Raw genomic sequence first — 57671 nt, 5'->3', positions numbered from 1 at the left:
GCAGTCCGCAACGAGCCACCAGGAGGCCCGCCATGACCGCCCTGCCCGACCGGACGCGCACCGCGCTGCTCATCATCGACGTGCAGAACGGGGTGGTGGACGGCGCGCCGCGCCGCGACGAGGTCATCCGCCACATCAACACCCTCCTCGGCAGAGCCCGCGCCGAGGGCGTCCCGGTGATCTGGGTGCAGCACTCCGACGACGACCTCAAGGAGGGCACGGAAGCCTGGAGTTACGTGCCCGAGCTGGTACGCGGCGCCGACGAGCCGCTGGTGCACAAGAAGTACGGCGACTCGTTCGAGGCCACCGGCCTGGAGGCGCTGCTCGCCGAGCGCCGGGTCGGCCGCCTCGTCGTCACGGGCGCCCAGAGCGACGTGTGCATCCGCTCGACGATCCACGGCGGCTTCGTGCGCGGCTACGACGTGACGCTCGTCGGCGACGCGCACACCACCGAGGACCTCAGCGCGTACGGGGCGCCCGCCCCGGAGCTGGTCATCGCGCACACCAACCTGTACTGGAAGTTCCAGAGCGCGCCGGGGCGCAGCGCGGAGACGGTGGACACGGCCGAGGTGACGTTCTGAGCCGGCGCTGGCCTTGACGTCGGCGTCAAGGTCTACCGTCGGGGCATGCGCATCGGAGAGCTCGCGGACCGCGCCGGTACCACCACGCGGACGCTCAGGTACTACGAGTCGCGCGGGCTGCTGCCCGCGCGGCGCGGCGGCAACGGATACCGGACCTACGACGAGGCGGACCTGCGCGCTCTGCGCCAGATCCGTACGCTCCAGGACTTCGGGTTCGACCTGGAGGAGACCCGCCCGTTCGTGGAGTGCCTGCGTGCGGGCCACCCCGAGGGCGACTCGTGCCCGGCGTCCTTGGCCGTGTACCGCAACAAGCTCTCCGAACTGGACGCGCTGATCGACGAGTTGACCGCCGTACGGGAGAAGGTCGGCGCGCAGCTCAGCCGCGCCGAACAGGCGGTCACGGCGCTGGGCGCGGAGGAACCCGCGCCCCGGTGCGAACTCGGCGATCTCACGGAAGCCAGGAACAGCAGCGGTGAAGGAGAGTGACCATGCGGGATGTGACCGACGCGGACTTCGACGAGCAGGTGCTGAAGTCCGGGCGCCCGGTGCTCGTGGAGTTCACGGCCGAGTGGTGCGGGCCGTGCAGACAGCTGGCCCCGGTGCTGAAGTCCATCGCGGAGGAGGAGCGGGAGCGCCTCGACGTCGTCGCCATCGACGTGGACGCCAACCCGGAGACGGCCGTGAAGTACGGGGTGCTGTCGATGCCGACGCTGATGGTCTTCAAGGACGGTGAGCCGGTGTGGTCGCGGGTGGGTGCGAGGCCCAAGCGCCGGCTGCTGGAGGAATTGGCGGAAACGCTCTGAGCTCCACCGGGTCGCACTGAGAGGAAGCGACCGCGCGGTTGGAATCACCCCCTGCCCGGGGTATATTCGGTGTTTCTGTGTGCCCACAGAAAAGGCCCCTCACAGGGGGCCAACTAAACATACCGTACCGGGCAGGGAGCAGTTTTGTCAAGCCGGGAATCCGCCGCACCGCAGAAAGAACTGCAAAAGGAACAGGAATTCATCGACCGGCTCTACGCGCGGGTCGACGCGCTGCGCGGCGTTGCCGCGGAGTCGGTCACGGACGCCCTGACGCCCGTCGGTACCGGCCAGCAGGCCCGCCTGGAGCGGGATCTGCTGGTCGTGGAGCGCTCGGGTCTGCTCGCCGCGCTGAACGCGGTGGACGGTTCGCTCTGCTTCGGCCGTATCGATCTCACGGACGGCGTGACGCATCACATCGGGCGTATCGGAATTCGTGACGAGGACACCGAGCACACGCCGATTCTGATCGACTGGCGCGCACCGGTGGCGCGCCCGTTCTATCTCGCGACGGGCCATCTGCCGATGGGGCTTCGCCGGCGCAGGCACCTCACCACAGAAGGCCGTACGGTCACCGAACTGCACGACGAGATCCTCGATCTCGGCGACGACGAGCGCACCGGTTTCGAGGACCCGAGCGGCGACGCGGTGCTGCTCGCCGCGCTGAACTCGGCGCGTACGGGCCGTATGACCGACATCGTGCAGACGATCCAGGCGGAGCAGGACCGGATCATCCGCCACGACCACCGCGGCGTCCTCGTCGTGGAGGGCGGCCCGGGCACCGGGAAGACGGCGGTGGCGCTGCACCGGGCCGCGTTCCTGCTCTACGAGCACCGGGAGCTGCTGGCGAAGCGGGCGGTGCTGATCGTCGGCCCGAACCCGGCGTTCCTCTCCTACATCTCCGAGGTGCTGCCCGCGCTCGGCGAGACGGGAGTGCTGCTCGCGACGGTGGGCGAGCTGTACCCCGGCGTGCACGCCACCGGTGTCGACACCCCGCGGGCCGCCGCGGTGAAGGGCGCGGCCGCGATGGCCGAGGCGCTCGCCCTCGCCGTCCGCGACCGGCAGCAGCTCCCGGAGCCCGGAGCGCCGCTGGTCATCCCGCACGACGACGGTGACCTGATCATCGACTGGGAGATCGCCTACGAGGCGCGGCAGGCGGCGCGGGACACCCTGCTGCCGCACAACCTGGCCCGGCCGCACTTCGCGTTCCGGATCCTCGACGCGCTGACCCAGCAGCTCGCCGAGCGGATCGGCGCCGACCCCTACGGCGGGCCGAACTTCCTCGGCCCCGACGACCTGGCCCAGCTCGGCAAGGGGGTCGCGGCGAGCGCGGACGTCCACGCGGCCATCGAGGAGCTGTGGCCGACGCTCACCGCCGAGGAGTTCGTCGCGGACTTCCTCGCCGAGCCCGTGCACCTGGCGGACGAGGAGGCCGGGGCCGTCCGCAGGACGGTGACGGGGCCGGCCGACTGGACGCCCGCGGACGTGCCGCTGCTCGACGAGGCCGCCGAGCTGATCGGGTACGACGACGCCGCGGAGCGGGCAGCCGCCGAGGCCGCGCGGCAGGAGCGGATCGCGTACGCGCAGGGAGTGCTCGATCTGTCCCGGGGCTCGGAGACGTACGAGTTCGAGGACGAGGACGAGTCGGAGGTGCTGGCCGCGCACGACATCGTGGACGCGGACCGGGTCGCCGACTGGTACGACGAGGAGGACCACCGCAGCGCCGCGGAGCGGGCCGCGGCGGACCGGACGTGGGCGTTCGGACACATCATCGTCGACGAGGCGCAGGAGCTGTCGCCGATGGCGTGGCGCCTGCTGATGCGGCGGTCGCCGACCCGGTCGATGACGCTCGTCGGTGACCCGGCGCAGACGGCCGATGAGGCCGGGGTCGGCGCCTGGGACAAGATCCTCGCGCCGTACGTCGAGGACCGCTTCGAGCACACGCGGCTCGGGGTCAACTACCGTACGCCGTCGGAGATCATGGATGTCGCGGCGGCCGTGCTGCGTGCCGCGCACCCGGACTTCGAGCCGCCGTCGTCGGTCCGCTCGACGGGCGTACGGCCCTGGCGGCGTGCCGTGTCGGGGGATGTCGCGCAGGCCGTGGCGCAGCTCGCGGCGGCCGAGACGCCGGACGAGGGGCGCCTCGCGGTGATTGCGCCGCGCAGGCTGCACGCGGCGCTGGCCGAGCTGCTGCCCGACGTGGTGGCCGGGGCCGAGCCGGACCTCACCCGGCATCTGGTCCTGCTGGACCCGCGCCAGGCGAAGGGGCTCGAGTTCGACCGGGTGATCGTGGTGGAGCCGGGCGAGTTCGGGATGAGCGACCTGTATGTGGCGCTCACCCGGGCCACGCAGACGCTCGGGGTCGTGCATGCAGGGGAGCTGCCTTCGGCGCTCCAGCGGCTCGCCGTGGCCGACTGAGGCAGTGGGGCGGGGGCCGCGCCGTCGTGGCTGGTCGCGCAGTTCCCCGCGCCCCTAGGGGCTGGGAACTGCGCCACCTGTGACGGTTCGGACAGATTGTTCCGTGGCCCTGGGGGTTATGGCCTCAGCCACACTGTCGCCAATGGCGGCAGGGTCAGCCTGAGGCTCGCCGGGCGGCCGTGGGCGCCCACGTCGTCCGGCTTCAGCGGCTCGGGGTTGCCTTCGCCGCTGCCCCCGTAGCGGGCGGCGTCGGTGTTGAGGACCTCGTGCCAGGCCGGTATGTCGGCGGGGACGCCGAGGCGGTACTCGTGGCGCGCCACCGGTGAGAAGTTCGAGACGCAGAGCAGGGGCGCGCCGTCGGCGGCGTGGCGCAGGAACGCGAAGACGTTGTCCTCCGCCGCGTCGCCGGCCACCCACGAGAACCCCGCGGGATGGGTGTCGCGCTCCCACAGCGCGGGCGCCTCGCGGTAGGCGGTGTTCAGATCGCGGGTGAGGTCGCGGACACCGCGGTGGTCGGACTCGGCGCCGTACGCCGGGTCGAGCAGCCACCAGTCGGGCCCGCGCGCCTCCGACCACTCGGCGCCCTGGGCGAACTCCTGGCCCATGAAGATGAGTTGCTTGCCGGGGTGGGCCCACATGAAGCCCAGGTAGGCGCGGAGGGTGGCGCGTTGCTGCCACCAGTCGCCGGGCATCTTCGAGACCAGGGACTTCTTGCCGTGCACGACCTCGTCGTGGGAGATCGGCAGGACGTAGTTCTCGCTGTACGCGTACACCATCGAGAAGGTCATCTCGTGGTGGTGGTACTTGCGGTGCACGGACTCGTGCGCGAGGTAGTCGAGCGAGTCGTGCATCCAGCCCATGTTCCACTTCAGGCCGAACCCGAGCCCGCCGAAGCCGCCCGGCCCGACCTGGTGGGTGGCCCGGGTCACGCCGTCCCAGGCGGTGGACTCCTCGGCGATGGTGACGACGCCCGGCACGCGCCGGTACAGCGTGGCGTTCATCTCCTGGAGGAAGGCGACCGCGTCGAGGTTCTCGCGGCCGCCGAACTGGTTCGGCGTCCACTGCCCCTCCTCGCGCGAGTAGTCGAGGTAGAGCATGGAGGCGACGGCGTCGACGCGCAGGCCGTCGATGTGGAACTCCTCGCACCAGTAAAGGGCGTTCGCCACAAGGAAGTTGCGGACCTCCTTGCGCCCGTAGTCGAACTCCAGGGTGCCCCAGTCCGGGTGCGCCGCGCGCAGCGGGTCCTCGTGCTCGTACAGCGGGCGCCCGTCGAACTCGGCCAGCGCCCAGTCGTCGCGCGGGAAGTGGGCCGGGACCCAGTCCATGAGCACGCCGACACCGGCCTGGTGCAGGGCGTCGACGAGGTACTTGAAGTCGTCGGGGGTGCCGAGGCGGGCGGTGGGCGCGTAGAAACCGGTGACCTGGTAGCCCCAGGAGCCGCCGAAGGGGTGCTCGGCGACCGGCATGAGCTCCACGTGTGTGAAGCCCAGGTCGGTCACGTACGCGGGCAGTTCCTCGGCGAGCCGGCGGTAGGTGAGGCCGGGGCGCCAGGACGGCAGGTGGACCTCATAGACGGAGAAGGGCGCCTCGTGGGCGGGGCGTTCGGTGCGCGAGCGCAGCCAGGTCTCGTCCTGCCAGGTGTGGCGGGAGACGTGGACGACCGACGAGTTCGCCGGGGGCGTCTCGGTGCGTGTGGCCATCGGGTCGGCGCGCATGGTCTTGCTGCCGTCCTGGCGGGTGATCTCGTACTTGTACAGCTCGCCCTCGCCGATGTCCGGGACGAACAGCTCCCAGATGCCGGAGGAGCCGAGCGAGCGCATGCTGTGGGCGGCGCCGTCCCAGTAGTTGAAGCCGCCGACGACGCGGACGCCCCGGGCGTTGGGCGCCCAGACGGTGAAGCGGGTGCCCCGGATGCCCTGGTGCTCCATCGGGCGGGCGCCGAGCGCCGTCCACAGCTGCTCGTGGCGGCCCTCGCCGATGAGGTGCAGATCGAGGTCGCCCAGGGACGGCAGCAGGGAGTACGCGTCCGCCACGTGCTGGGTGGTGTCGCCGTAACGGATCTCCAGCTCGTACCGGGACGGGTCGGCGCCGGGCCGCAGCAGCGCGGAGAAGAAGCCGTCGCCGTCGTCGTGGAGATCGGCGCGCAGCCCCTCCGGGGTGGTGACCGTGACCCTGTCGGCGTAGGGGCGCCAGACGCGGAAGGCGGTGCCGCCGTCGGCCGGGTGGGCGCCCAGCACTCCATGGGGGTCGTGGTGGGTCGCGGTGAGCAGTCGGTCTCGGTCGTCCGGGGGGACGGGCGCCGGAGTGGTGGTGGGACGGCGGGTCACGGGGTGGGCCTCCTCGGGTGGCCTTCGCGTCTGCCGGGTCTGGGTCGCGTCGGTGGTGCGCGGTGCGGGCTCGTCTGTGCCGGTCTGTGCCGGTCGGTGCCGGTCGGTGCGGTCGGGGGCGGGGCGCGCGGTTCCGCGTCTCGGGCGGGGCGCGTCCTCGCGGCCCTATCCCGGCTCGGCCAGCCGCTCCAGCGCCGCCATCGGCACCGGCAGCCAGTCCGGGCGGTGGCGGGCCTCGTACAGGGCCTCGTAGATCGCCTTGTCGGTCTCGTACGCGCGCAGCAGGACCGGGTCGGTGCGCGGGTCCCAGCCGGCGCCGGCCGCGTAGCCCACGCAGTACGCGGACCGGCAGGAGTCGGACCACGCCGGGTTCCACGGGCGGTGGGTGCGGGCCGCGTAGTCGAAGGAGCGGAGCATGCCCGCGATGTCGCGGTGCGGCGGGTGCGGCATGCGGCGCTCGGCGAGGGGGCGGGACGGCTCGCCCTCGAAGTCGATCAGGCGCCAGAAACCCGACGGGTCGCGCAGGCACTGGCCCAGGTGCAGGTCGCCGTGGACGCGCTGGGCCCGCCAGGTGCCGCCCTCGGCCGCCAGGTCGGCGAGCGCGTCGAACGCGGTGCGCAGACCGGGGACGTAGGGGAGGAGCGCGGGCACCTGCTGGGCCGTGCTCTCCAGGCGCCGGGTCATCGTCTCGGCCAGCCGCTCGGTCTGCGCCCGGGTGTACGTGACCGTGGGCAGGGCCCGCGCGAGGGCGGTGTGCACCTCGGCTGTCGCGCGGCCCAGTTCGCGGGCCTCGGCGGTGAAGTCCTCCTGTTTGACGAGGTGGCCGAGGGCCAGGTCCCAGCCGTCGGCGGCGCCCGTGAGGTAGGGCTGGAGCACGCCGAGGGTGGTCTCGCCGTCGGCCGTCTCGTACCAGGCCACGGGGGCGGGCACCCGGTCGCAGCCCTCGCGGGCCAGGGCGAGCGGGAGTTCGAGGTCCGGGTTGGTGCCGGGCAGGACCCGGCGGAACACCTTGACGATGAGGGAATCGCCGTACACGACCGAGGAGTTGGACTGCTCGGCGAGGAGCGGGTGGGGCGCCAGGTCGCTCGGTATTCGGCCGTCGGGGGCGCGCTCGAAGCGGAGGCCGTCGAGGGTACCGGGCAGGCGCAGCCGCTCCAGCAGGACGCTGGTCTGGTGGGGGTCCTGGAGCGCCTCGTACGCGGTCCGGCCGGCCAGGGGGCCCCGGGTGATGTGGCCGATCACGGCGGGTGCGAGCTGTGGTGGCAGGGCGTCGGTCGTGCCGATGAACAGCTGGTAGCAGTCGCCGGGTCCGTCGTCCGCCGGGGGCTGGTGGGCCCGGAGCAGCAGATGCAGCAGGGCGTTGTCGGGGCGGAGCCGGCTGACGGAGTCGAGGGTGAGCGCGGTGACCGGGCGGCCTTTCCCCGCGAACCACCGCTGTCGCGGCAGCCACTCCCGCAGCAAGGGTTCCAGGGACATGAGCAGCTCGGAGTGGCCCTCCGTCGAGATGGCGGGCCGGGCTGCGATTTCCGACATGGCGTCGCGTCCTTCCCCCGGCGCGCGTCGGGCGGGGCGAGCGGGTCCCGGGTGCCGAGATGGTGTCCAGAAATGGGACGTGCCGGGTATGCGGGGAGAGTTCCCAGGGCGCGGGGAGGGAAACCGGTGGAACCGGCTCTCCCGCCCCCGCGCCGCCGGCCGTACGGGATCAGTCCTTGCGCAAGCGGTACCAGTAGAAGCCGTGGCCCGCGAGGGTGAGCAGATAGGGCAGTTCACCGATGGCCGGGAACCGGACCCCGCCGATCAGCTCCACCGGGTGCCGGCCGTCGAAGGCCTGGAGGTCCAGCTCGGTGGGCTGGGCGAAGCGGGAGAAGTTGTGGACGCACAGCACCAGGTCGTCCTTGTACTCGCGCAGGAAGGCGAGCACGGCCGGGTTGGACGAGGGCAGTTCGGTGTACGAGCCGAGGCCGAACGCCGGGTTCTGCTTGCGGATCTCGATCATCCGGCGCGTCCAGTGCAGCAGCGAGGACGGCGAGGACATGGACGCCTCGACGTTGGTGACCTGGTAGCCGTAGACCGGATCCATGATCGTGGGCAGGGAGAGGCGGCCCGGATCGCAGGAGGAGAAGCCGGCGTTGCGGTCCGGGGTCCACTGCATCGGGGTGCGCACCGCGTCCCGGTCGCCCAGCCAGATGTTGTCGCCCATGCCGATCTCGTCGCCGTAGTAGAGGATCGGCGAGCCGGGCAGGGAGAGCAGCAGGGCGGTGAAGAGTTCGATCTGGTTGCGGTCGTTGTCCAGGAGCGGCGCCAGACGCCGGCGGATGCCGATGTTGGCGCGCATGCGCGGGTCCTTGGCGTACTCCGCGTACATGTAGTCGCGCTCTTCGTCGGTGACCATCTCCAGGGTCAGCTCGTCGTGGTTGCGCAGGAAGATGCCCCACTGGCAACCCGAGGGGATCGCCGGGGTCTTGGCCAGGATCTCCGAGACCGGGTACCGCGATTCGCGGCGTACCGCCATGAAGATGCGCGGCATCACCGGGAAGTGGAACGCCATGTGGCACTCGTCGCCGCCCGAGGGAAAGTCCCCGAAGTAGTCGACGACGTCCTCCGGCCACTGGTTGGCCTCGGCGAGGATCACCACGTCGGGGTACTGGGCGTCGATCTCCTTGCGGACGCGCTTGAGGAACTGGTGCGTGGCCGGGAGGTTCTCGCAGTTGGTGCCTTCCTCCGCGTAGAGGTAGGGCACGGCGTCGAGGCGGAAACCGTCGATGCCGAGATCGAGCCAGAACCGCAGGGCCGCGAGTATCTCCTCCTGGACGGCCGGGTTCTCGTAGTTGAGGTCCGGCTGGTGGGAGAAGAAGCGGTGCCAGTAGTACTGCTTGCGTACCGGGTCGAAGGTCCAGTTGGAGGCCTCGGTGTCGACGAAGATGATCCGGGCGTCCTGGTACTGCTTGTCGTCGTCGGCCCAGACGTAGTAGTCGCCGTAGGGTCCTTCCGGGTCCGAGCGGGACTGCTGGAACCACTCGTGCTGGTCGCTGGTGTGGTTCATGACGAAGTCGATGATGACGCGCATGCCCCGCTGGTGCGCCGCGTCCACGAACTCCACGAAGTCGGCCAGGTCGCCGAACTCGGGCAGCACCGATGTGTAGTCGGAGACGTCGTAACCGCCGTCCCGCAGCGGTGACTTGAAGAACGGGGGCAGCCAGAGGCAGTCGACCCCGAGCCATTGCAGGTAGTCCAGCTTCGCCGTGATGCCCTTGAGGTCACCGACACCGTCGCCGTTGCTGTCCTGGAACGAGCGGACGAGCACCTCGTAGAAGACGGCACGCTTGAACCAGTCTGGGTCCAGATCCTTGGCAGGGGTGTCCTCGAAGGTGTCCGGAACAGGCTCATTCATGATCATGGTGTGGGTGTCCCTCCGAATCCCATTTCCAGAGCACTCATCGCGGCGTGGACGGTCGCAGGACGGTGAGGATGTGCGCGGGCGCCCGGCCCGGTTCGAGGCGCACATAGTTCGACCTGCCCCAGTCGTGGGTGGCGCCGGTGAGCTCGTCGCGCACGGGGACCGACTCGTGCCAGCCGAGCCCCAGTTGCGGCATGTCCAAAGAGACGGTCGCCTCCTGGGTGTGATGAGGGTCGAGGTTCACGACCACCAGAACCGTGTTCGAGCCGGTCTGTTTCGAGTACACGATCACCTCGTCCTTGTCGGCGTGATGGAAGTGCACGTTGCGCAGTGAGCGCAGGGCCGGACTACGGCGCCGGATGTCGTTCAGCGCGGTGATCAGCGGGGCGATCGTGCGCCCTTCACGCTGGGCCGACTCCCAGTCCCGCGGCCGCAGTTCGTACTTCTCGGAATGCAGATACTCCTCGCTACCAGAGCGTAGCGGTGCGTTTTCACAGAGTTCGTATCCGCTGTAGACGCCCCAGGACGGCGAGAGGGTCGCGGCGAGGACCGCACGCAGTTCGAACGCGGGCCGGCCGCCGTGCTGCAGGAACTCATGGAGGATGTCAGGGGTGTTGACGAAGAAGTTGGGGCGCATGACGGCCGCCGACTCGCCCGCCAACTCCTGCACGTACTCGGTCAGTTCCTCTTTCGAATTGCGCCAGGTGAAGTACGTGTACGACTGCTGGAAACCGACCTCGGCCAGCGTCCGCATCATCGCGGGACGGGTGAACGCCTCGGCCAGGAAGATGACATCGGGGTCGGTGCGGCCGATCTCCCCGATCACCCGCTCCCAGAACACGACCGGTTTCGTGTGCGGGTTGTCCACGCGGAAGATACGCACCCCGTGCGCCATCCAGTGGCGCAGCACCCGGGTCGTCTCCGCGACGAGACCCGGCAGATCCTGGTCGAAGGCGATCGGGTAGATGTCCTGGTACTTCTTCGGCGGGTTCTCCGCGTACGCGATCGTGCCGTCCGCGCGGTGGTGGAACCACTCGGGGTGCTTCTCCACCCAGGGATGGTCCGGCGAGCACTGCAACGCGAAGTCGAGCGCGATCTCCAGCCCCTCGGCGCGGGCGGCGGCGACGAACCGGTCGAAGTCGTCGAGGGTGCCGAGGTCGGGGTGGATCGCATCGTGGCCGCCCTCCGGGGAGCCGATCGCCCAGGGCACCCCGACATCGTGCGGGCCGGGCGAGAGGCTGTTGTCCGGGCCCTTGCGGAAGGTCGTGCCGATCGGGTGGATCGGCGGCAGGTAGACGACGTCGAAGCCCATCGCGGCGATCGCCGGAAGACGCCGCGCCGCGGTGGCGAACGTACCGCTCACCGGTGGGGCACCTGCCTCCACGACCGCGCCCTCCGAGCGCGGGAAGAACTCGTACCACGCCCCGTACAGCGCCCGCTCCCGCTCCACCAGCAGCGACAACTCCTCGGAGGACGTGACCAGTTCGCGCAGCGGGTGGCGGGAGAGGATCGCGTCGACGTCGGGTGTGAGCGCGGCGGCGAGGCGGGTGGCGGCCGGATGGCGGGTGTCGCGCAGCGCGGCGGCGGCCTGCAGAACCGTTTCTCGGAGCGGGTCGGGGAGGTCGGGCGCGGCGCGTTCGTACAGGGCCGCGCCCTCCTCCAGGACGAGCTCGGTGTCGATCCCCGCGGGAATCTTGATCCGGGCCGCGTGCCGCCACGTGGCCACCGGGTCGCCCCACGCCTCCACGGCGAAGGTCCACGCGCCGACCGCGTCCGGGGTCACCTCGGCGCCCCAGCGGTCGGTGCCCGGGGCGAGTTCGCGCATCGGGGTCCAGGGGCCCACGGTGCCGTCGGGGCCGCGCAGGACCACGTTCGCGGCGACGGCGTCATGGCCCTCGCGGAAGACGGTGGCCGTGACCTGGAACGTCTCGCCGACGACGGCCTTGGCCGGGCGGCGGCCGCGGTCGACGGCCGGAGCCACGTCGCGGACGGGTATGCGGCCGATGGTGGTCCGTACCGGCGGGGGCGCCGCCGCGGTCCCGCGCGGGGCCGGTGTCTTCGGCGCCGCGGGCTTCTTCGCCGCGGGCTTCTTGGTCGCCGGTTTCCTGGCCGTCGGCTTCTTCGCCGCGGCGGAGGTGGCCCCCTTCGCACGAGTGCGCTGCGTCTGAGGCGCCTTCGCGGGGGCTGTCGGTTCGCCGGGTGGCGTCCCGCCTGGTGGCGTCGTGCCCGGCGGCGTCGTGCCTGGGGGCGTCGGAGAAGGGCGCTGTGCGGGCATGACCGCTCCTGTCCGCGGGGATTCGGGGGTTGCCGAGACGACGTTCGGGGAGGGGGCGTGCGATCGTGCATAAATGCGTACGGGGGGAGCCTTCCACGCTCTCCGGGCGGGCAATCCGGTGCCTTGTTAACTACTCGCGCGTAAGGGCGCGCACGGGACCCGCCCCGATCGAAGGGTCGGGACCGGCCCATGAACTCCCCTTCCGTCTACGGGTTGTCGACCTGCGACAGCTTCTCCGGCGAGCCGGGTCCGCCACCGGTGACCCGGCCGGGAAAGCGGCCCGGCCGGTGTCGTGGGCGTACGACGCGGACGTGCTGTCCACCCCGGGAGCGAACAGGTCGAGTCGGGTACCCCGGTTGGCGAGGCTTGCACGTATGTCCTGGCACAAGTGGCGCCGGAGGCAATGGAGTTGCGTGTGACCGTGCCGGGTCGGGCGCCGGCGCGCCGAACGGACGCGGTGGCACGCCGACGGACAGCCTCTCGTGCGCTGTGCGGTGTCACAAGGACGCACGAGGGGGCGGAACCGGCCATATCGCCCGGGGCGGATGCATCCGGGTTCCGGCGCGGGACGCGCCGGAGCGTGCGAGCCTGGGCGCATGTCGATCATTCACCACACCACCCTGAAGCCCACCAAGCTCGAACTGCTCACCGACTGGCTCCCGCGGCAACCCTGGTACCGGGGTCCGGGGACCCCCGAGCTGACCAAGGCGGGCGGATTCCGGCTCGACGACCCGGCCGGTGAGGTCGGCATGGAGTTCATGGCCGTGACGGACATCTCCGGCGAACGGCCGGTGACGTACCACGTGCCCGTGACCTATCGCGGCGCCCCGCTGCCGGACGCCCCCGACGACGCGCTCATCGGCACCCTCGCGCACGGCGTGCTCGGCGAGCGCTGGGTCTACGACGGGGCCCAGGACCCGCTGCTCGTCGCCCAGTTGACGGCGCTGATGAAGGGCGAGGTGCCCGCGCACGCGCAGAGCATCGACGGCGCGCTCGACCCGGCGGTGCACGCCCGGCTCGACACCGGCGCCGCCGGGGCGCCCGGGATCGTCCGGGTGCTGGAGCCCGGCGCGGCGGATCCCGGCGCGGCGGGGGAGGTCAGCGCCGAGTGGCTGGACGCGGCCGGGAGCACGGTGCGCGGGGTCTTCGTGACGGCCGGGGCGAGCGTGCGTGCCAGGCGTCGCGGGGCAGGCGGGACTTTCGAAACACGCCCTAGTAGCTGCCCCGGAACACCCTGACGCGGCTCCGCGGCGACCGCCCCGGCCGGCCCCACGGAGCGCGGCCCGGGTCCGTGCGCCGTGGCCCACGGGGCCGCCGACCACTACCGTCATGGATGAACGCGGGACGTACGACGAGGTGCGTCCCGCAGCGGTGCACCCGGCCGCGCCCCGACCGACCTCCGACCGACCGCCGACGCCCCCGCTGCACGCGCGAAAGGGGAACCGTGAAGGCCATCCGTCGTTTCACCGTCCGCCCGGTCCTGCCCGAACCACTCGCACCGCTCCACGAACTCGCCCGCAACCTGCGCTGGTCGTGGCATACCCCGACCCGTGACCTGTTCGCCGCCGCCGACCCGGAGCACTGGGCCGCGTCCGACGGCGACCCGATGCGCCTGCTCGGCAGCGTGCCCCCGTCCCGGCTCGCCGAGCTCGCCGCCGACGAGGGGTTCCTCGCCCGGCTCGGCACGGTCGCCGACGATCTGCGCGGCTACCTCCAGGACGACCGCTGGTACCAGAGCCAGGACCGGCAGAGCGAGCTGCCGGCCGCCGTTGCCTACTTCTCGCCCGAGTTCGGCATCACGGCCGCGCTGCCGCAGTACTCGGGCGGCCTCGGCATCCTCGCCGGCGACCACCTCAAGGCCGCCAGCGACCTCGGGGTCCCCCTGATCGGAGTAGGGCTGCTGTACCGGCACGGCTACTTCCGGCAGTCGCTGTCCCGGGACGGCTGGCAGCAGGAGACGTACCCCGTCATCGACCCCAACGAGCTGCCGCTCTCCCTGCTGCGCGAGCCCGACGGCACCCCCGTGCACATCGCGATCGCGCTGCCCGGCGGGCGCCGGCTGCTGGCCCGCGTCTGGCAGGCGCAGGTCGGCCGGGTGCCGCTGCTGATGCTGGACTCCGACGTCGAGGAGAACGAGGCGCACGAACGCGAGGTGACCGACCGGCTCTACGGGGGCGGCAGCGAGCACCGGCTGCTCCAAGAGATGCTGCTCGGCATCGGCGGGGTACGGGCCGTGCGCACGTACTGCCGCCTCACCGGGCACCCCGCCCCCGAGGTCTTCCACACCAACGAGGGGCACGCGGGCCTGCTCGGCGTCGAGCGCATCGCCGAGCTCGCCACCGGCGGCCTCGACTTCGACGCGGCCCTCGAAGCGGTCCGGGCCGGCACCGTCTTCACCACGCACACTCCGGTCCCGGCCGGCATCGACCGCTTCGACCGCGAACTGGTCGCCCGGCACTTCGGCACCGCCGCCGAACTCCCCGTCCTCGACGTGGAGCGGATCCTCGGCCTCGGCATGGAGACGTACCCGGGCGGCGACCCGAACGTCTTCAACATGGCCGTGATGGGGCTCAGGCTCGCCCAGCGCGCCAACGGCGTCTCCACCCTGCACGGCGCGGTCAGCCGGGAGATGTTCTCCGGCCTGTGGCCCGGGTTCGACCCCGAGGAGGTGCCGATCACCTCCGTGACGAACGGGGTGCACGCACCCACCTGGGTCGCGCCCGAGGTCTACCGCCTCGGTGCCCGCCAGATCGGCGAACGGCGCACGGAGGACGCCCTGTCGGTCGGCGCGTCGGACCGCTGGGACGCGGTCGGTGACATCGGCGACCGGGACATCTGGGAGCTGCGCCGCAACCTGCGCGGCCAGCTCGTGGACGAGGTGCGGGCGCGGCTCGCGGCGTCCTGGCGGCAGCGCGGCGCGGGCGGCGCCGAGCTCGGCTGGATCGACGGCGTGCTCGACCCGGACGTCCTGACGATCGGCTTCGCCCGCCGCGTCCCCTCGTACAAGCGGCTCACCCTGATGCTGCGCGATCCGGACCGGCTGATGCGCCTGCTGCTCGACGAGGAGCGGCCGGTGCAGATCGTCGTCGCGGGCAAGGCGCACCCCGCCGACGACGGCGGCAAGCGCCTCGTCCAGGAACTGGTCCGCTTCACCGACGACCCGCGGGTGCGCCACCGCATCGTGTTCCTGCCCGACTACGGCATGGCGATGGCGCAGAAGCTCTACCCCGGCTGCGACATCTGGCTGAACAATCCGCTGCGCCCCCTGGAGGCGTGCGGTACCTCCGGGATGAAGGCGGCGCTCAACGGCTGCCTCAACCTCTCGGTCCTGGACGGCTGGTGGGACGAGTGGTTCGAGCCGGACTTCGGCTGGGCGATCCCCACCGCCGACGGCACGGCGACCGACGAGCACCGCCGCGACGACCTGGAGGCGGCCGCGCTCTACGACCTGCTGGAGCGCCGGGTCGCACCGCGCTTCTACGAGCGCGGACCCGAGGGGCTGCCCGACCGCTGGATCGAGATGGTCCGCCAGACGCTCACCCACCTCGGCCCGAAGGTGCTGGCCGGCCGGATGGTCCGGGAGTACGTCGAGCGGCTGTACGCGCCCGCGGCCCGCGCCGACCGGGCTCTCACCCCAGGCGCGGCGCAGGAGCTGGCGGCCTGGAAGTCCCGGGTCCGCAGGGCGTGGCCGCGCGTCGCGGTCGACCACGTCGAGGCGGGAACCGCCTCGGCGGAGCTCGGCGCGACCCTCTCCCTGCACGTCCGCGTGGCCCTCGGCGACCTGGCCCCGGACGACGTCGAGGTGCAGGCGGTGGCCGGCCGCGTCGACGCCGGGGACAGCATCGCGGAGGCCACCACGGTCCCGCTCAAACCGGTCGCGGGCCCCGACGAGGGGGGCCGCTGGTCCTACGAGGGCCCGCTCTCCCTGGACCGCACGGGCCCCTACGGCTACACGGTCCGCATCCTGCCCACCCACCGCCTCCTCGCGTCGGCGGCGGAGCCGGGCCTGGTGGCGGTGCCGTCGGAGAGCGTGGGGGAGGGCGCGGGAGTGCTCCTGCGGTGACACGACGGCGCCCGGGCCGCGGGGCCCGGGCGCCGTACAACCGACGTGCTGTACCGCTTACTTGACGTTGACGCCCGCCCACGCGGCGGCCACGGCCTTGTACTCGGCCGAGGTCGCGCCGTACAGGTCCTTCGCCGCGCTCAGCGTGCCGGTGCGCGCGGCCGCGTACTTGGTGTTGGACGTGAAGTACGTCGTGAGCGCCTTGAACCAGATCTTCTCGGCCTTGTCGCGGCCGATCCCGGTGACGGTGGAGCCGTTGGACGTGGGGGAGTCGTAGGCCACGCCGTTGATCGTCTTCTTGCCGCTGCCCTCGCTGAGCAGGTAGAAGAAGTGGTTGGCGATGCCCGAGGAGTAGTGGACGTCGACGTTGCCCGCGCCGGTCTTCCAGGCGTCGAGCGAGGCGCCGTCCTTGCTGGGCTTGTCCATGTAGCGCAGCGGGGTGCCGTCGCCGTTGATGTCGATCGCTTCGCCGATGAGGTAGTCGCCGACGTCCTTGCTGTTCTTCGCGTAGAACTCGACCGAGGTGCCGAAGATGTCGGAGGTCGCCTCGTTGAGGCCGCCGGACTCGCCGCTGTAGACCAGGCCCGCGGTGTTCGAGGTGACGCCGTGGCTCATCTCGTGCGCGGCCACGTCGAGCGAGGTGAGCGGGTTCTTGTTGCCCTCGCCGTCGCCGTAGGTCATGCAGAAGCAGCTGTCGTCCCAGAACGCGTTGACGTACGCGTTGCCGTAGTGGACGCGGGAGTAGGCGCCCTTGCCGTCGCCCTTGATGCCGCTGCGGCCGAAGACGTTCTTGTAGTAGTCCCAGGTCTCCTGGGCGCCGTAGGCGGCGTCGACCCCGGCGGTCGCGGCGTCGCTGACCGTGCCGTTGCCCCACTTGTCGTCGGCGTCGGTGAACAGCGTGCCCTTGCCGGACGTGCCGTTCTTGAGGTTGTACGTGGAGTGGCCGCCGCGGGTCGCGTCCGTGAGGGAGTAGGACGAGCCCGACTTCGTGGTGCCGATCGTGACGCTGCCGCTGTACTCGGACTGGCCGGTGCCGGTGTGGATCGCGTCGTACTCGAAGATCTTCTTGCCGGTCGCCGCGTCGGTGATGACGTGCAGCTTGCTCGGCGTGCCGTCCTTCTGCGTGCCGGTGACGACCTTCTCGTACGCGAGTCTCGGCGTGCCGCTCGCGGCCCAGACGACCTTGCGGGCGCCTGACGGGGCGGCCTTGAGGGTGGCGCCGGTGGTGGCCACGTCGATGGACTTGGCGGTGGCGCGGGTGACGCCCTCGCGGCTGCCGGACTTCGTCTCGTGGACGATCAGGTCGCCGCCGAGGACGGGCAGTCCGTCGTAGGTGCGCTCGTAGCGGGTGTGGGTGGCGCCGTCGCGGTCCTTGACCACGTCGCGGACGACCAGCTTCTCCTTGGAGTCGAGCTTCAGCTCCTGCGCGGTCTCCGCCGTCTTGGCGCTCGCGTCCTTCACGAGGTCCGCGTGGGCCGTCGCGCTCAGGGCCAGGGGGGTGGCCGCGGGGACGGCGGTCTGGGCGGCGGCGCCGGTGGCGGTGAACGTCCCGGCGATGAGGGCGCCGGCGGCGACGGCGGTGGCGAGGGTGAGGGTGGTACGGCGGGATATGTGGGAGGTCACGAAGAAAGCTCCTTGGATGATGTGGGGGAGTGAGCTTTGCCGTGCGGGTGCTGCTGCGGGTGCTGCGGTTACTGCGAGGCGTGCGGGCCGTACGGGGCGTACGGGGCGTGCGGGAAAACTTTGGCAGTTGAGGACGGGAAGTGTCATGTACGTGATCGCAGGTTGGCCGGAATTCGTTCGTTGAGCGAAAACTGACGCACGTATTGCGAACGGAACATGAACAGCCCCGCACGTGAACGGGCGCGCCGCCCCGGGGAGTTGAACCACCGGAGTGACGCGCCCAGACCGTGCGGGGCCGTGACCCGTTTACGGGAACGTGAGCTTGACGCTGTTGATGTAGCCGGTGTCCTGCGGACCGAGGTCCTGGACCTTCAGCTTCCAGACGCCGTTGGCCGTCTCCGTGGAGGCGTTGACCGTGTACGTGGTCTGGATGTTGGGGGTCGGGTCGTACACGGACGAGTGCAGCCGGTACGTCTTGCCGCTCGGGCCGACCAGGTCCACCTGGAGGTCACCGCTCCACGTGTGCACGATGTCGACGCCGACCTTCAGGGTGGACGGCGCGTTGCCGCTCACACCGGAGACGGTGACCGAGGACGTGACCGCCGCGCCGGGCGAGTCGGGGATGGTGACGTCCGTGTCGTTCGTGAACGTCTTGCCGGTGCCCGGGTCGCCACCGCCGGACCGCGCGCCCACGTTGATCGCGGCGAACGCGTCCTGCACGGCCTTGTACTCGGTGGAGGTCGTCCCGTACAGCTCACCTGCGGCCGCGAGGGCACCGGTGCGGGCGCCCGCGTAGTTGGTGGTCGAGGTGAACTTCGTGGTCAGCGCCTTGAACCAGATCAGCGCCGCCTTGTCGCGGCCGATGCCGGTGACGGGCAGGCCGTCGGAGGTCGGGGAGTTGTAGCTCGTCCCGTTGACGACCTTCGCGCCGCTGCCCTCGCTGAGCAGGTAGAAGAAGTGGTTGGCCGGGCCCGACGAGTAGTGCACGTCGATACCGCCGAGGCCGGAGTACCAGGCGTCCTTGGACGCCCCGTCCTTGCTCGGCTTGTCCATGTAGCGCAGCGGGGTGCCGTCGCCGTTGATGTTGATCTTCTCGCCGACCAGGTAGTCACCCGGGTCGGAGGTGTTGCCCGCATAGAACTCGACGGCCGCCGCGAAGATGTCGGAGGTCGCCTCGTTCAGACCGCCGGACTCGCCGCTGTAGTTGAGGCCCGCGGTGTTCGAGGTGACGCCGTGCGTCATCTCGTGCGCGGCCACGTCGATCGACGTCAGCGGGTGCGTGTTACTGGTGCCGTCGCCGTACGTCATGCAGAAGCAGCTGTCGTCCCAGAACGCGTTGACGTACGCGTTGCCGTAGTGGACACGGGAGTACGCGCCCTTGCCGTCACCGCGGATACCGGTGCGGCCCTGCACGTTCTTGTAGTAGTCCCAGGTCAGCGCGGCGCCGTAGTGCGCGTCTGCGGCGGCCGTCTCGGTGTTGGTGGCCTGCCCGTTGCCCCACACGTCGTCCGGCCCGGAGTACAGCGTCCCGGTCCCCGACGTACCGCGGTTCAGGTTGTACGTCTTGTGGCTGCCGCGCGCGGTGTCGGTGAGGGTGTACGTCGACCCGGACTGCGCGGTGCCGAGCGTGACGGTGCCGCTGTACTGGGTGTTGCCGGTGCCGTTCTCGATGGCCTGCCACTCGTGCAGCTTCTTGCCGGTGGCCGCGTCGGTGATGACGTGCAGCGCGTTCGGCGTGCCGTCGTGCTGGAGGCCGCCGACCACGGTCTCGTACGCGAGGGTGGGCGCGCCCTTGACCGCTCCCTGGCCCAGCCAGACGACCTTGCGCGGCGCCCGGTCGGCCTCGGTCTTCTTCGAACCGTCGGCCTTGGCCAGCGTCAGGGCCTGCGCCTCGGCGGCGGCCGGCTTCACATCGGCCGCCGTCTCCACGCCCTTGAGCTGCGCCTTGGACGCCTTCGTCACGCCCTGCGCGGCACCCGACTTGGCGGTGTCGACGATCAGGTCACCGCCGAGGACGGGCAGTCCGGCGTAGGTGCGCTCGTAGCGGGTGTGAGTCGTTCCGTCCTTGTCCTGCAACACGTCCCGGACGACGAGTTTCTCCTGGGAGCCCAGGCCGAGGTCCTTCGCGGTGTCGGCCTTCGCCTTCGTGGTGTTCGCCGCGCGCAGCAGCTCGGCGCGCTCGGCGGGGGAGAGTTTCACGGGCAGGGCGCCCGGGTCGGCTCCGCGGGTGGCGTTCGCCGTGGCCTGCGTCGTGGGGCTCGCGTCCCGGGCGTCGGCCGCGGTGGCCGGGCCCGACTGGAACGCGACGGCGAGCAGGGCGGTGACGGCGCCGACGGCCGCGGCGGCAGTGGCCCGGCGTCTGTGGGAGGTGGAGGTGCTTCTCAACGCTGACTCCTTCTGCGCGGCCGCAGGGGTGTGCGGCCAGTGGGGACACCGGGCGGCGGGTGGCCGGCCGGGCAGAACGCAGTGCAGGCAGTGCGGGTTTCGAGCATGGAACGGGTGCTTCTGTTCAACCGCGCGACCGATGCTGTGGGGCAGCTGTGCGGCGGCCGTTGGGAAGAGTGGCACCAGAGAGCGTTGTCTGTCAGGAGCGCATCAACAGGTTGGCCGGATTTGGTTCGGTGCGCGGGGGGACGTGTTCGATATGCGGGGCGGGGGCGGGTGGGGCGGGTTGTGTTGCGGGGGTGTGTCGGCGGCCCGTCTACCTTGCGGTACGCCGTCGGTGGCGGGCGCTGCCTTGGTGTCCGGAAGGTGCGGGTCCGGGGGCTTGTGGGGGCCGGGTGCGCATGTGGGGGCGGTCGGGGCGGCGCCGGGGCTTGATCGGCCGTGGCTGTAAATGGTCGGCCGGATACGCGACCGGATACGCGACCGGACCCCGCGGCCCTGCCCCTCGATCGCGGGAGGGGGCTTCACCGGGGGACCGCGGGGTGCCGCGAGGGACCGCGGAGGGCCACGGGGGGCCGCGCGGGGTGCCGCGAGGGGCCGCGGAGGGCCGCGGGGGACTGCCCTCTCAGCTCACCAGGCTCTCGCGCCACGCCCTGTGCAGCTCCGCGAAGCTCCCCGCGCCGGTGATCAGGGCGGACGGGGTGCCGTCCTCCACCACCCGGCCGTTCTCCATCACCAGGACCCGGTCGGCGATCTCCACCGTGGAGAGCCGGTGCGCGATCACCACCGCCGTGCGCCCGCGCAGCACCGTCCCCATCGCCCGCTGCACCGCCCGCTCGCCGGGGACGTCCAGGGAACTCGTCGCCTCGTCCAGGATCAGCACCGCGGGGTCCGCGAGCAGCGCCCGCGCGAACGCCACCAACTGCCGCTGCCCGGCCGAGATCCGCCCGCCGCGCTTGCGCACGTCCGTGTCGTACCCGTCGGGCAGCGCCGTGATGAACCCGTGCGCGCCGATCGCCTTCGCGGCGGCCTCGATCTCCTCGCGGCTCGCCTCCGGGCGCCCGATCGCGATGTTCTCGGCGACGGTCCCGGAGAACAGGAACGCCTCCTGCGTCACCATCACCACCCCGCGCCGCAGCCCCGCGTGGGACAGCTCCCGCAGGTCGACCCCGTCGAGCAGCACCTGTCCGTGCGAGGGGTCGTAGAACCGGGCGAGCAGCTTGGCCAGCGTCGACTTGCCCGCGCCCGTGGACCCGACCACGGCCACCGTCTGCCCGGCCGGGATCAGCAGGTCGAAGCGGGGCAGCACCTCACCGCCCGTGCGGTAGCCGAAGGAGACGTCCACGAACTCCACGTCGCGCCCGGGCCGGCCGCCGCGCGCCGCGGGCAGCTCCCGCGGCGACCTCGGCTCCGGCACCGATGGCGTCTGCTCCAGCAGGCCCGCGATCTTCTTCAGGGACGCGGCCGCGGATTCGTAGGAGTTGAGGAACATCGCGAGCCGGTCGATGGGGTCGTAGAGGCGGCGGACGAAGAGCACCGCGGCCGCCAGTACACCCAGCGCGAGCGTGCCGCTCGCGACCCGGTAGGCGCCCCACAGGACCATGCCGGCGACCGCCGTGTTCGCGAGGAGGCGGGAGCCGATGACGTAGCGCGCCATCTCCAGCATTGCCGTGCCGTTGGCCCGCTCGTGCCGGTGGTTCAGCACGGCGAAGTGCTCGTCGTTGGCCCGCTCCCGGCGGAACGCCCGGACCGGCCGGATGCCGTTCATCGTCTCGACGAACTTCACGATGACGGCCGCGATCGCCGACGACCGCTCGCCGTACGCGCGCGCGGCCCGCCGTCGGTACAACCGGATCAGGACGGACAGCGGGACGAAGGAGAGCGCCGCGACCGCGCCGATGCCCAGGTCGAGCCAGAGCAGCATCACCGTGATGTAGAGCGAGGCAAGGACGACGTTGACCAGTTCCTGCAAGCCCTCGGAGAGCAGTTCGCGCAGGGACTCCACATCCGTCGTGGCCCGCGAGATGACACGGCCCGAGGTGTACCGGTCGTGGAAGTCGACGCTCAGCGCCTGCGCGTGGCGGAAGATGCGGTCGCGCAGATCGAGCAGCACGTTCTGGCTGACACGGGCGGAGAGCTGGACGTACGCGTACTGGAAGGCGGCCGAGAAGCACGCGGTGAGCAGGAAGCCCGCGCCGACCGCGATCAGCGGCCCGTGATCGTGCCCGCGCAGCGCCGGCACCGCGCTGTCGATGGCGTACGCGACGATCAGCGGCCCCGACTGCACGGCGGCCTGCTGCAACAACAGCGCGAGGACGGTGAGCCACGCGGTGCGGCGGTACGGCGTGAGCAGCGAGCGCAGCAGCAGACCCGTCGCGCCCTTGGGCGTGGGCAGGTCGTCCTGGTCGAACGGGTCGCCGGGGGAGGGCGGCCTGACCTCCTCCTCGGGGCCGTCCGGGCCGTCAGGGCCGTCCGGCTTTGTGGACACCCCGGTGTTCGCGGTGGTCGTCATCAGTGCGCCGCCTCTCGGGTGTCGCCCGCCGTGTCCCCCGACATCAGGTACCGGTACTCCGCGTTCGTCCGCAGCAGTTCGTGGTGCGTGCCGACCGCCGTGACACGGCCCCCGGAGAGCAACGCGACCCGGTCGGCGAGCAGCACCGTGGAGGGGCGGTGCGCGACGACGAGGGCGGTGCTCTCCGCGAGCACCCGGCGCAGCGCCGCCTCCACCGCCGCCTCGGTGTGGACGTCGAGCGCGGAGAGCGGGTCGTCCAGGATCAGGAAGCGCGGCGCGCCGACGACGGACCGGGCGAGCGCCAGGCGCTGGCGCTGACCGCCCGACAGGCTGAGTCCCTGCTCGCCGACCTCCGTGTCGACGCCGTCGGGCAGCCGCCGCACGAAGTCGGCCTGCGCCACCGCGAGCGCCCGCTCCACCTGCTCCGGCGTCCCGCCCTCCGCCCCCATCAGCACGTTCTCCGCGACCGACGCGGAGAACAGGGTCGGCTCCTCGAACGCCACCGACACCAGGGTGCGCAGCTCCTCGCGAGGGATGGCGGTGATGTCCCGCCCGTCGAGCGTGACGCGTCCGGCGGTGACGTCGTACAGGCGCGGTACGAGCGCCGTCAGCGTGGTCTTGCCGCTGCCGGTCGCGCCGACCAGGGCCATCGTCTCCCCGGACCGCACGTGCAGATCGATCCGGGCCAGCGTCGGCTCGGAGCCCTCGGCGGCGTCCGGGTAGCGGAACTCGACGCCCTCGAACCGGATGCCGTCCCCGTCCCGGCCACCGCTGTCGACGCGCACCCGGGGGTCCTCCTCCTCCGCGTCCATCACCTCGAAGTACCGCCGTGTCGCCGTCGCCGCCTCCTGGCTCATCGCCAGCAGGAAGCCGATGGACTCGATGGGCCAGCGCAGCGCGAGCGCCGTCGACAGGAACGCGACGAGCGTGCCCGCGGACAGCGCGCCGTCGGCGACCTGCGTCGTACCGATGACGAGGGCCGCGCCCAGCGCCACCTCCGGCAGCAGTGTGATCACCGCGAGGATGCCCGCGAGCAGCCGCGCCTTGGTCAGCTCCGTGCCGCGCAGCGTCCGTGACAGGTCGTGGAAGGCGCGGGCCTGGCTGCGGTGCCGGCCGAACCCCTTGATGATCCGGATGCCGAGCACGGACTCCTCGACGACCGTCGTCAGATCGCCGACCTGGTCCTGGGCCCGCCGCGACGCCAGCGCGTACCCGTGCTCGAACCGGTAGCAGACCGCGATCAGCGGCACCGCGGGCGCGAGCAGCACCAGCCCGAGGCCCCAGTCCTGCACGACGAGCAGGCCGAGCCCGAAGGCGATGGTCACCCCGTTGACGAAGAGGAACGTCAGCGGGAAGGCGAGGAACATCCGTACGACCATGAGGTCCGTCGTGCCGCGCGACAGCAACTGCCCCGAGGCCCATCGGTCGTGGAAGGAGACCGGAAGCCGCTGGAGGTGCCGGTACAGGTCGGCCCGCATCGCCGCCTCGACCCCGGCGAGCGGCCGCGCCACGAGCCAGCGGCGCAGCCCGAACAGCAGCGCCTCCACGGTGCCGAGCGCGAGCAGCACCCCGGCGCCGAGCCACACCCCGCCCGGGTCGCGGTCGGTGACCGGCCCGTCCACGATCCACTTCAGCACCAGTGGGAAGAGCAGCCCCAGACAGGACGCGACCACGGCCACGACGGCGGCGGTCGCCCACCGCGCCCGCACCGGCCGCACGTACGGCCACAGGCGCAGCAGCGTCCGCGCCGCCGACTGCGGTGCGGGCGCCGCGAGTTGATCCGTGTCGCCGGTCCGGCCGGGGTCCGTGGTAGCTGCATCCGTAGTCGCCATCAGGGGTGAGACTACGGTTCGGCACTGACAAAGGGCAGCGGGTTTCCGGTGGCCCGCGCCCGTCGCGGGCGACCGGGAACCCGCTCCGGTCGTAGGGCCCGTCAACCGATCGGCTGATGCCCCTTCGAGCGCGATGGCCGATGCCCGGGCCGCACCCGCCGGGCGACGCTGGAGCCATGACCACCACCAGTGCACCGCTCATCGAGGTCGCGGGGCTGCGCAAGGCGTACGCCGGGCGGGCCGTCGTCGACGGGGTCTCCTTCACCGTGGAAGAAGGCGAGATCTTCGGCATCCTCGGCCCCAACGGCGCCGGGAAGACCACCACCGTGGAGTGCGTCGAAGGGCTGCGGGTGCCCGACGAGGGGCGGGTTCGCGTGGCCGGACTCGACCCCGTGCGCGACCACGAGCAGGTCACCCGGATCCTCGGCGCCCAGCTCCAGGAGAGCGAGATCCAGGCCAAGCTGACCGTGCGCGAGGCCCTGGAGCTGTACTCCTCCTTCTACCCGGACCCGCTCGACTGGCGGCCGCTCGCCGAGCGGCTGCGGCTCGACGAGAAGCTCACCACCCGGTTCGCGAAGCTCAGCGGTGGCCAGAAACAGCGCCTGTTCATCGCGCTCGCCCTCGTCGGCAACCCGCGGGTCGTCGTCCTCGACGAACTCACCACCGGCCTCGACCCGCGCGCCCGCCGCGACACCTGGCAGCTCATCGAGGACGTACGGGACAGCGGGGTCACCGTGCTGCTCGTCACCCACTTCATGGAAGAGGCGCAGCGGCTGTGCGACCGCATCGCCGTCATCGACCAGGGCCGTGTCGCCGCCCTCGACACCCCGGGCGGCCTGATCAGCCGGGCCGCCGGGGCGACCGTCATCTCCTTCACGCCGTCCGCGCCGCTCGACGACCGTGAGCTGGCGGCCCTGCCCGGCCTCGCCGGCGTCGAGCACCGGGACGGCCGCACGACCCTGACCGGCGGCGACGAGACCGTCAACGCCGTCATCACCCTCCTCGCCCGCCACCACATCACCGCCCACCAACTCCGGGTCGCCGACGCCACGCTGGACGACGCGTTCCTCGACCTGACGGGAGCCGGCCAGTCATGAGCACCGACACCGCCACCGCCCTCACCACCCGCCTGCCCGGCGCCCGCTCCACCGTCCTGAGGAGCGAGATCCGGCTGTTCCTGCGCGAACCCGGCGCCCTCTTCGGCATCGCCGTCTTCCCGCCCGTGCTGCTGGTCATCCTCGGCTCCATCCCGGCGTTCCGGGAGGCCGACTCGGGCCCCGACGGCCTGCGCCTCATCGACGCCTACGTCCCCGTCACCGTGCTGCTCCCGCTGATCGTGGCGGGGCTCCAGGCGATGGCACCGGTCATCGCCGGGTACCGGGAGCGCGGCATCCTGCGCCGCATGTCGACCACGCCGGTCCGGCCGCCCGCCCTGCTCGGCGCGCAGATGGCCATCCACGGCGCCGCCGCCCTCTTCTCCTCGCTGCTCTCGCTCGCCATCGGGCGGCTCGCCTTCGACGTACGACTGCCGTCGCAGACCTTCGGCTATCTGCTCGCCCTCGTGCTCTCCGTCGTCGTGGCACTGTCACTGGGCGCGCTGGTCGCGGCCCGGGCCCGCACCCAGAAGGTCGCGAGCGCCATCGGCTCGGCCGTGTTCTTCCCGAGCATGTTCTGCGCCGGGGTGTGGCTGCCGGTGCAGTCGATGCCGCAGACGCTCGCCCGTGTCGTCGAGTGCACCCCGTTCGGCGCCGCCTCCCAGGCGATGAGCGAGGCCGCGGCGGGGGACTGGCCCGGCTGGATCCACCTGGGCGTCCTCGCCGTCTGGGCCGTGCTGCTCTCCGGCGCGGCGGCGCGCTGGTTCCGTTGGGAGTGACGTGATGACGGACGGCGGGGCCGTGCAGACTGAGGGCATGACGATCGGGACGGACCAGGTGGCCGCCGCCGTGGAGGCGGCGAGGAAGGACCAGGAGCGCTGGGCCAACTTCCACCGCTGGGGCCCCTGGGGGCTGCTCCTCGTCGGCACCGGCCTCTCCGTCGCCACGGCGGACGTCGTCGGCATGAACCGGACCGACTGGTACGTCTTCGTTCCGCTCTCCGTGGCCGCGGTCCTCCTCCAGCTGTGGTGGGGCCACGCGATGCGCACCAGGCCGGGCCCGACCCGGTCCGGTGTCCTCTACTACTGGGTCCGCTGGGCGATCGCCTTCGTCGGCTCCCTGATCAACCCGTTCTACGTGTTCTACGCGGCCTGCGGCTACTTCGACGTCGAGCGGCTGCTGCCGCGCCGCCAGGTCAGGCCAGGACTCTTCGCCGCGATCATCGTCGTGGCCGGCTCCCAGGCCGGCGGCCTGCCACCGGACGGCTCGCTCGGCTGGATCCTGTTCGGCGGACTGCTCGCCGTGAACTGCGTCATGGTCGCGTTCGTCGGCCAGATCAACAACAAGGAGCGGGAACAGGCCCGCCTCCAGATCGAGACCATCGCCGAACTGGAGCGCACCAACACCGCCCTCCAGCGGGCCATGGACGAGAACGCCCAGCTGCACGCCCAACTCCTCGTCCAGGCAAGGGAAGCGGGCGTCGCCGACGAGCGCCGCAGGCTCGCCGCAGAGATCCACGACACCATCGCGCAGGGCCTCGCCGGCATCATCGCCCAGCTCCAGGTCGTCGCCAACGCGCCCACCCTGGAGATCGCCCGCGAGCACCTCGACCGCGCCTCCGGCCTCGCCCGGCACAGCCTCGGCGAGGCCCGCCGCTCCGTGCACAACCTCTCGCCCGCCGCCCTCGCCGACGCGACGCTGGCCGAGGCGCTGAAGAAGACCGTCGCCGAATGGGCCGGCCGCACCGGCGTACGCGCCGAGTTCACCCTCACCGGCACCGCCGAACCCCTCCACGACGAGATCGAGGCGTCCCTGCTGCGCATCGCCGAGGAAGCCCTGTCCAACGCCGCCCGGCACGCGCACGCCACCCGGCTCGGCGTCACCCTCTCCTTCATGGCGGGCGAGGTCACCCTCGACGTCCGCGACGACGGCCGCGGCTTCGACCCCATCGCGCTGCCCGCCCGCACCGGCACCGCGGGCTTCGGCCTCGACGGCATGCGGGCCCGCGCCGAACGCCTCGCGGGCGACGTCACCATCGAGTCGGAACCGGGCGGCGGCACGGCGATCTCGGCTCGCGTACCGTTGGTGCGCCATGACTGACCCCGTGATCACGCTCCTCATCGTCGACGACCACCCCGTCGTCCGCGACGGCCTGCGCGGCATGTTCGACTCCGCCGACGGCTTCACCGTCCTCGGGGAGGCGGCGAGCGGGGCCGAGGCGGTCACCCGCGCCGCCGAACTCGACCCGGACGTCGTCCTGATGGACCTGCGGATGCCCGGCGGCAATGGCGTGGACGCCATCAAGGAGCTGAGCCGCCGCGGCGCCCGCGCCCGGGTGCTGGTCCTCACCACCTACGACACGGACTCGGACACGCTCCCCGCGATCGAGGCGGGCGCCACCGGCTACCTCCTCAAGGACGCCCCGCGCGAGGAGCTGTTCACGGCCGTCCGCGCCGCCGCCGAAGGCCGCACGGTCCTCTCCCCGGCGGTCGCCTCCCGCCTGGTCACCGCCGTGCGGACACCCGCAGCCCCGGCGGACGAGACCCTCTCGGCCCGCGAGCGCGAGGTCCTGCTCCTCGTCTCCCGCGGCACCTCCAACAAGGAGATCGCGCGGGAGCTGTTCATCAGCGAGGCGACGGTGAAGACCCACCTGACGCACATCTACGGCAAGCTGGGCGCCAAGGACCGTGCGGCGGCGGTGGCGGTGGCCTACGACCGCAAGATCCTCGGCTAGGCCCGAGGCCCAAGGCCCACAGCCCGATGTCCTAGCGGATCTCGTCGGGTGTCACCGTCACCCACCGCTTGTCCGCGGTGACCTTCTGGCCCAGCTCCCGCTGCCGCTTCGCGCCGTCCGCCTTCATGGCGTTCAGCTCCTTCATGTAGCTGTCCTTGCGGTTGACCCAGACCCGGACCCCGCCGTGCGCCACGTCCACCGACCGGAACAGCATCGGCCCGTCGCTCTTGGGCGTGTCCCCGGCGGCCAGAATCGGCTTCTTCCAGGCGTCGATGTACGTGCTGATCGCGGCGGGCTTGCCCTCGTACCAGGTCGCCGGAGCCCACAGCGTCGGCGTCAACTCCCGTCCCTCCAGGGCCTTCTGGTCGAACGTCCCCGCCGCGATCTCCTTCCGGGAGCTGGTCACCTCGCCCGTCCTGCGGTCCTTGAGCAGAGCGGCGACACCGAGCACGTTCTCCGGCTTCACGTCGTAGCCGTACTTCGGGTCGGCGAGCACCATCCGGACGAGGTCCTCGCTGGCGGCGCTCACCACGTACACCTCGATGCCGTGCGAGCGCAGCGCGTGGTACAGCTCCCGCATGCCGTCCGAGAACTCCGGCGGCTTCGCCCCGCCCGGCAGCGGCTTGTCGTAGGCCAGCAACTCGTCGACGTACCCCTTGAGTTGCTTCAGCGTGAACCCGGAGAAGATCTGCGCGGCCCACGGATAACAGACCTGGTCGTCGACCTCGCACAGCCGGCCGTAGTACTCGGTCAGGGTCTCCTTGTGCGCGGCCGTGTCCTTGAAGGGGATCACCTTCAGCGACGGGTCCATCGTCTCCCGCGTGAGGACGCCCTTCAGCTCCAGGAACGGCAGCAGCGACTCCTCCAGGTCGTTGCGGTACGTCGTGTTGTCCGCGTCGAAGGTGGCGTACGCGCCCTGGTCCCGGTGCGCCGCGATCACACGGGCGAGCTGTTCGGCCTGGTGCCGCGGCCAGTGCCCGAGCTGGGCCGTCACGGCCCGCACGGTGGCGTCGTCGCGGTGGTCCGCCGCGGTCGCGTCGGCGCCGGGCCACAGCACCGTCGTGGCGACGGCGGCGGCGAGGGCGGCGCCCGCGGCACCGAGAAGGAAGGGCTTCTTGAGCGGGGAGTCTCTCCTGGTGAGGTTCACGGCGGGTCACGGTAGGCCCGGCCCTACGGCCCGCGCCATGATCGAAGTCACCGCGTGTGACGGGTATGCGCCGGACGGGCACGGGTAGGCACGGGGCGCCCGCACAGGGCCCGACGCATACTGGAGAACATGAGCACCGGCACCGCCGAGTTCGTCCGCGCGACGCCCCGGTCCGGCGGCCCCATCGTCTCGGCCGTCGGTTACCGCACGCGGGGCGCCCGCCCCGCGCTCCACCGCGGCCTGCCCTCCCCGTACCTGACGGTGATCTTCTCCCTCGACGGGCCGGTCGTCAGCGGCCGCACCCCCGCGCAGGCGACCGGGCCGGACGCGGTCCGCACCGACATCGTCGTGGGCGGCCTGCACCGCGACCCCGCGTTCATCGCGCAGTCCGGGCAGGACGCCGGTATCCAGCTCGCGGTGCACCCGCTGGCGGCCCGCGCCCTGCTCGGCGTCCCGGCGGCCGCGCTCGCCGGAGAGCTGGTGACCGACGGGACGGAGGTACTGGGCCGCGCCGCCGCCGACGTACGCGAGCAGGTCCAGGGATCGGCCGACTGGGCGACGCGCTTCGCCCGGCTCTCCGCCTACCTGCTGCGCGATGTCGACCGGCCCTTCGCCGGCGTCCGCCCCGAGGTGGTCGAGGGCTGGGCGTGGCTCGCCCGGCACCGCGGCGCGGGCACCCTGCCCGGGCTCGCGGCCCACGTCGCGCTGAGCGAGCGCCGGCTGACCGCCCTGTTCCGCGCGGAGACGGGGCTGAGCCCGGGGCAGGCCGCGCGCCTCATGCGCTTCCAGCACGCGAAGGCCGCCGTCGTACGCGCCGTCGCCGCGAGCGCGCCGCCCGACCTGGCCCGGGTCGCCGCCGAGCACGGCTACTGCGACCACTCCCACCTCGTGCGGGACTTCCAGCGGTACGCGGGCCTCAGCCCGACCGGGTGGCTCGCCGAGGAGTGCCGGAACATCCAAGCCGGGGGCCACCACAACGGCGAAGAATGACTCCCATGGACACTTCGCAGAGCACCCCGCGTGAGCCCGCTGTCTGGCCCAGCCTCCAGGCGAACGACGCCCCCGCCCTCATCGACTTCCTCGTCGGCACCGTCGGCTTCCTGCGCACCGCCGTGTACCGGGACGGCGACCTCGTCGCGCACGCCCAGCTCGACTGGCCCGAGGGCGGCGCCATCATGCTCGGCTCCCACAAGCCGGACGCGGATCCGGGGACGTGGTGCCTGATGCCGGGCATGTTCGGCGCGTACGTGGTCACCGACCGGGTCGACGAGCTGTACGCGCACCTCGTCGACGCCGGCGTCAAGATCCTCCGCGAGATCGAGGACCAGCCGTACGGGAGCCGCGAGTTCACGATTCTCGACCCCGAGGGCAACAAGTGGTCCTTCGGCACGTACCGGGGAGAGCCCAGGCCCTGAGAGCCTGTCTTTGAACCCCCGTCTGCGCCCCGACGCCCGGCACGCCCGCTCACCGCACGGCGCCCCAGGACAGGTGGCTCCGCCACATGACCTGGGACGCCGCACGCCGATCGCACGCACCGACCGCCGCTGCGCCCGCGCTGCGCGCGGACGACGGGGGTTCAAAGACAGGCCCTGACCGGCCGGGCGGCGCCGTCAGCGCACCCGCAGCAGCAGCACCGTCCGGGCCTCCACCGTGATCACCGCCCCGGCCTCGTGGACCGCGCCCGGCGCCGCCGCCTGCTCCTCCGCGCCCGTGTCCACCAGCACCTCGTACGACCGGGCCCACGGCTCACCCGGCAGGACGAAGCTCTCGGCCCGGTCGCCCGCGTGCAGCACGGCCAGGAAACTGTCGTCCTCGATCCGCTCGCCGCGCGCGTCCCGGCCCGGGATGTCCTGCCCGGACAAGTACATGCCGAGCGTCGCGGCGGGCGCGTACCAGTCCCGCTCCGTCATCTCCGTGCCGCGCGACGTGAACCAGGCCAGATCCCGCAGCCCGTCCGTCGAGCGGGCCCGCCCGGAGAAGAACGCGCCGCGCCGCAGCACCGGATGCGCGTGCCGCAGCGCGATCAGCCGGGACGTGAGGTCGAACAGCGCCCGCCAGCCGGGGTCCTCCAGGAGCTCCCAGTCGACCCAGCTGATCTCGTTGTCCTGGCAGTAGGCGTTGTTGTTGCCGTGCTGGGTGCGCCCGAACTCGTCGCCCGCGACCAGCATGGGCACGCCCGTCGACAGCAGCAGCGTCGTCAGCAGGTTCCTCAACTGCCGCCTGCGCAGGGCGAGTACGGGCTCCGCGCCGCTCTCGCCCTCGGCGCCGCAGTTCCAGGACCTGTTGTCGTTCGTGCCGTCCCGGTTGCCCTCGCCGTTCGCCTCGTTGTGCTTGCGCTCGTAGCTCACCAGATCGCGCAGGGTGAAGCCGTCGTGCGCGGTGACGAAGTTGACCGACGCGTACGGCCGCCGCCCGCCCCACGCGTACAGGTCGCTCGACCCGGAGAGCCGGTACCCCAGATCCCGTACGTCGGGGAGCGCGCCGCGCCAGAAGTCCCGTACGGCGTCGCGGTAGCGGTCGTTCCACTCCGTCCACAGCGGGGGGAACGCGCCGACCTGGTAGCCGCCGGAGCCCACGTCCCACGGCTCCGCGATCAGCTTCACCCGGCGAAGGACCGGGTCCTGCGCGATGACCGCGAGGAACGGGGAGAGCATGTCGACGTCGTGCATCGACCGGGCGAGCGCCGCCGCCAGGTCGAAGCGGAAACCGTCCACGCCCATCTCCGTCACCCAGTAGCGCAGCGAGTCGGTGATCAGGCGCAGCACGTGCGGCTGCACCACGTGCAGGGTGTTGCCGCAGCCCGTGTAGTCGGCGTAGCGGCGCGCGTCGTCCTGGAGCCGGTAGTAGCCGCGGTTGTCGATGCCCTTGAGGGACAGCGTCGGGCCCAGCTCGCCCGCCTCCGCCGTGTGGTTGTAGACCACGTCGAGGATGACCTCGATCCCGGCGTCGTGCAGCGCCCGCACCATCCGCCGGAACTCGCCGACCTGCTGCCCGGCCGTGCCGGAGGCCGCGTACGCCGCGTGCGGGGCGAAGTAGCCGACCGAGTTGTAGCCCCAGTAGTTGCGCAGGCCCCGCCGCAGCAGATGGTCCTCGTGGGCGAACTGGTGCACCGGCAGCAGCTCCACCGCCGTCACGCCGAGGCGCGTCAGGTGCTCGATCGCCGCGGGGTGCGCGAGCCCGGCGTACGTGCCCCGCAACTCCTCGGGTATCCCGGGGTGCCGGCGGGTGAAGCCGCGCACGTGCAGCTCGTAGATGACCGAGTCCGACCAGGGCGTCTTGGGCCGCCGGTCGTCCACCCACTCGTCGTCGGGCGCGTCGTCGTGGACCACGACGCCCTTCGGGACGTACGGCGCCGAGTCCCGGTCGTCGCGCACGGTGTCGGCCACATGCTGCTGGGGCCAGTCCCGTACGTGCCCGTACACCTCGGGCGGCAGCCGGCCGTAGTCGTTCTCCCCCGAGCCGTCCACGGCCCGCGCGTACGGGTCGAGCAGCAGCTTCGCCGGGTTCCAGCGGGCGCCCGTCCACGGGTCCCAGCGGCCGTGCACCCGGAATCCGTACCGCTGCCCGGGCCGCACGCCCGGCACGAAGCCGTGCCAGATCTGATGGGTCAACTCGGTCAGGGGCGCCCGGCTTTCGCGCCCCTCCTCGTCGAACAGGCAGAGCTCGACGGATTCGGCGCCCCCGGCCCACAGCGCGAAGTTGGTCCCCGCGACCCCGTCCGGGCCGACCCGGAACCGGGCGCCGAGCGGCATGGGCGTGCCGGGCCACACGGGTTCGACCGGGGGAGTGCGGCCACGCCCGGGCCCGTAGAGCGCCGACGCGCGGACGGGCGGCCTCCCGTTCCCCGTCCGGCCGGCCGGCACGCCGGTCTGCACTGCCTCCTGCTCGGGTGCGCTCGACACCTGACAGCCTCCCGCGGCTCCACGAAGGATGGGCGGCGGGGCGGCGGCGTCCCGGCCGCGCTGCCCCTGATCCCCTCCCCTCTGTTCTGCCCAGAGCTCGGGTCGCACTCACGTTTCCCCAGCGGGGGGAGCGTCGTTGGCCTGGCGTGAGAACAGCTGTGAGGCGCGCGCGGCGCGCAGGGACGGTACTGGCCGCCGTACTGACATGGGCAGGACTGGTCGGTGGGCTCGCCGGATGCGACGCGGGCGGGATGTTCGGCAAGCCCCGTTCGCCCGAGGAGTTGATCCGGGTCACCCCGGACGACGCCGACAAGAACGTGAAGGTGACCGAGCGGCTCCGGGTCGAGGTGGACGAGGGCCGGCTGGAGTCGGTCGAGGTCGTGAAGGTGCAGGACGCGCGGGAGGAGGCGGTGGCCGGGCGGCTGGTGGACGGCGGCCGGCGCTGGCTGCCCACCGGTCCGGGCGCGGACCGGCTGACCCTCGCCGCGAAGTACACGGTCGACGCGGTCGCGGTCGGCGGCGACGGCCGCCGCGTGGCCCGCCACACCACGTTCACGACGGCCGTCCCCGGCGAGCGGTTCATCGGCTACGTGACGCCGGAGAACCGCGCCACGGTCGGCACGGGCATGATCGTGAAACTGGAGTTCAACCGGGCGATCGAGAACCGCGCCGCGGTCGAGCGTGCCGTCCGGGTCAGGTCGAGGCCCGCGGTGGAGGTCGCCCCGCACTGGTTCGGCGCGGCGCGCCTGGACTTCCGCCCGGAGCGGTACTGGAAGCCCGGCACCGAGGTCAGCGTCGACCTGAACCTGCGTGACGTGGAGGCGGCCCCCGGCGTCTACGGCCTCCAGCACAAGTCGTTCTCGTTCACCGTCGGCCGCAGCCAGGTCAGCGTGGTCGACGCCAGGACGCACATGATGGAGGTCCGCCGGGGCGGGAAGCTGGTCTCCACCCTGCCGATCACGGCGGGGGCGCCGCGCTCGACGACGTACAACGGGAAGATGGTCGTCTCGGAGATGCTCGACGTCACCCGGATGAACAGCCGCACCGTCGGCTACGGCGGCGAGTACGACATCCCGGACGTGCCGCACGCCCTCCGGCTCACGGACTCCGGCACGTTCCTGCACGGCAACTACTGGTCGGGCGGCGTCTTCGGCGCCGGCAACGTCAGCCACGGCTGTGTCGGTCTGCGCGATGTGAAGGGCGGCAGTCCGCTCACCCCGGCGGGCTGGTTCTTCGACCGCACGCTCATCGGCGACGTCGTCGAGGTGCGCAACAGCGCTGACAAGAAAGTGGCTCCTGACAACGGGCTCGGGGGATGGAACATGGAGTGGAAGGAGTGGAAGGCCGGGGCGGCGGCGGGTTCGTAGCCCCGGCGGCGGCGGAAAGGGGGGCCACCGCACGGGCGTTGGGACTAAACGGTGACATAAGCAGGGATCCGTTTTCCCAGGTCGGGAGGTTAATCTTTCGCTGTGCGCGCGCAGACGCGCAGGGGTGCGGGCCTTGGACCAAGGCCGTGCGAGGGGAGAAGAACATCTTGAACGGGCGACGACCGATATCGGCGGCTCTGCTGGGGGCGGCACTGCTGCTGGTCACCGCGTGCGGGGGCGGGGGCGGTACGGATGAGGACGGCAAGGGCACATCCGACAAGGCGGCGGAGGCGAACAAACCGTCGCAGGCCGTCGTGACGGTGGCGCCGAAGGACGGGGCGGACGCCGTCGCCACCAGCGGGGCCCTCAGGATCAGCGCCGACAGGGGCAGGCTGACCGAGGTGAAGGTCGCCGACTCCAAGGGCAATCCGGTGGCGGGGGAGATCACCGGCGGCAGCAGCTGGACGCCCGCCCACCACCTGGCCGCGTCCACCAAGTACCAGGTGCACGCGGTGGCGAAGGACAAGGACGGGCGGGAGTCGGCCAAGGACACCACCTTCACCACGCTCACCCCGAAGAACACCTTCGTCGGCATGTTCACGCCGGAGGACGGTTCGAAGGTCGGCGTCGGGATGCCGTTCTCGGTCCGCTTCACGCGGGGCATCACGCACCCCGAGGACGTCGAGAAGGCGATCACCGTCAAGACGGAACCCGCCGTCCCGGTCGAGCCCCACTGGTTCGGCAACGACCGCATCGACTTCCGCCCCGAGAAGTACTGGGCGTCCGGCACCGAGGTCACGGTCAAGCTGAACCTCGACGGCGTCGAGGGGCGCCCGGGTGTCTACGGCAAGCAGGTCCGCACGGTGAAGTTCACCATCGGCCGCAGCCAGGTCTCCACGGTCGACGCGAAGACGCACATGATGACGGTCGAGCGCGACGGCAGGACGCTCAAGAAGATCCCCGTCACGGCCGGGAAGCCGGGTTACGAGACCTGGGAGGGCCAGATGGTCATGAGCGAGAAGCTCGCGGTGACCCGGATGAACGGCGAGACCGTCGGGTACGGCGGCGAGTACGACATCAAGGACGTCCCGCACGCCATCCGCCTGACCAACTCCGGCACGTTCATCCACGGCAACTACTGGGGCGGCGGCGCCTTCGGCAACTACAACGCCAGCCACGGCTGCGTCGGCCTGCGCGACGTCCGCGGCGGTTACGACAGCAAGGTGCCGGCGGCCTGGTTCTTCAACCAGTCGATGATCGGCGACGTGGTCGTCGTCAAGAACACCCACGACAAGACGGTGGCCCCGGACAACGGGTTCAACGGCTGGAACATGTCCTGGGCGGACTGGAAGAAGTAGGGGGACATCCCGTCCGGCCGTGAACGCCCGCTAACCTGCGGGCCATGACCGTACATCTGGAAATCGCCGACGGGGTGGGCACGATCCGCCTCGACCGTCCGCCGATGAACGCCCTGGACGTCGCCGTCCAGGACCGCATCAAAGAACTCGCGGCAGAGGCCACGGCCCGTACGGACGTACGGGCCGTCGTCGTCCGCGGCAGCGAGAAGGTCTTCGCGGCCGGTGCGGACATCAAGGAGATGCAGGCCATGGACCACGCGGCCATGGTCGTCAGGTCCCGCGCCCTCCAGGACTCCTTCAGCGCGGTCGCCCGCATCCCCAAGCCGGTCGTCGCCGCCGTCACGGGCTACGCGCTGGGCGGCGGCTGCGAGTTGGCGCTCTGCGCCGACTTCCGTATCGCCGCCGACAACGCCAAGCTCGGCCAGCCGGAGATCCTGCTCGGCCTGATCCCGGGCGCGGGCGGCACCCAGCGCCTCGCCCGTCTGGTCGGCCCCTCGAAGGCGAAGGACCTGATCTTCACCGGCCGGCAGGTCAAGGCGGACGAGGCGCTCACCATCGGCCTGGTGGACCGGGTCGTCCCGGCCGCGGAGGTCTTCGAGGCCGCGCACGCGTGGGCGGCGAAGCTGGCGAAGGGTCCGGCGATCGCGCTGCGCGCCGCGAAGGAGTCCATCGACGCGGGCCTGGAGACGGACCTGGAGACCGGTCTCGCCATCGAACGCACCTGGTTCGCGGGTTTGTTCGCGACAGCCGACCGGGAGACCGGAATGCGCAGCTTTGTGGAGGAAGGTCCGGGCAAGGCGACCTTCGCCTGACGGCCCTCCTGCGCCGGGCGTCAACTCCCTTGCGACCGATACGAGTTGCCCTCGTACCTCGTTGGAGCGCATTATCCGTACCTTAAGAGGACCTTAAGCGAACCTTGTTCGTGACGATCAAGAATCGGGCGCACACGGTGAGTCATTGCAGGTCAAAAGGTACTTGAAACGCTTCTAAGTGCCTGTGGCATATGCCAAAAGAGCCCCCCGGAATGAGGCGTTCCGGGGGGCTTATTCGGCCGGAACGGCCCCAAGGCGCCGCCTCTGCGGCCATCATGGAGGGCATGGCGGGGCTTGAGGGTGTCGAACAACCGCGGCGGCACGGCAGTGCGACCGCGGCGCGCTGGTCTCCCGCGGTCGAGGACGAATTCGCGCTGCGGGCGCTGGAGTTGTTCGGAAATCCGACCGAGGCGGAGGTGCGTCTGCCGTCGCGCCCCGAATCGGCGGCGACGGCGCGCCGGCTCGCCCAGGTGGTGGTCCTGCGCCACTGGGGCCTGTCCCCGAAGATGACCGAGGACGCCATCCTGCTCGTCTCCGAGCTCGTCGGCAACGCGGTGCGGCACACCGGCGCCCGGGTCTTCGGGCTGCGCATGCTGCGCCGCAGGGGCTGGATCCGGGTCGAGGTGCGCGATCCCTCCCGCGGCCTGCCGTGTCTGATGCCGGTGCAGCCGTTCGACATCTCCGGCCGCGGCCTCTTCCTCGTCGACAAGCTCTCCGACCGGTGGGGCGTCGACCTGCTGCCGCGCGGCAAGACCACCTGGTTCGAGATGCGGGTCGCCGACCGCTGACCGGCCCCGCACGCACGAAAGCCCCCGTTCTCGCCGTCGTGCGGCGCCGCGGGGGCTTTCATGTGGTGCGCCGCGAACAGTGGGGGGTGTAGTCCGCGGCGTCTGACGACGACCTGGCCCGGGTCAATGGGGGTCGTGGCACCGATCATGGCAGACGGCGTTGGCCCGGGCCAAATGAATCGATGGTGATGTGAGCCACGCGCCTCGCAAATGAAGAATAAATACAGGCGGCATCCAGTAATCATTAAGGCTGTCGAGTCGGTAAGAGTATTTTGTCCATCATGCCCGTTAAATATGCGGCGTGACCACGGCAGAACCGATCCGACGCCGCTCGGCACTGCGCCACGCCACCGGCCTCGCAGCCGCCCTCGCCACCGGCTGCGCCGCCGAGCGGCAGGCGCCCGCGCCCGCCCCGGCCGCGCACTCGGCGCCGCCGCGCCCGCCGCGCCCGGCGCACCCCGCGCGAGCCGCCCCCGCCCCCCGCCGCCTCCCCGGCCTGCCCGCCGAGATCGACCACGGCCCGCGCACCACGGGCCGCGTCGCCCTCACCTTCCACGGCCAGGGCGACCCTGCCATCGCCCGCGCCGTCCTGGCCGAGGCCGAACGCGCCCGCGCCCACGTCACCGTCCTCGCCGTCGGCACCTGGCTCGACGAGCACCCGGCCATCGCCCGGCGCATCCTCGACGGCGGCCACGACCTGGGGAACCACACCCTCCACCACCGCTCCGTCACCGCCATGTCCGAGGCCGACGCGTACGCCGAGATCACCGGCTGCGCCGACCGCCTGCGCCGCCTGACCGGCTCCATCGGCACCTGGTTCCGGCCGTCGCGCACCCGCACGGCGACCCCGCTCGTCACCCGCCTCGCCCAGCGCGCCGGCTACCCGCACGTCCTGTCGTACGACGTCGACTCGCTGGACTTCACCTCCCCGGGCGCCGACGCCGTCGTCACCAACGTCACCTCGGCCGCGCGCGCCGGCTCGGTCGTCAGCCTGCACTTCGGCTACCGGGACACCATCGCCGCCCTGCCGCCCCTCCTGGACCACCTCGACCGTCGCGGCCTGACCGCGGTGACCTGCACGGAGCTGCTCACGTGAACACCACCCCGTTCCCCTCGCCGAAGACCCGCCCGGGCCGGCGCACCGGCGTACTGCTCGCCGCCGCCTCGGTCGTCCTCGCCGCGCTCGCCGGCTGCGGCACCGACGAGGCCGCGGACCGCGGCAGCCAGGGCGCCGTCAAGCCGGTCAAGGAGGCCGATCCGGTCAAGCCGGCGGTGCCGAAGCGGCAGGCCGCGCCAGGACTGCCCGGCATGCCGCCCGTCCTCGACCCCAAGGACGTGTACGCGGCGGACCGGCCCGGCAAGCTCTCGCCGGTGGTGAAGGACTTCCCGTCCCGCGTCTACGTCCCCAACACCGAATCCGACACCGTCACCGTCATCGACCCCAAGACCTTCAAGGTCACCGAGACCATCCCGGTCGGACACCAGCCCCAGCACGTCGTCCCCTCCTGGGACATGAAGACGCTGTGGGTCAACAACAACCGCGGCCACACGCTCACCCCGATCGACCCGAAGACCGGGAAGGCGGGGAACCCGGTCGACGTGCACGACCCGTACAACCTGTACTTCACGCCCGACGGCAAGTACGCCGTCGTGATGGCCTCGCTCGACCGGCAGCTCGTCTTCCGCGACCCGCACACCATGAAGATCAAACACACCGAGCCGGTCAGCTGCTACGGCGTCAACCACGCCGACTTCTCGCCCGACGGCCGCTACTTCATCGTCAGCTGCGAGTTCAGCGGCGAACTCCTCAAGGTCGACACGGCGCGGATGAAGGTCGTCGCGCAGCAGAAGCTGCCCTTCCAGGGCGCCATGCCGCAGGACGTGAAGATCTCCCCCGACGGGAAGAAGTTCTACGTCGCCGACATGATGGCCGACGGCATGTGGGTGCTGGACGGGAACACCTTCTCCGAGCCGAAGCTGCTGCCGACCGGCAAGGGCACGCACGGCCTCTACGTCAGCCGCGACTCCAAGGAGATGTACGTCACCAACCGCGGCGAGGGGACCATCTCGATCTTCGACTTCGCCCAGGACAAGCTGACGAAGAAGTGGAAGCTCCCGCAGGGCGGCAGCCCCGACATGGGCGGCGTCTCGGCGGACGGCAGAACGCTCTGGCTGTCCGGCCGCTACGACTCCGAGGTGTACGCCATCGACACGCGCACCGGCGCCCAGATCGCCCGCATCCCGGTGGGTCGCGGCCCGCACGGCCTCGCGGTCTACCCGCAGCCCGGCCGCTACTCCCTGGGCCACACCGGCATCTTCCGCTGATCACCGGGTGAGCATCAGCGCCTCGGACCCCACCGGCCGGTAACCCGCGGCCTGGAAGACCCGGACACTGCGCGCGTTGCCCGGCGACTGCTGCGCCCAGACGTACTCGTCCGCGACCAAGTGCCGGGCGGCGACCGCGAGCCGCCGCCCGAGCCCGCGGTGCCGTACGTCCTCGTCCACCTCGATCGCGGCCTCCGCGCGCCCGCCGACGCCGCGCCCCAGCACCAGCACGCCGCCCGCCGTCTCCCACACCCGCACCGCGTCGCGGTGGGTGAGCGCCCGGACCACCCGGGGGTGCTCACGGTCCCGGATCTCACGCAGTGCGAGGGGCGGCGGGCCCGCGAGCGCCGGGGCCACCGTCAGCAGGTCGACCGTGTCGTGGGCGCGGCCCGTGCGGTCCATGAACGCGGCGAGGAACCGGGCGTTCATGGACGCGGCGAGCGCGTCGCAGTCCACCGCCGCCAGCGCCTCGCGCACCCAGCTCTCCGGCTCGTCCGTGAAGACCACGCTGTGCGCCGTGAACGCCAGCACCCCCGCGTCCCGCGCGCACATCTGCGGCACGACCGTCGTCGTACCGTCCGGCGGCGGGAAGACACCCTTGGCCGCCGCGTCCAGAATGTCACGCAGATCCACTGTGACTCCTCGCTTGAGTCTCCACCCGCTGGAAGGCACAGACTCCTCGACATGACCGACGACGGCCCGCCCCTGCTCACCATCGGACAGCTGGCCCGCACCACCGGCCTCACGGTGCGCACCATCCGGTACTGGTCCGACGAGGGTGTCCTGCACCCCGTGGGCCGCAGCGACGGCGGATACCGACTCTACGACGCGCAGTCCGTGGCCCGCCTCGAACTGATCCGCACCCTGCGCGAGCTGGGCCTCGGCCTGGACGACGTACGGAAGGTGGCCGAGGGGGAGCGGGACATCGCGTCCGTGGCGGCCGCCCATGTGGCGGCGCTCGACGCGCAGATCCGCGCGCTGCGGCTGAGCCGGGCGGTGCTGTCGACGGTCGCGAAACGCAATTCCAGCGCCGAGGAGATGGCCTTCATGAACAACCTGGCACGCCTGTCCGCCGCCGAGCGCGGCCGCATCATCACGGAGTTCACGGACGAGATGTTCCGCGGGCTCGACACCGCCGACCCGGTGGTCCGCGAGCGCATGGAGCGGGTCGGCGCCGATCTGCCCGACGACCCGACGCCCGAGCAGGTCGACGCCTGGGTGGAACTCGCCGAGCTGCTCCAGGACCCGGAGTTCAAGGCACGGATGCGCCGGGTCGCCGAGTTCAACGCGGACCGCGCCCCCGACAGCCCGGCAGGCGACTCGATGTCGTTCATGCGGCGGCTCATGGTGTCCGCCGCCGACGCCGTGCGGCGCGGGGTGGCCCCCGAGTCGGCCGAGGCCGACGCCGTCCTGCGCGAGCTGCTCGGCGAGGACGCCGACCGGACGCAGGTCCTGGAGCGGCTGCTCGCCACGGCCACCGACAAGGTCGCCCGGTACCGCGAACTGCTCGCGCTCGTGAAGGGCGCCACCCCGGACGCGGCGCACCGGAAAGAGTTCGCCTGGGTCCTGGCCGCACTGCGCGCCCACCCGGCCAGCTAATCTGGCCCCGTCAATACGGCAGTACGAGCAGTACGTACAAACGAGGGGTGGTCCGGTGGCGGACATCGAGGAAGCACGCAAGGCGTTCGAGCGGTTCGACGCGGACGGCGACGGCTTCATCACGGCGGCCGAGTACAAGAGCGCCATGGCGCAGATGGGCGACTTCAACGTCACCGAGTCGGTGGCCGAGGTCCTCATCGCCCGGCAGGACGCCAACGGGGACAAGCTCCTCTCCTTCGACGAGTTCTGGGCCAACCTCAACAAGGCCTGAGAACCGGCCGTCGAGCCCCGTCCGCCGGGGTGGGAGCCCGTCGCTCCCGCCCCGGCGGACGTCTGTCCCGACCGGACGACCGGTGCGCTCCGCGCGGCGCCGGGTCAGGCCGGACGCCGATACTGACCCGGCGCCACCCCGAACTCCCGCTTGAACGCTTTGGCGAACGCGAACTCCGAGGTGTAGCCCGCCCGTTGGGAGATGACGCGCAGTGGCGTCCTCTCCTCGCGCAGCAGCCGGCCCGCCGTCGTCATCCGCCACCACGTCAGATACGCGAGCGGCGGCACCCCCACCGCCGCCGCGAACCGCCGGGCGAACGCCGCCCGGGAGAGCGCGCCGAGCCCGGCCAGCTCCGCCACCGTCCACGGGTGCGCGGGGTTCTCGTGCATGGCGCACAGGGCGGCGGCCAGCGGCGGTTCGGTGAGCGCGGTCGACCAGCTCGCGGGGCGGGACTCGGCCCCGTGCGGGTGCCGGCCGAGCCACCAGGCCCGCAGGATGTACAGGAGCAGCGTGTCCAGGAGCGCCGAGACGATCGTGTCGGAGCCGGGGCGCGGCTCGTCCAGTTCGGCGCCGAGCAGTTCGATCGCCGTCCGCAGCGAGCGGTGGGCGCCCACGCGCGCGGGCAGATGCACCACGTCGGGCAGCTCGCCGAGCAGCGGGTGGGCGCGCGCCCGGTTCAGGTGGTACGCGCCGCACAGCATCACCGTGTCGGGCTCGGGACCGGCCGTGGGGCGCGGCGGCGCCGAGGGCCAGGCGCCGTCGGGGCCGACCGTGAACCGCTCGGTGGCGACGCCGGGTTCACTCACCAGGGCGTGCCCGCGGCCGTGCGCGAGGAACACCACGTCGCCGGGGCCGAGCGCGACGGGCGGCGCGTCGTCGCCCGCCGGCAGCAGCCAGGCGGAGCCGCGAAGGAGGACGTGGAACCCGGCCCCGTCATGGGCGTCGAAGCGGATGCCCCAGGGGGCGACCTTGTCGCGCAGCGCCGAGTGCGGGCGGCCGAGCCGCATCGCGGCGATCGCGTCGCTGAGTACGTCCATGGCGGCCACGTTAGCGTGCGGGTCGCGACGGTGAGACGTACGGACATGAAGGGGAGATCTTCAGGCATGGTCCGTCTCATGTGCCGGCCATAGCGTCGAGCCATGACCAATATGCAGACCGAGACCGAGACCAAGGTCGACGCGCAGACCAGTACCCAGCCCGAGGGCAAGGTCGATGTGCGGGCCGACGTCCGGGCCGGCGCTCAGGCCAGTACCCGGCACGGTGCGGACACCGCCCGTGCCGTCCTCTTCGACACCATCGGCGGCCCCGACGTCCTGCACGTGGCCGACGTGCGGCTCGACGCGCCCGGCCCCGCCGAACTCGCCATCCGGGTCGAGGCGTTGGGCCTCAACCGGGCCGAGGCTCTCTTCCGCGCGGGCGAGTACTACTACCAGCCGCCCCTGCCCGGATCGCGGCTCGGTTACGAGGCGGCCGGTGTCGTCGAGACCGTCGGCGAGGAGGTCACCGGGTTCGCGCCCGGCGACCTCGTGATGACCGGCCCCGGCATCGAGATGGGCGCGCAGGGCGTCTACGGAGACCGGATCGTGCTGCCCGAGTCCGCGGTCGTGCCCCGCCCCGCCTCCGTCGACGCGGTCACCGGGGCCGCGGCCTGGCTCACGTACACGACGGCGTACGGGGGCCTGATCGAGACGGCCCGGATGCGGCCCGGCGACCACGTCCTGATCACCGGCGCCTCCAGCGGCGTCGGCACCGCCGCGATTCAGGTGGCCCGGCGGATCGGGGCCGTGCCGGTCGCGACGACCCGCACGGCGGCGAAGAAGCGGGCGCTCCTCGATCTGGGCGCGGAACACGTCGTGGTCACCGACACCGAGGACGTGGTCGAGGAGGTCCGCCGGGTCACCGGCGGCGCGGGCGCGGACATCCTCTTCGACGCGATCGGCGGCCCCCAACTCCCGCTGCACGCCTCGGCGTTGCGCGACCACGGCACGATCGTGGTCTACGGCTGGCTGAACGGCGCCCCCGCTCTCCCGATGAACTGGCCCCAGACCATCCACACGTACGCCAACCTCCGCCTCACCGAGACCGCGGAAGGGCGCCGCCGCTCCAACGCCTTCCTCCACGCGGGCCTGCTCGACGGCGGGTTCCGCCCGCCCATCGCGGAGGTCTTCGACGGCCTCGACCGCGTCCCGGACGCGCACCGCCTCATGGAGTCCAACACGCACACCGGGAAAATCGTCGTCAAGGTCTGAGTCCGCAGGCGCCGGGTCCACAGGCGCCGAGTCCGCGGGCTCCGAGCCGCCGTGTCCCGGGCCGCCGAAGTCCGAGCCGTCACTCTTCGGGCGGTACCGAGGAATAGCCGTCGACCCGCCGAGGTTCGCTCCATGCACATGCATGAATCTCTCGAAGGGCGTGACATGAAGATCGGCATCATCGGCGCGGGCAACATCGGCGGCAACCTCACCCGGCGCTTCACCACCGTCGGCCACGACGTCCACGTCGCCAACTCGCGCGGCCCGCACACCCTCACCGAGCTCGCCGAGGAGACCGGCGCCACGGCCGCCACCATCGAGGACGCCGTGCGCGACGCGCAGGTCGTGGTCGTCACCATCCCGCTCAAGGCGGTCCCCGACCTGCCCGACGGCTTCCTGGCCGCGGCCGCCGACGACGTGACCGTCATCGACACCGGCAACTACTACCCGCAGCAGCGCGACGGGAAGATCGCCGAGATCGAGGACGGCCTGACCGAGAGCCGCTGGACCGAGCGGCAGATCGGCCACCAGGTCGTCAAGGCGTTCAACGGCACCTACGCCCAGGACATCCTCGACAAGCCGCGCCCGTCCGGCGACCCGGCGCGCGTCGCCCTGCCCATCGCGGGCGACGACACCGCGGCCAAGCAGGTCGTCACCGCCCTGCTCGACGAGATCGGCTTCGACACCGTCGACGCGGGCGGCCTGGACGAGTCGTGGCGCCAGCAGCCCGGCACCCCTGTCTACGGCCTCGCCTCCGACGCCGTCGCCGTCCGCAAGGCCCTGGAAGCGGCGTCCCCGGAGCGCACCGCGGAGTGGCGCGCCTGACCAGCCGCCTGCGCGACCCCCGTCAGGACGTGGCCCATTCGCGCAGCGCGGTCTCGCTCGCGAAGTCGGCCACGTTCTTGTCGAGGGGGTCGTCGGTGTACTGGTGGAAGCGCCAGTCCGCCTGGATGCGGGGCTTTCCCGCCGCCACGTAGTCGGCGATCCAGAGCCCGTCGCCCGCGTACGAGGTCGTGTCGACGTTCAGCCAGTAGTTGCGGTTGCAGTAGAGAAGACACTTGTTGTTCGGCCGCAGCCGCTTCACCGCACGGATGAACTTGTCCTTCTCGGCGTTGCTCGCGTGCGTGCCCTCGCCGGTCGTCTCCCAGTCGACGGCCAGCAGATCGCCCCCCTTCTCGGGGGCCTTGCTCACGAAGTACTCGGCCTGAGCCGTCAGGTTCCCGGGCCACAGGAAGTGGTAGAAGCCGACCACGCAGCCGGCGTCGCGCGCTTTCTTGGTCTGTGCGGCCAGCCGCGGATTGACGTAACTACGTCCTTCCGTCGCCTTGATGAAGACGAACGCCTGGCCGTCGGTGTCGAACGAGGTCTGGTACGAGCTGACGTCGATGCCACGAATCATGACTGAGCCTCCTGGTCGACGGGGTGGTGAAGTCGGCATCCCCACCGTTGTTTGCCCGGCCTCACACTTGGAACACGCTTTACACGGGGAGATGCAACTGAGGTAGCCCCCCGCGCTGTCTGACAGAGAGGCGGGGGCAGTGAGCGGGTGACGGAGAGAGCGGGGCAGTTCGTGGGACGGCGCAAGGGCAGCGGCATAGGAATCGCGCTGATGACGGTCGCGGCACTGGCAGGTGTGAGCGCGTGCGGCAGCAGCGGTGGCGGCACCGGGGCGAGCGGGGGCGACGGGAAGGGGTCGGGCAAGCCGAGCGCGACCGCGTCGCCGTCACCGGAGAAGCCCAAGGGGCCCCCGATGCTCCTGGAGACGATCACTCCCCAGACGGGTACCAAGGTCGGTGTGGCCATGCCGGTCTCGGTGGTGTTCACCAACCCGGTGGCGGCCAAGGCACGCGCCTCGGTCGAGAAGCACATGAAGGTGAGCGCCTCCCAGCCGGTGGAAGGCGCCTGGCACTGGTTCGGCGACAAGCGCGCCGACTGGCGGCCGAAGGAGTACTGGCCCTCCGGTACGTCGGTGAAGGTCGAGGCCGACATGAAGGGCGTCAGCAACGGCAACGGCCGGTACGGCGTGCGCACGTACACCCACACCTTCAAGGTCGGCGACGACGTCCGGGCCGACGTCTCCGTCAGCGGCCACACCATGAAGGTCACCAAGAACGGCTCGACGTTGCGCACGCTGTCGATCAACGCGGGCAGCGCCGAGTACCCCACCTGGAACGGCACGATGGCCGTCATCGACAAGCAGGAGAAGGTCCACATGACCTCCTGCAGCGTCGGCATCAGCTGCGACAAGGGCAGCCCCAACTACTACGACCTGACCCTGCCCTGGGACGTCCACCTCACCCAGTCCGGCACCTACGTCCACTACTCGACCGGCGACCCGAACCCGGGCAGCGGCAGCGCCCGCGGCTCGCACGGCTGCGTCCACCTGTCGATGTCCGACGCCAAGTGGTTCTACCAGCAGGTCAAGCAGGGCGACCCGATCACCATCACCGGCTCCCCGCGCGCCAAGGCCCCGGCCGACAACGGCTACGCGGCCTTCAATCTCAGCTGGGACCAGTGGCTCCAGGGCAGCGGCGCGGGCGAGGCCACCACCGCCACGCTCTGACGGGGAACGCGGCGGGTCAACACTCGATGATGTTCACCGCGAGCCCGCCGCGCGTTGTTTCCCTCACAGCTGACCGGCGCTGAGCTGCCGGGCCCCGCCTCAGCCCGGTGGCGCGGTACTCAGAACGCCTGTAGGTAGACCCTCGCCCGGTCACCCTCGATGGCCTGGACGTAGATCTCGATCCACTGCACCTTCTCCTTGCGAGGAGCGTCGTTCACGCAGGGCGGGCAGACCCCCGCCCAGCGCGTCTCCTTCAGCTTCTGCGGTTCGGTCAGCCCGAGGTGCCGGAACAGCTCGTTCTTCGGAGCAACGTCGTACTTCTTCGCCTTGAGGGGCTCCTTGGAGCGGAGGCCCTCCGCGATGTTCTCGGCGTTCTTCTCGGTCGTGACGAAGGAGAGCAGGTAGACGTCCTCCTGGGGGTTGATCTGGACGGCTCCTTTGATGCTGGTCGCGTCCTTGGGCGGTGTCACGTACATGAAGGCCGACGCCTCGGCCGCTCCGGCCTTCTTGTCCCATTCAGGAGTGCGTCCGCCGGACACGCGGTGGCGGTCGCCGGTGTCCGAACCGGAGCACGCGGCGAGCAGGAGGACCCCGGCCAGCACCATGATGAGGGTGGCACCACGTTTACTCGTCACCGGTTCTCCTCGTCGCCGCGGGAGACATCCCCGCGGGTGCCTTCTCGTCCTTGGTTCGGCGGGTGCACTGTCGGTCCCGCGTCACCGTCCAGGTCATACGTGTACGTCGAGCTGCTCCCCCGCATGTCGAACTCCTGAGCAAGACCAGTCTTGTGCAGGCGCCCCATCTCGGAGTCCGGGATCGTCACGCCTCCAGGGAAGTCGGTCGACTTGCCGGCGTCCCAGTTGTACCGGTCCCACACGTTGGCCCGGTAGTCGAGGGAGACCTTCGGCTTGCCGTCCGATCCCGGACTGACGGTGACCATTCCGGACACGTTCTGCTGGTGCGAGCCGACCGCGTGGAACCACTCGTCGCTATGGAGCGTTCGCCCCACTGCCTTGCTCTCCACCGGCACGACGACCGTCCTGTCCCCTCCGGCCTTGTCGAAGGCGTCGAGTCCCTGTTGGCGCCATGCTTCCCGGTTCTCGGCGATGTGGAGCGTGGTGATCTCCTCGCGGAAACCGGAGTCGTCCTGGAGGATGCGATCTACATCGAGATCCAGAGGGTCGCCCGACTTGCCCAGGTAGTGCTCCATGTTGCGTGAAGCACCGTTCTCCCCGACGAAGTCACCACCCGCCGCGATACTTTGGGCCCGCGCCAAATACCACAGGTCCTGGGCCGTGGGGTCCGCTGTGTTGAACGTCCCCGAGCCTTCGTCCGGGCTCTGCCACTTGTACAACGGGCTCATGATCCCCGCCTTGCGCAGCTCGTCGCCCTTCTCCTGCAACAGGACACCGCGCGTGATCGGATCGAGATCGTGCCACCACTCAGCGACAGCCTGCTTGCCTCTGGGGATGTGCGCGGCCTTCGCCGCTTCCTCAAGAGATGGGTAGGGGCTCGCCTCCGGATTCCGGTTGAAGCCGCCGACGGTGCCGTCCATGAGGCTCTGGTCCTGCGTCATCGAAGCGAGGGCTAGCTTGAACCCCTCGTCGGCGTCGTTCACCGCCTTTACCGCGGTGTCGAGCTGTTCAGCCCAACCGCCGGCTGCCGTGCGGGCGCTCTCCTGGTAACCAGGGTCGTGGACGTAGGCGATGTACCCGGATTGGTCGAGCTTGGAAGTATCGAAGGCGACAACGCCCTGCTCCGACACTTTCATGCCGGCCTTTACGGCGTCTTCCCGGACGTGCTCGATCCTTTTTCGGAGACGGCTGAATTCAGCATGTGCGTCTCGGAGTAGCTTCGCGACGGCTCTCGCCTCGCGCTGCGCCCCTTGGTACTCCTTGAGTGTCACGTCGAAGCGCGCGGAGCCCGCGTTCGCGCTGATGCCCACCCATGCATCACCGAGGGAGGTGCCGTGTACATCCCTCTCGTAGGTGCCTGCGAGGGTGTCGAAGTCCTTGGCCATGGAGGTCCAGTCGTCGGCGGCCGTCGTGAGCTTCGAGAGGTCGGTGCCCATGATCTCGTAGTACGTCGCCACGGCTGAACTCCAGTTGCGCCATGCGCAGTTCGGAAAAGGCTGTCTGATCAGAGCGAGTCGAGTGCGGAGGACTTCCGGATACCCAGTTCTACGCCCGTGTCGGTGTTCTGGAAGATCGTGTTCGTGGCACGCAGCGCTGTCTTCTCCGAGCCGAGACGGTTCATCAGCGTCGTGAGCTGTTCGCTCCACACCTTGCGCGCAGCCTTCAAAGCAGGCCCGGTGAGCCACCCCTCGAACTCCTTGGAAGCGGCGCCCGTGCTCGCACGCGCCTGGGTGCCGTCTCTGCGTGTGTCCGGTTCCAGGTGCTTCTCGATCGCCTCGGCCGTCTTCTTCTTCTCCGCGGGGCTCGATGCGAGGTCCTTGTCACCGGATGGCGCGCCTCCACCGCCAACAAGCGGGGCCACATGGTTCAGCCGCATCTGTGTCGCCGATGTGTCACCTTCGATCATGACCTCTCCCCCGAGCGCGATCAGATCCGGCAATCTTACGAGATGCAACTGGGGCGGCAAAGGAGAATCGTGACGGATGGGTCCTTCCATGGCTGGTAAACGCCTTTCGCCGCACCGCCCATACTGGCCGAAGCGGCGGCTCGTACAACCGTTTCCCGCGGAGACCGTGGTGCGTCTTCGTCCCGGCCGAGGAGTCTCCGGGACGCGCGGGTCATACACCCCGCTCCGCGCCCGCGACCGCGCGAGATGAGGAGAACACCGGCTCAGATGCCTGTCCTCAGCACTCGGTGCTATTCACCGCGAGCCCGCCGCGCGCCGTGACGGACATGTCGGCGCCCTGTCGCATTATGCCCTTGACCTGCACGTCCGGGGGTGGCTAAGTCACCCTGCACTCCAGCAGGGACCTCTCAGGGGCTATGGCCGGGAGGGGGCCCGAAGTCAGGCGTCCATCGCGGCGAGCCCTCGCTGCCCCGCACCGGGCATGAAGTGAGCGTAGCGATGCCGATGTTGGCGGCCCGCTGGACCTCGAGTACGGCCCAGGTCCAGAAGGCTCTCTCGTCTTCGAGTCCCAGATCACGGCGTTTTCCGGTGTGTGGGTCCTCGGCCCAGATTCTGATGGCTGTTCCGTGCGGAACCACGACACGTACGAGTTGCTGGCTGGCAGCGGTGAACACCTCTCCGGGGCTGGCGTGCTTGGCGGCTTTCAGTACCGCGGCAGCGCCCTTGCGACGCTGGTCGACCGTGCTGACGAGGATCGGCAGAACCGGCGGGTGCTCGCGGGTGCGGGCGTCCATCCTCGCCTTGCGCTGCCGTTGCACTTTGCGGTTCTCCCTGCAAACTGCCTGCTGCGGGGGTGAAGTTCGCTTCGATGGCCGCATCACCTGCACGGAACAGGTGCAGGCGCGTAGCGGCACTGTCAGGAGCTGGGCAGCACGATGCCTTGTGGCACGTTCACCCGTGAAACGCGTGAGGGCCAGACCTTAATGGTCCGGCCCTCAGCGATGCTCCGGCGTGCTACCACACACTATCCGTTGCCACCGACCTGAACCTCACGAAGTTTTCGAAGGAGTCCGCATGAGGGGAATCGAGACGTTCACGTCCCGCGAGCCGGTCTAAGAAGCGTCGCACTCGTGCGGCCCAGGGAGCAAGCCGAAGAGGGACACAGGTGACTCAACCCCAACCTTGTGCACAAGGTAAATCTGGCTAGATAACGAAAAGGGCAGGTCATAGCGTTGCAGGGTGGCGGCGTGAACCAACCAGTTGGGCGGAGAACCCAGGGGGCGGGACGTCGATGCATTAACCCCCCGCCCCTCGTGGCTCATGCGGCAGGATTACTGATCACGCCACGGGGTGCCTACCACCGCCCCTCGGTGACGAAGGAGTCCGCATCCGTCGGGGGTACCGCATCGCAGGTGGCCCCCGAATTGACCCCGAGGGGACCTGCCAGTGAGCCGCTCTCGTTCTGCCGCCCACCCCGACATGCCGCCTGCACCCCACCGCCTGCGTGGCACCGAGGCGGTCGTAGTGATCGTCATCGTCCTTGCCGCCGTCGCCCTGTACGCCTCCCCCGGCCTGACCTCACAGCCCCCGGATCTCGCCACGGTCCTCCAGCTCGTAACCGGGGCCGCAAGCATCGGTGTAGGAACCATCGCCGCCCTCCGCTTCACGCGCCGCGCCCATCTCGGCGCCCTCTGCCTGGTTTGAGAGGGATTGCAATGGGACGTCCTGAAAAACCTTTGCCGGTCGACGGCGCCAACCCGGGCCACCTCATGCTCGCCGCCCATCTGCGCCGATGGCGCAAGGAGGCCGGCCTCACCTACACGCAACTCGCGCAGCGGTGCACCGAACTACACGCTGTTGACTACTCCGCATCCACCTTGCGCCGTGCGGCATCGGGTGACGCGATACCGCGACTGCCCGTTGTGGAGGCGTACGCCGAGGCGTGTGGGGCCACCGCAAGTGTGGCGCGCAAGTATTGGCGCGATGCCCGCGCGCTGGACCACGCCAACCCGCACCAGGGTGGAAAGACGGTGCCGAAGGCGCACTTGGTCGTCAACTCGGCCGACCTCCTTGCCGGCCTGCGCCACCTGTACTACCGCGCAGGCTCCATGCCGTTGGCGGAGATGGAGTCGCGGGCGGGACTCAACCGCCTGCCGCACAGCACCTTGCACCGCATGCTTCACGGAGCCACGATGCTCACCATCGACCACCTCCGTGCCTTCCTGGAGGTTTGCGAGGTTCCCAGGGTGGAGGAGGTGGCGTGGGTGGAAGCGTGGCGCCGGGTGTGGCATCGGGAACAGCGTCAGCACCTGGAGATGAACAGGTGGGCTCGCCCGGATCGAGAGGTGAATTCCTGGCGCGTGCTTGGCGAGGTGACAACAGTGACGGCTGAGACGGCCCGTCGGCGTTATCAGCGGGACGTGCTGGAGTACGAAGAGGAAATCAGGAGGATGCCCCACTGGAGCGAGACCGCTCAGGGCTTAGTCCTCGGAAATTACAGCATTGAGGTCCCCATCCTGCCCTCGCTCGCTCAGGCACCGGAGCCGCGGCCGTTCCTGGGCAAGAGGCGGAAGGCAGGGAGGTCTAAGTCGCGCCGCCGTCGGCCAGTCCGGTAGGAGCGCACCATGTTACTGACGAGCACCTCAGCTGCAACTATGCCGGTGTCGTACTGAAAGGCGACTCCATTCCGAAGCCGAACTGGACTTCAGAACGAGGAGAAGCAGGGACTCTTCAGGAACCTTCACGTCTGTCCCAGGGAGGTCTCAGGGACTTTCCGCCGCGTAAGCAGGGAAGCCCCTGACAGCGCCGAAAGCCACGAACGCGCTGGTCAGGACCCCATCTCCTAGCACTCGATGATGTTCACCGCGAGCCCGCCCCGCGCCGTCTCCTTGTACTTGACGGACATGTCCGCGCCGGTCTCCTTCATGGTCTTGATGACCTTGTCGAGGGAGACCTTGTGGGAGCCGTCGCCGCGCATCGCCATCTTGGCGGCGGTGACGGCCTTCACGGCCGCCATGCCGTTGCGCTCGATGCAGGGGATCTGGACGAGGCCGCCGACGGGGTCGCAGGTCAGGCCGAGGTTGTGCTCCATACCGATCTCGGCCGCGTTCTCCACCTGCTCGGGGGAGCCGCCGAGGACTTCGGCGAGCGCGCCCGCCGCCATCGAGCAGGCCGAGCCGACCTCGCCCTGGCAGCCGACCTCGGCGCCGGAGATCGAGGCGTTCTCCTTGAAGAGCATGCCGATCGCGCCCGCCGAGAGCAGGAAGCGGACGACGCCCTCCTCCTTCTCCTGGTCGGAGCCGCTGGGCACGAAGTTCACGTAGTAGTGCAGAACCGCCGGGATGATGCCCGCCGCGCCGTTGGTCGGGGCGGTGACCACCCGGCCGCCCGCCGCGTTCTCCTCGTTGACCGCCATCGCGTACAGGGTGATCCACTCCATGGCCTGCGGCAGCGGCTCGCCCTCGGCGCGCAGCTTGCGGGCCGAACTCGCCGCACGGCGGCGGACCTTGAGGCCGCCGGGCAGGATGCCCTCGCGGGACATGCCGCGCGACACGCACGCCTGCATCACGCGCCAGAGCTCCAGCAGCCCGGCGCGGATCTCGTCCTCGGTGCGCCAGGCCTTCTCGTTCTCCAGCATCAGCGCGGGGATGGACAGGCCCGTCTCACGGGTGAGGCGCAGCAGCTCGTCACCGGTGCGGAACGGGTACTTCAGGACGGTGTCGTCCGGCACGACCGGGTTCTCGCCCTGGACGGCGTCCTCGTCGACGACGAAGCCGCCGCCCACGGAGTAGTACGTCTTGGAGAGCAGCTCGGCGCCCTCGGCGTCGTGGGCCCACAGCCGCATGCCGTTGGCGTGGTAGGGCAGGGTCTCGCGGCGGTGCAGGACCAGGTCGTCGTCGTAGGCGAAGGCGATGTCGTGCACGCCGAGCAGGTTGATCCGGCCGGACGACCGGATCGTCTCCACCCGCTCGTCGGCGTGCTCGACGTCGACGGTGCGCGGTGACTCGCCCTCCAGGCCGAGCAGCACCGCCTTCGGGGTGCCGTGCCCGTGGCCGGTCGCGCCCAGCGAGCCGTACAGCTCGGCGCGTATGGAGGCGGTGTGGGCCAGCAGGCCCTCGTTCTTCAGCCGCCGCGCGAACATCCGCGCCGCGCGCATCGGGCCGACCGTGTGGGAGCTGGACGGGCCGATGCCGATCGAGAACAGGTCGAAGACCGAGATGGCCACGGTGAGACTCCAAAAGGTGGTTGGTAGACGCCGTTGTCTGCCGGGGTGGTGCGGTGTGCAAGGGCGGTGCATGGCACGGGGCACCGTGCGTCCTGGTTCCTTGTGGTTCCAGTGTGCGCGGTGCCCCGGAAGTGTGTACGTACACAAGGGTACGTAACTGCCGTGAAATCCCTACAGGCCGGGGTAGAGCGGGTGCTTCTCGGCCAACGCGGTCACCCGGGCCTTGAGCGCCCGGGCGTCGGCCTCGGCGAAGGGGGCGGGCGCCTTGAGGGCCTCCGCGATCACGTCGGCGACCTCGGCGAAGTCCTCGGCCGTGAAGCCGCGGGTGGCCAGGGCGGGCGTGCCGATGCGCAGGCCGGAGGTGACCATCGGCGGGCGCGGGTCGTTCGGGACCGCGTTGCGGTTGACCGTGATGCCGACCTCGTGGAGACGGTCCTCGGCCTGCTGACCGTCGAGCTCGGAGTCGCGCAGGTCGACCAGGACGAGGTGCACGTCCGTGCCGCCGGAGAGCACGTTCACGCCGCGGGCGCGGGAGTCCTCGGAGGTCAGCCGCTCGGCGAGGATGCGGGCGCCCTCGACCGTACGGGCCTGGCGCTCCTTGAAGCCCTCACTCGCCGCGATCTTGAAGGAGACCGCCTTCGCCGCGATCACGTGCTCCAGGGGGCCGCCCTGGAAGCCCGGGAAGACGGACGAGTTCAGCTTCTTCGCGAAGTCCTTCTTGGCGAGGATGATGCCGCCGCGGGGGCCGCCGAGCGTCTTGTGGGTCGTCGAGGTGACGACGTCCGCGTGCTCGACCGGGTTCGGGTGCAGCCCCGCCGCGACGAGACCGGCGAAGTGCGCCATGTCGACCCAGAGGTACGCCTCGACCTCGTCGGCGATGCGCCGGAACTCGGCGAAGTCCAGCTGACGCGGGTACGCCGACCAGCCGGCGATGATCACCTTCGGGCGGTGCTCCTTGGCGAGCGCCTCGACCTCGGCCATGTCGACCAGGCCGTTGTCGTCGACGTGGTACGGGACCACGTTGAACTGCTTGCCGGAGAAGTTCAGGCGCATGCCGTGCGTGAGGTGGCCGCCGTGCGCCAGGTCCAGGCCGAGGATCGTGTCGCCGGGCTTGGCGAGCGCGAAGAGGGCGGCCTGGTTGGCGGAGGCGCCCGAGTGCGGCTGCACGTTGGCGTACTCGGCGCCGAACAGCTCCTTGACCCGGTCGATCGCGATCTGCTCGGTGACGTCGACGTGCTCGCAGCCGCCGTAGTAGCGGCGGCCGGGGTAGCCCTCGGCGTACTTGTTGGTGAGGACCGAGCCCTGGGCCTCCATGACGGCGACCGGCGCGAAGTTCTCCGACGCGATCATTTCCAGGGTCGACTGCTGGCGGTGCAGCTCGGCGTCGACGGCCTCGGCCACCTCCGGGTCGAGCGTGTGCAGGGACTCGTTCAGTACGGACTGCGCAGAGATGTCGGTCATGGGGGTCAGCTCCCGGAGAACTCGGTGTACTCGTCGGCGGTGAGCAGGTCCTTCGGCTCCTCGGCGATCCGGACCTTGAAGAGCCAGCCGCCCTCGAAGGGGGCCGAGTTCACCAGGGACGGGTCGTCGACGACGTCCTGGTTGGCCTCGGTGACCTCGCCCGAGACGGGGGAGTACAGGTCGGAGACCGACTTGGTGGACTCCAGCTCGCCGCAGGTCTCGCCCGCGGTGACGGTGTCGCCGACCTCGGGGAGCTGGACGAACACGATGTCACCGAGCGCGTTGGCCGCGTGCTCCGTGATGCCGACCGTGGCGACGCCGTCCTCGACGGCCGACAGCCACTCGTGCTCCTTGCTGTAACGCAGCTGCTGCGGGTTGCTCATGATGCGAATTCTCCTGTACGCGGGAGGGTGCTGGTGACAGTGGGGGAGGGCGCGGGGATGACGAGCGTCACTTCCGGCGCTTGTGGCAGCGTCACTTCTGGCGCTTGTAGAACGGCAGGGCCACGACCTCGTAGGGCTCGTGCGTACCGCGGATGTCGACGCCCACGCCCGTGGTGCCGGGGCCGGCGTGCGCGGCGTCGACGTACGCCATGGCGACCGGCTTGCCCAGGGTGGGGGAGGGGGCGCCGGAGGTGACCTCGCCGATCACCTGCCCGTCGCGGACCACCGGCATGCCCGCGCGCGGGACGCGGCGGCCCTCGGCGATCAGGCCGACGAGCTTGCGGGGCGGGGCGGTCTCGGCGCGCTCGGCGGCGGCCGCCAGGGCCTCGCGGCCCACGAAGTCGCCGTCCTTCTCGAACTTCACGACCCGGCCGAGACCCGCGTCGAACGGCGTCAGCTCCGTCGTCAGCTCGTGCCCGTACAGCGGCATGCCCGCCTCCAGGCGCAGCGTGTCGCGGCAGGAGAGGCCGCAGGGGACGAGGCCGTACCCGGCGCCCGCCTCGGTCAGCGCCTGCCACAGCTTCTCCGCGTCGCCGGGCGCGACGAACAGCTCGAAGCCGTCCTCGCCGGTGTACCCGGTGCGCGCGATGAGCGCCTCGACACCGGCGACGGTGCCCGGCAGGCCGGCGTAGTACTTCAGCCCGTCCAGGTCGGCGTCGGTGACGGACTTCACGATGGCGGGCGAGTTCGGACCCTGCACGGCGATCAGCGCGTACGCGTCCCGGTCGTCGCGGACCTCGGCGTCGAAGCCGGCGGCGCGCTCGGTGAGGGCGTCCAGCACGGTCTGCGCGTTGCCGGCGTTGGCGACGACCATGTACGTGGTGTCGGCGAGCCGGTAGACGATCAGGTCGTCGAGGATGCCGCCGTCCGCGCGGCAGATCATGGTGTAGCGGGCGCGGCCGACGCCGACCGTGGCGATGTTGCCGACGAGCGCGAAGTTCAGCAGCGCCGCCGCGTCCGGGCCGGTCACCGTGATCTCGCCCATGTGGGACAGGTCGAAGAGCCCGGCCTTCGTCCGCACGGCGGTGTGCTCGTCGCGCTCGCTGGCGTAGCGCAGCGGCATGTCCCAGTCGGCGAAGTCGGTCATGGTCGCGCCCAGCGAGCGGTGCAGGGCGTCGAGCGAGGTCGTACGGGTCATGGCTGGTGCTCCCGGGCGTGACGGCGATGGCGAGGGGTCCCCCGTGGCGGAGGCCTCCCCATCTGTCATCGGAACCTGAGAGGTTCGCCCCGACCACACGTACTGATGGTCATGGCTTGCACCTTGGGTGGGGCCGCCGTGCTGGACGGACGGCCCGCTTTTCAGATGTGCCTCGCCCGCGCGGTACGGGGCCTGAGAGATTCAAGGGAGGGACTTGCTCCTTCGGCGTCCGGGTACCCGTCGTGCTGGTGGGTCCCGGAACTCTCCCGCGCGGATTCAAGCGGCCGGTATGCGGTTGTGTGCGTGTGGCGGGCACATCATTGCATGCCCGCGGAACGGGGAAACCCCACGCCGGGCATTACCTTCTCTTTACACTTGGCGGGCAGAAGTGCCTGGGCGGAACGGGGAGGACGATCACGGTGCACAAGGCGATCGCGGGGGCGTACGCGACGACGGCTTCACCCGTGCCGGCGGTGGTCCCGAGGGCGCGGATGCCGCGCCGTCGCCAGGTGCGCGATCTGCGCGGGCGCGGCGGCCGCACACCGCGCCGGATCGGCTTCGCCGCGGGGGACCTCGTGGTGCTCTCGGGGCTGCCGGGCAGCGGCAAGTCCACGCTGATGCGCCGGGCCGTCACGGCGCTGCGCATCGACTCCCAGGACGCCCGGGAGCGCTGGGCCGCCCGCCTCCCCGGTCTGCCGTACGCGCTCTACCGCCCGCTGGTCCGGGTCGCGCACTACGCGGGGCTGCGGCGGGCGATGCGCTCCGGCGTCAGCGTCGTCGTGCACGACTGCGGCACCCAGGCGTGGGTGCGCCGCTGGATGATCCGCGCTGCCCGGCGCCGCGGCGCCTCCGTCCACCTGCTCCTCCTCGACGTCCCGCCCGGCACCGCCCTCGAGGGCCAGGCGGAGCGGGGCCGCGGGGTGTCGCGGTACGCGTTCGCGCGCCATCGCCGGGCGGTGGGCGCGCTGGTGACGTCGACGGAGCGGGGCGATCTCCCGGCGGGCATCGAGTCGGCGGTGCTGCTCGACCGGGCGGCGACCGACGCCCTCGGCGGGATCACGTTCCGGGGGTGAGCGGGACGAGCGGGAGCACGCTCCGGGGACAAAGGGACCACCGGAAGACCCTTGGGGCCCCTCTGGCGTACGGGTTATCGTCGGCGGCTATGGAACACCCGGCATTTCACGAGGACGCGCACCCCCATCCGACGCACGGCTGGCCGGCCAACGAGCTGGAGCAGGTCCTCGGCGCCGCGCTCGGCGTCGAGGGCGCAGGCGCCCGCATCGTCGAGGTCCTCGGCCGCAGCCCGGTCTGGATACCGCTGCCCCAGGGCGGCAGCCCCGAGAGCCGTGACCTCGACCTGCCGACGTTGGAGATCGAGGGCCAGGCGTACGTCCCCGTCTTCAGCTCCGAACAGCAGTTCATGCAGGTCACCGGCGGCCGT

At 71.0% G+C, this 57671-nt stretch carries 48 protein-coding genes and 2 riboswitches (1 of these 50 cut by a window edge); of the genes, 27 read left to right on the top strand and 21 right to left on the bottom strand.

What is annotated here, in order from left to right:
* Positions 1-32: 32 nt before the first annotated feature.
* The 4 genes from ACZ45E_RS16660 to ACZ45E_RS16645 all read left to right on the top strand — a co-directional run bounded on the left by ACZ45E_RS16660 (position 33) and on the right by ACZ45E_RS16645 (position 3799).
* Complete coding sequence (locus ACZ45E_RS16660; protein WP_468221401.1) at positions 33-581, top strand: isochorismatase family protein; 549 nt, start codon at positions 33-35, stop codon at positions 579-581.
* A 45-nt stretch (positions 582-626) separates the two neighbouring features.
* A complete protein-coding gene (locus tag ACZ45E_RS16655) occupies positions 627-1067 on the top strand; it encodes a MerR family transcriptional regulator (RefSeq protein ID WP_468221399.1) in 441 nt (146 codons plus the stop codon).
* A gap of 2 nt (positions 1068-1069) precedes the next feature.
* Positions 1070-1384, top strand: a complete 315-nt coding sequence (gene trxA, locus ACZ45E_RS16650; RefSeq protein ID WP_468221396.1) for a thioredoxin — start codon at positions 1070-1072, stop codon at positions 1382-1384.
* 180 nt (positions 1385-1564) lie between these two features.
* Complete coding sequence (locus ACZ45E_RS16645) at positions 1565-3799, top strand: HelD family protein (RefSeq protein ID WP_468221463.1); 2235 nt, start codon at positions 1565-1567, stop codon at positions 3797-3799.
* A 116-nt stretch (positions 3800-3915) separates the two neighbouring features.
* Here ACZ45E_RS16645 and glgB read toward each other — a convergent pair whose 3' ends face one another.
* From glgB to ACZ45E_RS16625, 4 genes are all read right to left on the bottom strand, one after another.
* Positions 3916-6126, bottom strand: coding sequence for a 1,4-alpha-glucan branching enzyme (glgB, locus tag ACZ45E_RS16640; protein ID WP_468221394.1), 2211 nt, complete (start codon positions 6124-6126; stop codon positions 3916-3918).
* Positions 6127-6291: 165 nt separating this feature from the next.
* Complete coding sequence (locus ACZ45E_RS16635) at positions 6292-7659, bottom strand: maltokinase N-terminal cap-like domain-containing protein (RefSeq protein WP_468221392.1); 1368 nt, start codon at positions 7657-7659, stop codon at positions 6292-6294.
* A 169-nt stretch (positions 7660-7828) separates the two neighbouring features.
* A complete protein-coding gene (gene treS, locus ACZ45E_RS16630; protein ID WP_468221390.1) occupies positions 7829-9523 on the bottom strand; it encodes a maltose alpha-D-glucosyltransferase in 1695 nt (564 codons plus the stop codon).
* 37 nt (positions 9524-9560) lie between these two features.
* The gene (locus ACZ45E_RS16625; RefSeq protein WP_468221388.1) at positions 9561-11798 is read right to left on the bottom strand and encodes an alpha-1,4-glucan--maltose-1-phosphate maltosyltransferase; all 2238 of its coding nucleotides are present in this window, start codon (positions 11796-11798) and stop codon (positions 9561-9563) included.
* Positions 11799-12394: 596 nt separating this feature from the next.
* Here ACZ45E_RS16625 and ACZ45E_RS16620 point away from each other — a divergent pair.
* Both ACZ45E_RS16620 and ACZ45E_RS16615 read left to right on the top strand, forming a co-directional pair.
* Positions 12395-13036, top strand: coding sequence for a maltokinase N-terminal cap-like domain-containing protein (locus tag ACZ45E_RS16620; protein WP_468221385.1), 642 nt, complete (start codon positions 12395-12397; stop codon positions 13034-13036).
* Positions 13037-13242: 206 nt separating this feature from the next.
* The gene (locus ACZ45E_RS16615) at positions 13243-15861 is read left to right on the top strand and encodes a glycosyltransferase family 1 protein (RefSeq protein WP_468221384.1); all 2619 of its coding nucleotides are present in this window, start codon (positions 13243-13245) and stop codon (positions 15859-15861) included.
* A 57-nt stretch (positions 15862-15918) separates the two neighbouring features.
* Here ACZ45E_RS16615 and ACZ45E_RS16610 read toward each other — a convergent pair whose 3' ends face one another.
* The 4 genes from ACZ45E_RS16610 to ACZ45E_RS16595 all read right to left on the bottom strand — a co-directional run bounded on the left by ACZ45E_RS16610 (position 15919) and on the right by ACZ45E_RS16595 (position 24213).
* Positions 15919-17484, bottom strand: coding sequence for a M4 family metallopeptidase (locus ACZ45E_RS16610; RefSeq protein ID WP_468221382.1), 1566 nt, complete (start codon positions 17482-17484; stop codon positions 15919-15921).
* Positions 17485-17790: 306 nt separating this feature from the next.
* On the bottom strand, positions 17791-19869 hold the full coding sequence (locus ACZ45E_RS16605; RefSeq protein WP_468221380.1) for a M4 family metallopeptidase: 2079 nt from the start codon (positions 19867-19869) through the stop codon (positions 17791-17793).
* A 625-nt stretch (positions 19870-20494) separates the two neighbouring features.
* On the bottom strand, positions 20495-22381 hold the full coding sequence (locus ACZ45E_RS16600) for an ABC transporter ATP-binding protein (RefSeq protein ID WP_468221379.1): 1887 nt from the start codon (positions 22379-22381) through the stop codon (positions 20495-20497).
* On the bottom strand, positions 22381-24213 hold the full coding sequence (locus tag ACZ45E_RS16595; protein ID WP_468221376.1) for an ABC transporter ATP-binding protein: 1833 nt from the start codon (positions 24211-24213) through the stop codon (positions 22381-22383). Before ACZ45E_RS16595 ends, ACZ45E_RS16600 begins: the two co-directional genes overlap by 1 nt.
* Before the next feature lie 176 nt (positions 24214-24389).
* Here ACZ45E_RS16595 and ACZ45E_RS16590 point away from each other — a divergent pair, with 176 nt between their 5' ends.
* Genes ACZ45E_RS16590 through ACZ45E_RS16575 form a run of 4 tightly spaced genes read left to right on the top strand, consistent with a single transcriptional unit; the run spans position 24390 to position 28041 of the window.
* Positions 24390-25310 (top strand): ABC transporter ATP-binding protein, encoded by a 921-nt coding sequence (locus ACZ45E_RS16590; protein ID WP_468221374.1) that lies wholly within the window; start codon positions 24390-24392, stop codon positions 25308-25310.
* Positions 25307-26086 carry an ABC transporter permease gene (locus ACZ45E_RS16585; protein ID WP_468221372.1) on the top strand — a complete coding sequence of 260 codons (780 nt, stop codon included), beginning with the start codon at positions 25307-25309 and terminating at the stop codon, positions 26084-26086. Before ACZ45E_RS16590 ends, ACZ45E_RS16585 begins: the two co-directional genes overlap by 4 nt.
* Before the next feature lie 37 nt (positions 26087-26123).
* Positions 26124-27407 carry a sensor histidine kinase gene (locus ACZ45E_RS16580; RefSeq protein ID WP_468221369.1) on the top strand — a complete coding sequence of 428 codons (1284 nt, stop codon included), beginning with the start codon at positions 26124-26126 and terminating at the stop codon, positions 27405-27407.
* The gene (locus ACZ45E_RS16575) at positions 27400-28041 is read left to right on the top strand and encodes a response regulator (protein WP_468221367.1); all 642 of its coding nucleotides are present in this window, start codon (positions 27400-27402) and stop codon (positions 28039-28041) included. The genes ACZ45E_RS16580 and ACZ45E_RS16575 overlap by 8 nt, the downstream gene beginning before the upstream one ends.
* A gap of 31 nt (positions 28042-28072) precedes the next feature.
* On the opposite strand, the gene ACZ45E_RS16570 is transcribed toward ACZ45E_RS16575, so the two are convergent.
* The gene (locus ACZ45E_RS16570; protein WP_468221366.1) at positions 28073-29188 is read right to left on the bottom strand and encodes an HAD family hydrolase; all 1116 of its coding nucleotides are present in this window, start codon (positions 29186-29188) and stop codon (positions 28073-28075) included.
* A gap of 129 nt (positions 29189-29317) precedes the next feature.
* Here ACZ45E_RS16570 and ACZ45E_RS16565 point away from each other — a divergent pair, with 129 nt between their 5' ends.
* Together ACZ45E_RS16565 and ACZ45E_RS16560 are read left to right on the top strand one after the other, a co-directional pair.
* The gene (locus tag ACZ45E_RS16565) at positions 29318-30178 is read left to right on the top strand and encodes a helix-turn-helix domain-containing protein (protein ID WP_468221364.1); all 861 of its coding nucleotides are present in this window, start codon (positions 29318-29320) and stop codon (positions 30176-30178) included.
* Between the two features lie 5 nt (positions 30179-30183).
* Positions 30184-30603, top strand: a complete 420-nt coding sequence (locus ACZ45E_RS16560) for a VOC family protein (protein WP_468221362.1) — start codon at positions 30184-30186, stop codon at positions 30601-30603.
* 195 nt (positions 30604-30798) lie between these two features.
* Here ACZ45E_RS16560 and glgX read toward each other — a convergent pair whose 3' ends face one another.
* Positions 30799-33090, bottom strand: coding sequence for a glycogen debranching protein GlgX (glgX, locus tag ACZ45E_RS16555; protein ID WP_468221360.1), 2292 nt, complete (start codon positions 33088-33090; stop codon positions 30799-30801).
* 146 nt (positions 33091-33236) lie between these two features.
* Here glgX and ACZ45E_RS16550 point away from each other — a divergent pair, with 146 nt between their 5' ends.
* From ACZ45E_RS16550 to ACZ45E_RS16525, 6 genes are all read left to right on the top strand, one after another.
* The gene (locus ACZ45E_RS16550) at positions 33237-34457 is read left to right on the top strand and encodes a L,D-transpeptidase (RefSeq protein ID WP_468221358.1); all 1221 of its coding nucleotides are present in this window, start codon (positions 33237-33239) and stop codon (positions 34455-34457) included.
* Positions 34458-34624: 167 nt separating this feature from the next.
* Complete coding sequence (locus ACZ45E_RS16545) at positions 34625-35815, top strand: L,D-transpeptidase (RefSeq protein WP_468221357.1); 1191 nt, start codon at positions 34625-34627, stop codon at positions 35813-35815.
* A gap of 44 nt (positions 35816-35859) precedes the next feature.
* Positions 35860-36627, top strand: a complete 768-nt coding sequence (locus tag ACZ45E_RS16540; RefSeq protein WP_468221354.1) for an enoyl-CoA hydratase/isomerase family protein — start codon at positions 35860-35862, stop codon at positions 36625-36627.
* 284 nt (positions 36628-36911) lie between these two features.
* A complete protein-coding gene (locus ACZ45E_RS16535; protein ID WP_468221353.1) occupies positions 36912-37415 on the top strand; it encodes an ATP-binding protein in 504 nt (167 codons plus the stop codon).
* A 292-nt stretch (positions 37416-37707) separates the two neighbouring features.
* The gene (locus tag ACZ45E_RS16530; protein WP_468221461.1) at positions 37708-38511 is read left to right on the top strand and encodes a polysaccharide deacetylase family protein; all 804 of its coding nucleotides are present in this window, start codon (positions 37708-37710) and stop codon (positions 38509-38511) included.
* A 53-nt stretch (positions 38512-38564) separates the two neighbouring features.
* On the top strand, positions 38565-39740 hold the full coding sequence (locus tag ACZ45E_RS16525) for a YVTN family beta-propeller repeat protein (protein ID WP_468221459.1): 1176 nt from the start codon (positions 38565-38567) through the stop codon (positions 39738-39740).
* On the opposite strand, the gene ACZ45E_RS16520 is transcribed toward ACZ45E_RS16525, so the two are convergent.
* The gene (locus ACZ45E_RS16520) at positions 39741-40373 is read right to left on the bottom strand and encodes a GNAT family N-acetyltransferase (protein WP_468221352.1); all 633 of its coding nucleotides are present in this window, start codon (positions 40371-40373) and stop codon (positions 39741-39743) included.
* A gap of 51 nt (positions 40374-40424) precedes the next feature.
* Between ACZ45E_RS16520 and ACZ45E_RS16515 the strand changes: the two genes are divergently transcribed.
* Together ACZ45E_RS16515 and ACZ45E_RS16510 are read left to right on the top strand one after the other, a co-directional pair.
* Complete coding sequence (locus ACZ45E_RS16515; RefSeq protein ID WP_468221350.1) at positions 40425-41339, top strand: helix-turn-helix domain-containing protein; 915 nt, start codon at positions 40425-40427, stop codon at positions 41337-41339.
* 55 nt (positions 41340-41394) lie between these two features.
* Entirely contained in the window at positions 41395-41610 is a 216-nt protein-coding gene (locus ACZ45E_RS16510; RefSeq protein WP_468221347.1) for an EF-hand domain-containing protein, read from the top strand.
* A 104-nt stretch (positions 41611-41714) separates the two neighbouring features.
* On the opposite strand, the gene ACZ45E_RS16505 is transcribed toward ACZ45E_RS16510, so the two are convergent.
* Complete coding sequence (locus ACZ45E_RS16505; protein WP_468221345.1) at positions 41715-42647, bottom strand: AraC family transcriptional regulator; 933 nt, start codon at positions 42645-42647, stop codon at positions 41715-41717.
* 102 nt (positions 42648-42749) lie between these two features.
* On the opposite strand from ACZ45E_RS16505, the gene ACZ45E_RS16500 reads away from it, so the two are divergent.
* Complete coding sequence (locus ACZ45E_RS16500; RefSeq protein WP_468221344.1) at positions 42750-43859, top strand: zinc-dependent alcohol dehydrogenase family protein; 1110 nt, start codon at positions 42750-42752, stop codon at positions 43857-43859.
* A 138-nt stretch (positions 43860-43997) separates the two neighbouring features.
* Entirely contained in the window at positions 43998-44684 is a 687-nt protein-coding gene (locus ACZ45E_RS16495) for an NADPH-dependent F420 reductase (RefSeq protein ID WP_468221458.1), read from the top strand.
* Between the two features lie 22 nt (positions 44685-44706).
* Here ACZ45E_RS16495 and ACZ45E_RS16490 read toward each other — a convergent pair whose 3' ends face one another.
* Positions 44707-45258, bottom strand: coding sequence for a glycoside hydrolase family 25 protein (locus ACZ45E_RS16490; RefSeq protein ID WP_468221341.1), 552 nt, complete (start codon positions 45256-45258; stop codon positions 44707-44709).
* Positions 45259-45468: 210 nt separating this feature from the next.
* On the opposite strand from ACZ45E_RS16490, the gene ACZ45E_RS16485 reads away from it, so the two are divergent.
* Positions 45469-46422: a L,D-transpeptidase gene (locus ACZ45E_RS16485; protein ID WP_468221456.1), complete on the top strand. Its 954-nt coding sequence runs from the start codon at positions 45469-45471 to the stop codon at positions 46420-46422.
* 119 nt (positions 46423-46541) lie between these two features.
* On the opposite strand, the gene ACZ45E_RS16480 is transcribed toward ACZ45E_RS16485, so the two are convergent.
* From ACZ45E_RS16480 to ACZ45E_RS16465, 4 genes are all read right to left on the bottom strand, one after another.
* Positions 46542-47057 (bottom strand): hypothetical protein, encoded by a 516-nt coding sequence (locus tag ACZ45E_RS16480; protein WP_468221339.1) that lies wholly within the window; start codon positions 47055-47057, stop codon positions 46542-46544.
* A complete protein-coding gene (locus ACZ45E_RS16475; protein ID WP_468221337.1) occupies positions 47054-48514 on the bottom strand; it encodes a hypothetical protein in 1461 nt (486 codons plus the stop codon). The genes ACZ45E_RS16480 and ACZ45E_RS16475 overlap by 4 nt, the downstream gene beginning before the upstream one ends.
* Positions 48515-48561: 47 nt before the next feature.
* Positions 48562-49053, bottom strand: a complete 492-nt coding sequence (locus ACZ45E_RS16470) for a hypothetical protein (protein WP_468221334.1) — start codon at positions 49051-49053, stop codon at positions 48562-48564.
* Between the two features lie 317 nt (positions 49054-49370).
* Positions 49371-49757 (bottom strand): hypothetical protein, encoded by a 387-nt coding sequence (locus ACZ45E_RS16465; RefSeq protein WP_468221332.1) that lies wholly within the window; start codon positions 49755-49757, stop codon positions 49371-49373.
* 685 nt (positions 49758-50442) lie between these two features.
* Between ACZ45E_RS16465 and ACZ45E_RS16460 the strand changes: the two genes are divergently transcribed.
* Together ACZ45E_RS16460 and ACZ45E_RS16455 are read left to right on the top strand one after the other, a co-directional pair.
* A complete protein-coding gene (locus ACZ45E_RS16460; RefSeq protein WP_468221331.1) occupies positions 50443-50667 on the top strand; it encodes a hypothetical protein in 225 nt (74 codons plus the stop codon).
* Between the two features lie 11 nt (positions 50668-50678).
* Positions 50679-51578 (top strand): helix-turn-helix domain-containing protein, encoded by a 900-nt coding sequence (locus tag ACZ45E_RS16455; RefSeq protein ID WP_468221328.1) that lies wholly within the window; start codon positions 50679-50681, stop codon positions 51576-51578.
* Positions 51579-51805: 227 nt separating this feature from the next.
* On the opposite strand, the gene ACZ45E_RS16450 is transcribed toward ACZ45E_RS16455, so the two are convergent.
* From ACZ45E_RS16450 to gcvT, 4 genes are all read right to left on the bottom strand, one after another.
* Positions 51806-53188 carry an L-serine ammonia-lyase gene (locus ACZ45E_RS16450; RefSeq protein ID WP_468221326.1) on the bottom strand — a complete coding sequence of 461 codons (1383 nt, stop codon included), beginning with the start codon at positions 53186-53188 and terminating at the stop codon, positions 51806-51808.
* A gap of 171 nt (positions 53189-53359) precedes the next feature.
* A complete protein-coding gene (gene glyA / locus ACZ45E_RS16445; RefSeq protein ID WP_468221324.1) occupies positions 53360-54649 on the bottom strand; it encodes a serine hydroxymethyltransferase in 1290 nt (429 codons plus the stop codon).
* Positions 54650-54654: 5 nt separating this feature from the next.
* A complete protein-coding gene (gcvH, locus tag ACZ45E_RS16440) occupies positions 54655-55032 on the bottom strand; it encodes a glycine cleavage system protein GcvH (protein WP_468221322.1) in 378 nt (125 codons plus the stop codon).
* A gap of 91 nt (positions 55033-55123) precedes the next feature.
* Positions 55124-56230, bottom strand: a complete 1107-nt coding sequence (gene gcvT, locus ACZ45E_RS16435; RefSeq protein WP_468221320.1) for a glycine cleavage system aminomethyltransferase GcvT — start codon at positions 56228-56230, stop codon at positions 55124-55126.
* Positions 56231-56282: 52 nt separating this feature from the next.
* Positions 56283-56401: riboswitch (glycine riboswitch) on the bottom strand.
* Positions 56402-56509, bottom strand: a riboswitch (glycine riboswitch).
* A gap of 212 nt (positions 56510-56721) precedes the next feature.
* Between gcvT and ACZ45E_RS16430 the strand changes: the two genes are divergently transcribed.
* Both ACZ45E_RS16430 and ACZ45E_RS16425 read left to right on the top strand, forming a co-directional pair.
* Positions 56722-57303, top strand: coding sequence for an AAA family ATPase (locus ACZ45E_RS16430; RefSeq protein ID WP_468221454.1), 582 nt, complete (start codon positions 56722-56724; stop codon positions 57301-57303).
* Between the two features lie 89 nt (positions 57304-57392).
* Positions 57393-57671, top strand: the 5' end (the start) of a protein-coding gene (locus ACZ45E_RS16425; RefSeq protein ID WP_468221318.1) for an enhanced serine sensitivity protein SseB. 498 nt of this gene lie beyond the right edge of the window; only the first 279 of its 777 coding nucleotides appear in the window; its start codon is at positions 57393-57395; its stop codon lies beyond the right edge, outside the window.

It is taken from the genome of Streptomyces sp. NPDC030991 (assembly GCF_055571235.1).
The sequence above is the reverse complement of the archived record's forward strand: the minus strand, read 5'-3'. Positions and strand labels throughout refer to the sequence as shown.

What these genes read in the sequence shown, in the direction of transcription:
- ACZ45E_RS16565 (WP_468221364.1), top strand. Translation starts at nt 29,318, where the DNA reads ATGAGCACCGGCACCGCCGAGTTCGTCCGCGCGACGCCCCGGTCCGGC.
- ACZ45E_RS16470 (WP_468221334.1), bottom strand. Translation starts at nt 49,053, where the DNA reads ATGGAAGGACCCATCCGTCACGATTCTCCTTTGCCGCCCCAGTTGCAT.
- ACZ45E_RS16585 (WP_468221372.1), top strand. Translation starts at nt 25,307, where the DNA reads ATGAGCACCGACACCGCCACCGCCCTCACCACCCGCCTGCCCGGCGCC.
- ACZ45E_RS16540 (WP_468221354.1), top strand. Translation starts at nt 35,860, where the DNA reads ATGACCGTACATCTGGAAATCGCCGACGGGGTGGGCACGATCCGCCTC.
- ACZ45E_RS16625 (WP_468221388.1), bottom strand. Translation starts at nt 11,798, where the DNA reads ATGCCCGCACAGCGCCCTTCTCCGACGCCCCCAGGCACGACGCCGCCG.
- trxA (WP_468221396.1), top strand. Translation starts at nt 1,070, where the DNA reads ATGCGGGATGTGACCGACGCGGACTTCGACGAGCAGGTGCTGAAGTCC.
- ACZ45E_RS16535 (WP_468221353.1), top strand. Translation starts at nt 36,912, where the DNA reads ATGGCGGGGCTTGAGGGTGTCGAACAACCGCGGCGGCACGGCAGTGCG.
- ACZ45E_RS16595 (WP_468221376.1), bottom strand. Translation starts at nt 24,213, where the DNA reads ATGGCGACTACGGATGCAGCTACCACGGACCCCGGCCGGACCGGCGAC.
- ACZ45E_RS16490 (WP_468221341.1), bottom strand. Translation starts at nt 45,258, where the DNA reads ATGATTCGTGGCATCGACGTCAGCTCGTACCAGACCTCGTTCGACACC.
- ACZ45E_RS16455 (WP_468221328.1), top strand. Translation starts at nt 50,679, where the DNA reads ATGGGACGTCCTGAAAAACCTTTGCCGGTCGACGGCGCCAACCCGGGC.
- gcvH (WP_468221322.1), bottom strand. Translation starts at nt 55,032, where the DNA reads ATGAGCAACCCGCAGCAGCTGCGTTACAGCAAGGAGCACGAGTGGCTG.
- ACZ45E_RS16495 (WP_468221458.1), top strand. Translation starts at nt 43,998, where the DNA reads ATGCATGAATCTCTCGAAGGGCGTGACATGAAGATCGGCATCATCGGC.
- glyA (WP_468221324.1), bottom strand. Translation starts at nt 54,649, where the DNA reads ATGACCGACATCTCTGCGCAGTCCGTACTGAACGAGTCCCTGCACACG.
- ACZ45E_RS16635 (WP_468221392.1), bottom strand. Translation starts at nt 7,659, where the DNA reads ATGTCGGAAATCGCAGCCCGGCCCGCCATCTCGACGGAGGGCCACTCC.
- ACZ45E_RS16620 (WP_468221385.1), top strand. Translation starts at nt 12,395, where the DNA reads ATGTCGATCATTCACCACACCACCCTGAAGCCCACCAAGCTCGAACTG.
- ACZ45E_RS16460 (WP_468221331.1), top strand. Translation starts at nt 50,443, where the DNA reads ATGCCGCCTGCACCCCACCGCCTGCGTGGCACCGAGGCGGTCGTAGTG.
- treS (WP_468221390.1), bottom strand. Translation starts at nt 9,523, where the DNA reads ATGATCATGAATGAGCCTGTTCCGGACACCTTCGAGGACACCCCTGCC.
- ACZ45E_RS16485 (WP_468221456.1), top strand. Translation starts at nt 45,469, where the DNA reads ATGACGGTCGCGGCACTGGCAGGTGTGAGCGCGTGCGGCAGCAGCGGT.
- ACZ45E_RS16515 (WP_468221350.1), top strand. Translation starts at nt 40,425, where the DNA reads ATGACCGACGACGGCCCGCCCCTGCTCACCATCGGACAGCTGGCCCGC.
- gcvT (WP_468221320.1), bottom strand. Translation starts at nt 56,230, where the DNA reads ATGACCCGTACGACCTCGCTCGACGCCCTGCACCGCTCGCTGGGCGCG.
- ACZ45E_RS16600 (WP_468221379.1), bottom strand. Translation starts at nt 22,381, where the DNA reads ATGACGACCACCGCGAACACCGGGGTGTCCACAAAGCCGGACGGCCCT.
- ACZ45E_RS16505 (WP_468221345.1), bottom strand. Translation starts at nt 42,647, where the DNA reads ATGGACGTACTCAGCGACGCGATCGCCGCGATGCGGCTCGGCCGCCCG.
- ACZ45E_RS16560 (WP_468221362.1), top strand. Translation starts at nt 30,184, where the DNA reads ATGGACACTTCGCAGAGCACCCCGCGTGAGCCCGCTGTCTGGCCCAGC.
- ACZ45E_RS16500 (WP_468221344.1), top strand. Translation starts at nt 42,750, where the DNA reads ATGACCAATATGCAGACCGAGACCGAGACCAAGGTCGACGCGCAGACC.
- ACZ45E_RS16660 (WP_468221401.1), top strand. Translation starts at nt 33, where the DNA reads ATGACCGCCCTGCCCGACCGGACGCGCACCGCGCTGCTCATCATCGAC.
- ACZ45E_RS16655 (WP_468221399.1), top strand. Translation starts at nt 627, where the DNA reads ATGCGCATCGGAGAGCTCGCGGACCGCGCCGGTACCACCACGCGGACG.
- ACZ45E_RS16575 (WP_468221367.1), top strand. Translation starts at nt 27,400, where the DNA reads ATGACTGACCCCGTGATCACGCTCCTCATCGTCGACGACCACCCCGTC.
- ACZ45E_RS16430 (WP_468221454.1), top strand. Translation starts at nt 56,722, where the DNA reads ATGCCGCGCCGTCGCCAGGTGCGCGATCTGCGCGGGCGCGGCGGCCGC.
- ACZ45E_RS16590 (WP_468221374.1), top strand. Translation starts at nt 24,390, where the DNA reads ATGACCACCACCAGTGCACCGCTCATCGAGGTCGCGGGGCTGCGCAAG.
- ACZ45E_RS16580 (WP_468221369.1), top strand. Translation starts at nt 26,124, where the DNA reads ATGACGATCGGGACGGACCAGGTGGCCGCCGCCGTGGAGGCGGCGAGG.
- ACZ45E_RS16465 (WP_468221332.1), bottom strand. Translation starts at nt 49,757, where the DNA reads ATGGACGCCCGCACCCGCGAGCACCCGCCGGTTCTGCCGATCCTCGTC.